Genomic DNA, 53497 nt, shown 5'->3' on the forward strand with positions numbered 1-53497 from the left:
CGCGCCAGCCATGGATCTGGGCCCAGCCGGTGATGCCGGGCTTAACCTTGTGCCGGGCGAAATAGCCATCGACGACCTGCTCATAGGCGCGGTTCTGCATGGTGGCGTGGACCGCGTGTGGGCGCGGGCCGACCAGCGAGAGATTGCCCTTGAACACGACATTGAGCAGCTGCGGCAATTCGTCGATCGAGGTCTTGCGGATGAACCGGCCGACGCGGGTGACGCGAGGGTCGTCCCGCGTGACCTGCTTGGCGGCCTTGAAGTCGCTCATCTCATGATAGAGCGAGCGGAACTTCAGCACCTCGATCATCTCGTTGTTGAAGCCGTAGCGCTTCTGGCGGAACAGGATCGGGCCGCGGGAGTCGAGCTTGACCGCGATCGCGGTCGCGATCATCAGCGGCGAGAGCGCGATCAGCGCCAGCGTGCCGACGATCTTGTCGAACACCCATTTGACGACGATGTCCCAGTCAGCGATCGGCCGGTCGAACACGTCGAGCACGGGAACGGCGCCGATATAGGAGTAGGAGCGCGGCCTAAAGCGCAGCTTCGACATATGGGCCGAGAGCCGGATGTCGATCGGCAGCACCCAGAGCTTGCGCAGCATGGCGAGCAGGCGCGCCTCGGCCGAGATCGGCAGGGTGAAGATCACCAGGTCGAGCTTGGTGCGGCGCGCGAACTCGACGAGGTCGTCGATCGTGCCGAGCTTGGGATAACCGGCGACGAGATCGGGCGAGCGGTCGTCATTGCGGTCGTCGAAGACGCCGCAGATGCGCAGGCCGGTGTCGCGCTGGGCTTCCAGCGCCTTGATCAGCTCCTCGCCGGCCGGCCCGCCGCCAACGACCGCGGTGCGCCGTTCTAGCCGGCCCATCCGGGTGAGGCGCAGCACGATCTGCGAGACAGCCAGCCGCTCGGCCAGCAGCAGCACGAGGCCGACGGCATAGAAGCTGGCCAGCCAGACGCGCGAGACCTGGTCGCTGATCTTGAGGAAGAAGAAGGCGGCGAGCGCCAACAGGAACAGCACCGTCCAGCCGGCCGAAACGCGCACCACCATGCCGATGAAATTGCGCAGCGCGCCGACATGGTAGAGATGCAGCGCCTGGAAGACGGCGAGCGCGCCGACCGCCATCAATGGCACAGTGACCTGATAGGGAAGGGCGTAGTCGACCTTGCCGGCGACATAGAAGGCGAAGATCAGCCCGCCGACACCGAGGATCACCAGCACGTCGGCGAGGCGCACCAGCCCCTCGATCAGCACCGGCGACAGCGTCTGCTTGACCGGCATGGCGGCGATCCGCTCGGCCAGCGGGTGGAAGGCGCGGGTGGTGCCGGGGTCTCCACTCGTTGGCGCGGAGCCGGCTGAATCCGCCTTGATCAGGTCGCGAACGTCGAAAGCGCCCATCTCGTCCAGTCCTCGCGCGCGGCGGCGGACACGCCCGCCGTGCTGAAAGCCACCGTGACCTAGCGCAAATTGCTCTCGGAAGACTTAATCGGACTCTGCGGAAGCGATCGGGATTTGAGGTGAATTTCGCGCGTCGCGGGCGGCCCGAAACCGCTTCGTCGGAGCATCTTTTTTCGTGCCTATGAAGGTCGATTTTCGCTCGGGCCTTCAAGGTATTAGCTGATGGTTTCGATAGTCGGAAAACAGGTGTCGAAACCGTCAAAAGTCGTGTTCGAGTTGACAAAAAGCATAGATTCAGGCATTTCAGGCGACGATGAGTGTCTGAGAAGCACATATTTCATTGACCTTGCCCACGGGTATTTCCGGTGATTTGGGCTTGGGCGTGTGCTGGCCTTGGGCGAAAGCCTGAACGCTCCCTTCATCTCAAACTTCGTCTTACAAACGCTAACGATGCGCACCCCGCAGACGCCGCACCCGCGCCGCCTGCGCCCCGGGCCAGCGCCCCTGTGTGACTTATGTCTTTTCATTGGTTGATCCTGCTCGCGGCCATTGCCGTCGAGCTGCTCGCGACGTCGGCCCTGAAGGCCTTCGTCGCGGCCCCGGTCCTCGTCGCGGTCCTGCCGCTCGTGCTGATCGGATTGTCCTTCGCCCTGCTCAGCATCGCCCTGCGGGTCATCCCGATGGCGGTCGCCTATGCGGTTTGGGAAGGCCTCGGCATCGTCGGCATCGCCCTGATCGGCCATGCCTTCTTCGCCGAGCACCTCACGGCCGGGCGCCTGTTGGCGCTCGCCCTGATCATCGGCGGCATCGTGCTGCTGGAACGTGGCGTCGGTCACGACGCCACCGAGGAGGATGAGCGGAGGCTGGTGTGACCTTCGCCGCCTCCGCGCAGGCCTTCGCGCTTGCCTGGCTTGCACTCGCCGTCGCCCTCGAGGTGATCGGCACCAGCCTGCTCAAGATCTCAGACGGGCTGAAGCGCCGGCTCGTCGGCATCCTCGGCGTGCTCTGTGTCGTCGGCGCCTTCGCCGCCCTGGCGCAGGCGATCCGCGGCATGGACCTTTCGGTCGCCTACGCCGTCTGGGGCGGCGTCGGCCTCGTGCTGACGGCCGTGGTCGGCGCGCTCGCCTTCGGCCAGCGCATCCGCCCGGCCGGCTGGCTCGGCATCGCGCTGGTCGTCGCCGGCGTGGTCGCGCTCAAGCTGTTCTGACTGGACGGGGCCGTCTCAGTTCAGGAATGGGTTCTTCCACCCGCCCTGCTGGCTCGGCGCCTTCGGCGGAAAGACCTCGGCGAGATAGTCGAGCACCTTGCCGCGCTCGTCTGCGGCGAGGGGCGGCATGTTGTGCTTGGTCACCATCCAGTCGAGCGTCTCGCCCCATTTCTCGCGGCTCAGCCCCTGGGCTGCGACCAGCTTGAAGTTGTGGCAGGCGATGCAGGCATAGAAGGCCTCGTCGCGGTTCGGCCCGGCCGGGAACATCTCCGGCGTCTCTTCGGATGGGGCGGGGGCCTGCGCCAGCGCCGCCTGCGCGGCAAAGAGAAATCCCGCGCCGAGCGCGAGCCCGGCGCGGCGGATAGGTGCGCTCATGCTGCTCACCCGACCAGAACCGCGACCCGGTGCATCGGGTTGGCGCCATAGCCCTGCGGGTTCCAGCCGCCGGCGACATGCGGTTGCGCCCGTCCCTTGCTGTCGGTGGCCCGGACCCAGAGCTCGTAATAGCCGTCGGACGGGAGCTCGACATCGGCGGTCCAGCGCCGCCAGTCATAGCGGTTCTTCGGCTCGGCGGCCTTCGCCGGCTGCCAGGTCGCGCCGAAATCGATCGAGACATCGACGCGCGACACGCCCTCATGCCCGTCCCAGGCGGCGCCGCGCAAAGCGAGCTTGCGCGTGCCGGCGGCGAGGCGCGTGCCGTTGGCCGGGTTGGTGATGATGCCGCGCACCGGCATGTCGGTCATGGTGCGCATGTTGGAGTCGTCCGTCTTGCCGCCCGGGATCATCGGCTTGATCGCGACCGAATAGGAGGTGCCGCCCATGCCCTGGCCGTCATGCACCTTGTCGCGGATCGCGATCCGCTTCAGCCATTTATGCGAGACCGAGGCCGGGAAGCCGGGGATGATCACCCGCAGCGGTCCGCCATGAATGGCCGGGAGCGGCTGGCCGTTCATCCCCCAGACCAGGAGCGCATGCGGCTCCAGCGCCGCTGCGATCGGCACGCCGCGCGAGATCGCATCCTTGGTGGCATCGCCCGAGAGGTGCTGGTCGGCGCCGAAATTGCCGGTGTGGACGGCGGTCGATTTCAGGCCGGCGCTCTGCAGCACGTCGGCGAGCGGCACGCCGGTCCATTCGGCGCAGCCGGCGCCGCCATTGGTCCACTGATTGCCGCGCGCCTGCGGCTGGAAGAAGGAGCGGCCATTGCCGCCGCATTCCAGCACCATGCGGAAGGTCTTGTGCGTGAACTTCTGCTTGAGTTCGCCGAGCTTGATCTTCAGCGGCGTGTTGACCTCGCCGTCGATGGTCAGCTCCCAGGCATCGCCCTCGGTGAAGGGCTCCGGCGTCTGGCCGTTGTTGCGAACGTAGAATTTCTCGATCGGCGTAGTGTCGTCGTCGAGCATGTGCTCCGGCGTCTCGGCGACGAGGGGCCGGTCGCCGAGCAGGACGAGGCCCTTGGCCTTCCCGGGGAAATCGAGGATTTGCGGACCCTTGGGCGCAGCCGCTGCCGGGGCCGCGGATGGGGCAGGCGAGGCGGGCGGCGCCCCTTGCGCCAATGCGGCAGGGATCAGACCGCCGGGCATATTGTCGGAAAACGGGATGGAGCCCCCGACCGCCGCGCCCATTGCCGCGAGCCCGGCGCCACCGAGGAAGCCGCGGCGCGAGGAGCCGGTGCGGCGGCCGAAGGCGAGAGCGTCGCCGCGCTCCGGATCGTCGCCATAGAGTTCGCCCAGGGACCGTTCCTGCTTCGCCATGCTGTCCTCCCTCGCGGCGTCGCCATTGCGCCGGCTTCTGAGGAACAAGACGCGCGAGCGGGCCGGATCATTCCATCCTGCCGGAAACTATTTTAGGCGAGGCAGGGCTGCGCGTTGCGCCACTCGTTCTGCAGGGCGGTGCGCAGAGGCTCGACCTTGTCGGCAGGCTCGCTCGTCAGGGCCTTGATGAAGCCCGCGATCATTTCGAAACGCGCCTGAGGCATTCCGGTTGCGATCAGGAGATAACCGCGCCCGCCGGCATTCCAGCCCGTCAGCGCCGCATCGGCCTGCGCGGGTGCCGGCGCCGGCTCGTCATGCGAGCTGACATGCAGGCTGAGCCGGCAGCCGCGCGCGCCGATGAAGCCGATCCTGACCTCACCCGAAGCCGAAGCCGTCTGCCAGACCGGCTGCAGGCCAAGACGAGAGAGCTCGTTGGCGACTGGCAAGGCCGCGGCTGGCGCGACTATCGCCGCAGGCTGGGCCGGCGCGCTCGCGAATTGCTCATGCGCCGCCATCGACGCCGAGAGGAAGGCGTCGGAGGCATCGCGCCGTAACAGGATCGGCGTAAAGGCGACAGCTGCGGCGATGACGAGAGCCGCAGCGATGGCAGCGGCTCGGTGCCAGCGCTGTCGCGGCGCCGTCGAAAGCGAGGGCAGGGGCGGTGCAACATCAGCCGGCAGCCCTCGCAGTCCCTGCTTCAGCCTGACGATGCTGCGCAGCCTCTCCGCCGTCTCCGGCGAAGTCGCCAGCCGCTCCGCCAGGACGCGCTGCTCGACGGGCGCCAGCTCGCCATCGGCGAAGGCGTTGAGCGTCTCCCAATCCGATGGGGGCGACTGGTCAGTTCGATGCGGCATGGCGCGTCGGGAGCACGCGGATATTGGCTCCCCCTATGATCGAAAGCAGCATGGCCCGGGCCCGCGACAGGCGGCTCATGACGGTGCCGGCCGGCACGCCGATCAGCGCCGCCGCCTCCGCATAGCTGAAGCCGTCGAGATCGACCAAGACCACCACCTCCTTCATCGCGACGGGCAACTGCTCCAGCGCCTGCCGAACCGTGATCGCGCTGAGCGCGCGTTCGTCGAAACGCCAATCGGCCGGCTCAGGCGCCGGCGTGCCCTGCTCGCGCTGCAGTCGCCGGATCTGGTCGATCAGCAGGTTGCGCAGGATGCTGTAGAGCCAGCGGCGATAGGCGGGGTCATCCGCCGGTTCGCTCTTGGCCGTCAGAACCCGCAAGGCAGCTTCCTGGGCGGCATCGGCGGCTCGCTCCCGGTCGCGCGTCAGCGCGCAGGCATAGCGGAAAAGCCGCGTCCATTCGCGTTCGAGCCGCGCGCGGCGCGCGCTCGCCTTGCGTTCGTTGCGCCACATGCACGCGCCGTCCGAACTGGTTCGCGCCGCGAGCGGACAGGGCCAACGCCGGGAGCCCGCGACGAGACGAGCATAGGGGAGGATTCGCGAAAGCGGAACCGGAAGCGACCGCTTGGCTGTCGAGCGTCAGCCGATGCGTCTGGCGAGCGCGGTGCGATAGGCGCCGATCACGCCGTCGACCATGGTGTCGAGGCGGAAATTCGCCCGGACATGCGAGGCGAGGTCGGCAGCCTCGTCGAGGCGCTCTTCTGCCGGCGTCGCCAGCGCCTTGCGGATCGCGTCGGCCAGGATGGTCGGCTCGTTCGGACGGATCAGCCGGGCGGCATGGTCGGGGCCATAGATCTCCTTGATGCCGCCGACATCGGTGGCGATCAGCGGCTGCGCCGCCGCTGCCGCTTCAAGGATCACATAGGGCAGGGACTCGGCCCGAGACGGGATCACCATCACATGGGCCTTGGCGAGTGCGGCGCGGATCGGTCCAGGCGGCTCGAACACGCATTGGCCCGCGACGCCCTGGTCGACCGTCATCTGCCGCAGCAGGGCTTCGTCCGGCCCGGAGCCGACGATCAGGATGCGCGGCGTCAGCCCATCCCTGCGCTTCAGCAGCGCGAGTGCTTCGATCAGCGTGTCGACACCCTTCGCTGAACGCAGCTCTCCGAGATAGACGAGATCGAACTTGGCTGACGCATGGTCGATCGGCTCGAATTCGGCCTCGGAGATGCCGTTCAGCACGATGCGATGATCGGTGCGCGGCTTATGCCCGATATGGGCTTCGAAGCGCCCGGCGATGAAGGCGCTCTCGAACAGGAACATGTCGGTTGCCGGCTCGAGCAGGCGCTCGATCGCCATGTAGATGCGGTGCTCGGTGCTGCCCGGCTTGTAGTTGAAGCTGCCGCCATGCGGCGTGTAGGCGGTGACATAACGCCGTCCCGGAGAGACCAGTGCTGGCAGGCGGGCGTAGACGCCGCCCTTCGAGCCGTGCGCATGCACGATCTGCGGTGCGATCCGCTTGCGGGTCGATACGGCCGAGGCCTGCGCGCGCATGTCGGTGAGGCTGGGATAGCGCGACATCGGCACGCGGGTGACACCGAGCGAAAGTTGCGGCCCGAGTTCGGCGAAGACCTGGTCGGCGCGCACGCCGCCGGTGGTCGAATCGCAGAAGATGCCGACCGCATGGCCGCGGTCGATCTGGCCACGGGCGAGGTCGAGCACGTGCCGGAACAGCCCGCCGAGCGGGGCGCGGAAGACGTGCAGGATCGTCAGGGGAGCGGCGGACATGGTCGCAAGGCCCTGGGGTGTGGTCAGAACCAGCGTTCCTTGATCACGATCGTGTCGCCGGGCCTGACCGGATAGGTGATCGGCACCGTGCCGGTGACGAGCTGGCCGTCCATCAGGCGGGTGACCTCGGCATAGTTGCGCTGGCCGCGCGGGGTGAAACCGCCGGCGATCGCCACCGCCGTCTGCACCGTCATGCCGTTCACGAACGGGAACTGGCCGGAATTGGTCACTTCGCCGAGCACGAAGAACGGCCGGTAGGCATCGACTTCGACCGAAACCTTGGGTTCGCGCAGATAGCCGCCGCGCAGCTTCGCCTCGATCGCCCGTTCGAGCTGCTGCGTCGTGCGCCCCTGCACCTCGACGGCGCCAATCAGCGGCATCGAGATCCGGCCGGAGCCGTCGACGGCGTAGATGTTGGAGAGATTGTCCTGGCCGAAGACGATGACGCGCAGCCGGTCGCCGCTGGCGAGCTGGTAGGGCGCTGTCGTCTCGACGGCGAATTCCGGCGCGACGACGCGCGGCGCGCAGCCAGCCATGGCAAGCGCGGCGGCAAGCGCCAGACAGACGGGATGTCTACTCATCATCACCGGCGGACCCATCGAGACATGCCCCTAGGGATAGGTCGTCATGGTTAACAAAACCTGATCGGACCGGCTCTTCGCGGCATATTCGAGCGCGCCTCTCTTAACCGGCCACTAACCTTAATGGGGTCAGATGACGCTACGTGCCCTTCAGGGGCGCGCGAGTTCTGCGTGAATGGAAGCCTCATGACCGCTCGCTACGACACCGTTGCGGCTGCCGGCGAGAGCCGCTCCGACCTGCTCGATCTGCCGGCCCTGTGGACCGCGATCAAGGCGAGGAAGCTCTGGATCATCGGGCCGACTCTGGCGGCGCTGGGCTTGTCCTTCGTCGCGGTCAACGTCATTCCGCCGCGCTACACCGGCCAGGCCCAGCTCCTGCTGCAGAGCCGCGACAGTTACTACACCCGGCCGGGGCAGACGGCTGACAGCTCCGGCCAGCAATTCGATCCGGAAGGCGTGCAGAGCCAGGTCCAGGTCATCATGTCGCGCGACCTCGCGCGTGAGGCGATCAAGCGCATCGGTCTGGTCGGCAATTCGGAGTTCGATTCCGGAGCCGGCGCGCTCGGGGCCTTGAAGAAGATCGGCGTGCTGCTCGGCATCGGCGCCCATCCGGCCGACCGCTCGCCGGAGGAGCGGGTACTGGAAACCTATTACGACCGGCTGCTGGTCTTCCCGGTCGGGCGCTCGCGCATCGTCTCGATCGAGTTCACCTCGCGCGACCCTGCGCTCGCCGCCAAGGCCGCCAATGAAATCGCCGCCGTCTATCTCGACATGGAGGAGGCGGCCAAGCAGGACACGGCCCGCAGCGCCTCGTCCTGGCTCTCCACCACGATCGAGCCGTTGCGCAAGAAGCTGGCTGAATCCGAGGCCAAGGTCGAGGCGTTCCGCTCCCGCCACGGCCTGCTGGTCGGCACCAACAACACGACGATCACCGCCCAGCAGCTCGCCGATCTGTCGACGCAGCTCTCCAATGCGCGCAACCAGCAGTCCGAAGCCCAGGCCAAGGCTGCGATCATCCGCGACGCGATCAAGGGCGGGCGCACCTTCGAGATTCCCGATGTCGCCAATAACGAGCTCGTCCGTCGCCTGATCGAGCAGCGCGTCAACCTGCGCGCCCAGATTGCGCTCGAATCGCGCAATCTCCTGTCGGAACATCCGCGCATCAAGGAGCTGAACGCCCAGCTCGCCGACCTCGAGGGCCAGATTCGCGCCGCAGCCGAGCGCGCCGTGCGCACGCTGGAGAACGAGGCCAAGATCGCGGGCCAGCGCGTCGAGAGCGTCACCGCCGCGCTCGATGGCCAGAAGAAGACCGTCTCCGGCGCCAATGACGACGAGGTCCAGCTGCGTGCGCTGGAGCGCGAGGCCCGCACCCAGCGCGAGCAGCTCGAGCAGTACATGCTGCGCTATCGCGAGGCGCTCGCCCGCGATGCCCAGAATGCGACGCCGGCCGATGCCCGCATCATCTCGCGCGCCGTCGAGCCGACACAGCCCTCCTTCCCGAAGAAGCTGCCGACCATGGTCGTCGCGACGCTCGCGACCTTCCTGGCCGCGCTGGCGGTGGTGGTTTCGCGCGAGCTCCTGAACGGCGCCGCCCCGGCTCCGGCCGAGGAAGCGCCGCGCCGCAAGATGCGGGCGCGCGCCGAGCCGCTGGTGGAGACTCCGGAGGAGGACGAGGACAGCGTCGCGAAGGCGCCGCCGCCCCGCCGCGAGCGCATTGCCGGACTCCTGACTCATGGTGGGCGCGTCGGCCAGCTGCACCTCGACCTTGCCGACCCCGAGGCGGGCGCGGCCGATCTTGCCGCTTGCGTCAACAAGGCCAGCGAAGGCCATGCGCCGCTCGTCGTGGTGCTGGACGGCGCCGAGCCGGGAGAGGCGTCGCCGCGGGCGCTGGCGCAGCTTCTCTCCGAGCGCAGCCGCTGCATCCTTGTCGATCTTGCCAGCGACGGCGATCGCGAGCGGGCCGGCTTCTCCGAACTGCTCGCCGGCGAGGCGATGTTCTCCGACATCATCACCCGCGAGCCGGATTCCCGCCTGCACGAGATCGCTTCGGGCCGGGCCGGGCGCGCAGCGGTGCTGGCGGCGTCCGACATCGTCGACGTCGCGCTCGATGCCCTCTGCGAGACCTATGACTGGGTGCTGGTCGCTGCCGCCTCGACCGATGATGCCGAGACGCTGGCGCCGCTGCTGGGCCGCGCCCAGGGCGCGCTGGTCATGGCCGGCCATATCGGCAACGGCCACGCCGTCGAGGTCGCCTATCGCCTGACAGATCTGATGGCAGCCCCGATCGCGCTCGTCATGGTCGAGACGCCGGAGACGGTCGAGCTGGTCCCGCAGGAGAAGGAGCCGGTTCCGGCCTGAGCCTGCCTACCAGAGGTTCTTGCCGTCGATCACCGTGACCGGGACGGCAGTGAGGTCGAAATCATCGAGCGCGCGCGCATTCACCGCGACCTTCGGATTGTCGAAATCCGGCTCGCCGCTCGACCAGTCCGGCGACTCGGTGTAGGTGGTGCAGCCGCAATTGCCGCAGAAATGATGCGCGACCATCCGGCTCTGCCAGCGATAGGTCGAGAGGCTCTCGCGCGGTGTCAGCAGCCGGAACTGGGCCGGCTTGTGATAGCTCCACAACGCGCCGCGCTTCGAGCAGATCGAGCAGGTGCAGGCGACCACCTCGGTTACCGGCTCCAGCACCTCGAATCTGGTCGCGCCGCAATGGCAGCTGCCGCTGATGATCGTCATCTCGCCCGCTCCGTGAAGGTTGCGGGGCTGATCAAACCCGATCGCTTGTCAGCATCTGTCAGCAGCAGCTATTCGTCTGCCTCTGCCGGCTTGCGGCGTCTCAGCAGCCCGAGGACACGTTGCGCCGCCTTGAGGGCGAGGGGCGAGGCCTTGATCCGCCGCTTCAGCGCCCGCTTGGCCTGGCTGTAGCCAGCATAGGCCCGCCCCTTGGCGGTCAACGGGAAGAAGGTGTCGACCAGCTCGTCGCTGTCGTCGCAGATCGTCGTCTTGTAGCGGGCCTCGCCGACGCCGAGGTCGAACATGCTGAAGCCGGCCTGGCATTTGCACTTGATCAGCTCGATCAGCAGGATTTCGCCCGGGCTGGTGCGCGCGGTCTCCGAGCCGAGGTCGAAGGAGGTCGCCATGCCGGAGAAGCGCTCGCCTTGCACGGCGCCGACATAGGTCGCGACCGAGCGGCCGGCGAGGTCGAGCGAATAGAGCTCGATTGCCGGCGACCGGCCAGGTTGTCCGAGCGCGCCCTCGCACAGGAAAGCGCGGATCGCCGGCGGGGCGAACGGGTCGGGCAGGCCCATCTGGGCGAAACGGGCGGCCTTCTGCGCCAGGAAGGCGTCGAGTACGCGCGCGATCTCGGCTTCACTATGGGCCTGGATTAATTCGGACGAGCCGAACTCGGCGAAGCGATTGCGCTTGGTCGTCAGCTTCTTGCGGGCATGCTTGCTCATCGAGCGCCGGAGCGTGCCCTCGCCATTGCCCGGTTCGAGCGCGAGCTTGTAGGCGCGGCTCGGACTCTGCCCGGCGGCAAGCATCGCCGGCGGATTGGCGATGCCCTGCCAGGCGGTCGGTTGGTTGATCAGGAACAGTGCGTCGATCCCGCCGATCGCCGCGCCGATCTCCCGCAGCAGCACTTGCGTCGCCGCCGCATCGAGCGCCTCAGCGAAATCCGGCCGGTAGAGCGCCATGTGATAGTTGGCGTGCTTGCCGCCGATGAATTCGGCGAAGCGCGTGCCGAGACGCCTGGTGATCACCAGCGGGAACAGGGCGAGCAGCCTGCCCAGGCTGTCCTCGACCCGGATGAAGCGGAAGTCCATGTCCTCGGCCTGCCCGATCGTCGCGACGAAGGGCCGGACCCAGTCATAGGACTGGTAGGGCGTCACCAGCGCGCTTGTTTCGAGCGCGCGCCAGTCGGCTTCGAGAGCGGCAAGGTCGCTGCCGGCCACCACCCTGGCCCAGGGGCGCGCCTCCACCTCCCGCGGCAAGGCGGGGGCGCTGGACGTGCTTGGCGCGCGGTCGGCGACGGCGGACATGCCGTCCTCCTTAACCCGGCATTGTGAACGGACCTGCCACTGTCGCGGACGTTGCATGACGCCATCGCCGAACAGCGTTAGCGAAGGGTTGAATCGATGTCGCGGAGACGCCGGGCATGAGCCTGCGCCACAAGGCTTTTTCAGCCGCCTTCGCGGCCATCGCGGCGACTGGCGCCGACCGCTGGGGCAGGGGGCTCGCCCAGGGCAAGGGCGCGATCCTGACGCTGCATCATGTCCGCCCTGCGCCGGCCGCCGCCGGCTTTCGCCCGAACGGTTTGCTTGAGATCACGCCTGATTTCCTCGACCGGGCGCTGACGCTGATCCGGGCCGAGGGCTACGACATCGTCTCGCTCGACGAGGCGCTGGTGCGCCTGGCCGACCCCAGACCCCGCCGCTTCTTCGTCGCGCTCACCTTCGACGACGGCTATCGCGACAATCTCGACCATGCCTGGCCGGTGCTGGCGAAACACCAGGCGCCGTGGACGCTTTATGTCGTGCGCGGCTTCGCCGAGCGGACGGCGCGTCTGTGGTGGCTGGAGCTGGAGGAGGCGATCCGGGCGCTGCCGCGACTGTCGGTCGCGCTTCCCGATGGCCGCTTCGAGGCGCCGGCTGACACCGACGCCGAAAAGCAGAACGCGTTCGACCGGCTCTACTGGCGTCTGCGCAAAGGCCCGGAAGCGATTCTGCTGTCAGTGATTTCCGAGCTCGGACGGCAGGCCGGCGTCGATCCCGCTGCGCTGGTCGAGCGCGAATGCCTGCCGACGGAAACGCTACGCTCGCTCGCCGGCGCGCCGGGCGTCACCATCGGCGCGCATACGCTGAGCCATCCGATGCTGGCCAAGCATCCGGAGGAGATCGCGCGCCGCGAGATCGTCGAGAGCAAGACCTGGCTGGAGACGACATTGGACATGCCGATCCGCCACTTCGCCTATCCGGTCGGCGATCCGACCTCCGCCGGGTTGCGCGAATTCGCTTTGGCGAAAGAGGCGGGCTTCGCCAGCGCCGTGACGACGCGGCCGGGGCATCTCTTCGCCGAGCACACCGGGCATCTGCATGCGCTACCGCGCATCTCGCTCAACGGCCTGCATCAGAGTGAAGCTGCGTTGAAGGCGCTGCTGTCCGGGCTGCCGTTCCTGCTGTGGAACCGAGGGCGGAAGGTGAGTGTAGGTTAGCGCGGGATCCCCTCTCCCGGATGGGAGAGGGGTAGGGGTGAGGGACCGCCGCTGATTGTTATAGTGGGTGGCCGCCGCTGCGCCCTCGTTGGACAAGGCAGGCCCTCATCCGGCGCTCCGCGCCACCTTCTCCCATCCGGGAGAAGGAAGAGAGCGTCGCACCCGGTCAGGCTGCCCTCAAACCTCGTCCTTCCGCTCCATCCATTTGATCAGCGGCAGCAGCGGCAGCACCCAGACCAGCCCGAGCACGACATAGGCGATGGTCTGCACGAGCTTCGAGGCTTCGGTGATCCGTCCCTGTGCCAGCGCCATGGCGACGAGCGCGTAGACGCAGACGAAGACGATCATCACGACCGTGCCGATCAGCTTGCGATGGGTCTGCCTCATGGCGATTGTCTGTCCGGGCTGCGGCATTGCGGGCGTTGTTCAGGTCTTGCGGGCGGACTATCTGTCACCCGCCGCCGCGCTTGTGAAGCGCAATCAACTCCGCCGCCTGCGACCCGAGGTCCCGCCGCCGTGACGATCGCGCTCGATCAGCCTGCCGTTCCGGCCGCCACCGGCCATGCCGGCATCCGCCGCTGGCTCTGGGCCGTCGCCTTCCTCGTCTTCGTCATGGTCGTGGTCGGCGGCGCGACGCGGTTGACCGGCTCGGGCCTCTCGATCACCGAATGGCGGCCCGTCACCGGCGCGATCCCGCCGCTCGGCGACGCTGCCTGGGCGCTCGAATTCGAGAAGTATCGCCTCAGCCCGCAATACCAGCTCCTCAACTCCGGCATGGAGCTCGGCGATTTCAAGTTCATCTACTGGTGGGAATGGGGCCATCGCCAGCTCGGCCGCTTCATCGGGCTGCTCTATCTCGCCGGCTTTTTCGTCATTCTGCTGCGGCGCTCGATGCCGTGGCGCGAGACCGCGATCCTGTTCGGCATGGGCCTGCTGCTCGGCCTGCAGGGCACGATCGGCTGGATCATGGTCGCCTCGGGCTTGCAGCCCGGCATGGTCGCAGTCGCGCCGGTCAAGCTGACGCTGCACCTGACCTTCGCCGGCTTCTTCTTCGCCAGCGTCATCGCCTTCGCCACCTGGCTGACGCCGCTGCGTCGCAGCGAGCCGATGCGGGGCAGGGCGGCGGCCTGGGTCCTGCTCCTGCTGCTCTTCGTCCAGATCGCGCTCGGCGGGCTCGTCGCCGGCTCCAAGGCCGGCTTCACCTTCAACACCTGGCCGCTGATGGACGGCGCGCTGGTTCCGTCATCCGCGACCCTCTTCGCCGGCACGCCGTTCTGGGAGAACTTCGTCGACAATGTCGCGCTGGTGCAGTTCAACCACCGCATCGGCGCCTATATCCTGTTCGCCTTCGCGCTCTGGCAGGTGCTAGCTTTACGCCGTGCCGCGCCGGGCTCAGGCGCCGCCAAGCGCGCGACTGCTGTTGCCGGGCTCGTCCTCGCGCAATCTGCGCTCGGTATCGTGACGCTGCTGCTGGTCGTGCCGCTTTGGGCCGGCCTTGCCCATCAGGCGCTCGGCTTCACCGTATTGGCGATGGGGGTGGTGCATCTGACGCGCACGCAGCAGGGAGAGAGGCATGCGGCCTGAAGGCTGTCTGTTCTGCGCGATCACGGCCGGGAAGGTCCCGTCGCATCGCGTCGCCGAGACCGAAAACCTCGTCGCCTTCCTCGATATCGCGCCGGTGCGGCCGGGCCATGTCCAGATCGTGCCGCGCACGCACCATCCCTATTTCGAGGAGATGCCGGCGGAACTCGCGGCCGAGATCATCCAGCTCGGCCAGCGCGTCGCCAGGGCCTTGAAGCGGATCTATGGCGTGCCGAAGGTCGCCTTCATGTTCACCGGCAACGACATCGCCCATGCCCACGCCCACCTCATCCCGATGGTGCGGTCCGACGATGTGACCTCCCGGCGCTATATCGCCGAGGAGGTCGTGACCTATCGCGACTGCCCGCGACCGCCCGCGGAGGAGCAGCAGGCGACCGCCCGCCGCCTCCGCGAGGAGTTGGATCAGGCCAGCGCCTGATCCAGATCGGCGATCAGGTCCTCGACATCCTCGATGCCGATCGACAGGCGCACCACCTCGGGGCCGGCGCCGGACGCCGTCTTCTGTGCGTCCGAGAGCTGGCGATGCGTGGTCGAGGCCGGGTGGATCACCAGCGAGCGCGTGTCGCCGATATTGGCGAGATGCGAGAACAGCTGGAGTTTCGAGACCAGCTGGATGCCGGCGTCGTAGCCGCCCTTGAGGCCGAAGGTGAAGACCGCGCCGGCGCCCTTGGGGCAGTAGCGCTGGGCGAGAGCGTAGTACCTGTTGTCGGGCAGGCCGGCATAGTTCACCCATTCGACCGCCGGGTGCTTGGCCAGATGCGTCGCCACCTTCAGCGTGTTCTCGCAATGGCGCTGCATGCGCAGCGGCAGCGTCTCGATGCCGGTCAGGATCATGAAGGCGTTGAAGGGCGAGAGTGCCGGGCCCATGTCGCGCAGGCCGAGCACGCGGGTCGCGATCGCGAAGGCGAAATTGCCGAAGGTCTCGCCCAGCACCATGCCGTTATATTCCGGCCGCGGCTTGGACAGCATCGGGTAGCGCTCGTCGCCGGTCCAGTTGAACGAACCGCCGTCGACGATCAGGCCGCCGATCGAGTTGCCATGGCCGCCCAAAAACTTGGTCGCCGAATGCACGACGATGTCGGCGCCGTGCTCGAAGGGACGGATCAGATAGGGGCTGGCCATCGTGTTGTCGACGATCAGCGGGATGTTGTGCTTCTTCGCGATCTTCGAGATGCCCTCGATGTCGACGATGACGCCGCCGGGGTTGGCGATGGATTCGATGAAGATCGCCTTGGTCTTCGGCGTCACTGCCGCGGCGAAGGCCTCCAGATCATCGGAATCGGCCCAGATCACGTTCCAGCCGAAGTTCTTGTAGGAGTGATTGAACTGGTTGATCGAGCCGCCATAGAGCTTCTTGGCGGCGACGAACTCGTCGCCCGGCTGCAGCAAAGCGTGGAAGCACAGGAACTCGGCGGCATGGCCCGAAGCCACCGCCAGCGCAGCCGTGCCGCCCTCCAGCGCCGCGACGCGCTCTTCCAGCACCGCGTTGGTCGGATTGCCGATGCGAGTATAGATGTTGCCGAAGGCCTGCAGCCCGAACAGCGAGGCGGCATGGTCGACATCGTCGAAGACGAAGGAGGTCGTCTGGTAGATCGGCGTGGCGCGCGCGCCGGTGGCTGCGTCGGGAGCAGCGCCGGCATGGACGGCGAGCGTATGGAAACCCGGTGCGCGGTCTGACATGGCGTGCTCCCTGACAATTCTGATCGTGAAACGGTCTTGTTCGGTTTAACGAACGCTATCCCGAGCGTCAATTCTGTGGCGCGGCGCCAGCTCCGGCCCGACATGCTGCGGCCGCACGCCCATGCCGACCATGCGCGCCGGCAGTCGTCGCAGCAGCGGGAAGAGTTGCAACAGCCTGAGCGGCCAGGGTGGTGCGATCGGCTTGTCCGCTGCGAGCAGCGGTGTGATCACCCGGTTCTGGATCGCGATCTGGACGGCTTGCGTGACCTTGGCCGGCCATTCCCGCCGCTTCTGGACGGCGGCGAGATCGGCATCTGTCAGCGTTTTCTCGCGCAGCGGTCTCGCCAGCAGGTTGGCGGCTGCGACGGCATCCTGGATCGCCAGGTTGATGCCGACGCCGCCGATCGGCGACATGGCGTGGGCGGCGTCGCCGATGCAGAGGAGCCCCGGCCGCCACCAGCGCTCGAGCTGGTCGACAGCGACCGAGAGCAGCTTGATGTCGTCCCATGAGGAGAGTTCATCGGCGCGGTCGGTCAGCTCCGGCGCGAGCGCGAGCAACCCCTTCTTGAAGGCGTCGAGCCCGGCGGCTTGCAGTTTTTCGAGCGAGCCCTTCGGGATGATGAAGGCGCATTGCCAGTAGTCGCCGCGATTGAGCCGGATGAAGAAGCGCCCGGCCGCGACCTGGCCGAAGGCCTGGGCCGGCTCGTCCGGCCGGCGGCTCAGGCGGAACCAGAGCACGTCCATCGGCGCGCCGAGCTCGGTGACGGTGAAGCCCGCGGCGGCGCGCACGTCGGAGCGCCGGCCATCCGCCGCGACGACGAGATCGGCGCCGATCTCCAGCGCGCCATCCGGTCCCTCGGCTGCAAGTCCGACAACGCGGCCCTTCTCCACGATCAGGCCGCTGGCCTTCGTCTGCATCAGCAGCCGGAAATTCGGATTGGCCCGGCCGTGATCGGCGAGGAAATCGAGGAAATCCCATTGCGGCATGAAGGCGATGAACGGCGCCCTGACTGGTAGATGGCTGAAATCGGCAACGGTGATGTCTTCGTTGCCGAAGCGGGCGACGAGGTCGTCTTCCCGGACATGTGGCAGCTTGAGGAATTCATCGAGCAGGCCGAGCTCGTGCATCACCTGCATGGTCGAGGGATGGATGGTGTCGCCGCGGAAATCGCGCAGGAAATCGGCGTGCTTCTCCAGCACGATCACGTCGACGCCGGCGCGCGCCAGCAGGAAGCCGAGCATCATCCCGGCCGGGCCGCCTCCGGCGATGCAGCAGGTCGTGCTCTCCCGGCGCATGCGCTTGCTCCCCCTATTCCGTCAGCTTGATCCCGGTCTTCGCCACCAGCTCGGTCAGGATCGCGCGGTCGCGGGCCATGAAGGCGCCGGTCTCCTGCGGGCTCCAGGCGACCGGCTCGATCACCAGCTCACGATAGCGCGCGACCAGCTCGGCATCACTCATCGCAGCATTGATCGCGGTGCTGAGGATGCGCAGCGTGTCGGGCGCGATGCCGGCCGGCGCGACGATCGAGGCCCAACCGGGATAGACCACGTCGACGCCCTGTTCCTTGAGCGTCGGTAGGTCGGGGAGCTGCGGCTGACGTGTATCGGTCGTCACGGCGAGCGCCTTCAGCTTGCCGCCCTGGATGTTGCCGAGGCTCGCCGCAAGGCTGTCGATCATGACATGGACCTGGCCCGACATCAGATCGGCCGCCGCGAGGCCGGCGCCGCGATAAGGCACATGCGCCAGCTTGAGGCCGGCCGCCTGCATGATCATCTCGAACACGAGATGGTTGGTGCCGCCGATCCCGGCCGAAGCGAAGTTGAGCTGGCCGGGCCGCTGCTTCGCATAGGCGAGGAACTCGGCGAGCGAAGAGACCGGCAGCGCCGGCGAGGCGTTCAGGACCAGCGGGAACAGGCCGAGCATGGCGACAGGGGCGAAGTCGTGCTCGACGTCATAGGGCAGCTTCTGCCCGAGCGCCGGAGCGGCGGAGAAGCTCGCCGCGGTCGCGACCAGCAGCGTGTGGCCATCGGCCGGCGCCTTGACCACGGCCTGCCCGGCGACGATGCCGTTGGCGCCCGGCCGGTTGTCGATGATCACCGATTGGCCGAGCTGCCGCGCCAGCGTCTCGCCGAGCCGGCGCGCCGCGATGTCGGTGCCGCCCGCCGGAGCGAACGGCACGACGAGCTGGATCGGCCGCTCGGGGAAGGCGGCGCGGGCGCTGCCTCCGCCGAGCGTGCTGGCGAGGCCGGCGAGCAGGAGGGTGCGGCGGTCGAGCAATGACATCGGCCTTCTCCGGCGACGAGCGGGAGCGGCGAGATTAGCGATCGCCCGCTGGCGGGGAAGGGGCTTCCCGCGCCTTTATGTCCCCGGCCGGTTGATCGTCAGCTTCTGGAAGCCCTTGCCGGCCAGCACCGGCTTCTTCGCCGAGAGGATGCGCGAATTGATGCCTTGCCAGCCGATCTCGCCGGAGAGCCGGCCATATTCGATCTTCGGGCAGCGGTTCATGATCACAGTGACACCCATGGCCTCGGCCTTGGCCGCGGCCTCGTCATTGCGCACCGAAAGCTGCATCCAGATCACCTTGGGCAGCGGGTCCAAGCCGAGCGCCTCGTCGGTGATCGGCCCGGCCGCTTCCGAGTTGCGGAAGATCTCGACCATGTCGATCGGGCCGGGGATGTCCTTGAGCGAGCCATAGACGGTCTTGCCCAGCAGCGTCTGGCCGGCGAGGCCCGGATTGACTGGGATCACGTCATAGCCGCGATCGAGCAGATATTTGGTGACGATCCAGCTCGGGCGCGCCTCGTTGGCGGAAGCGCCGACCAGCGCGATCGTCTTCACCTCGCGCAGGATGCGGCGAATGAGCGCATCATCGTAAGCGTCGTGATTCACGGAGCCAAAATCCCAGCGAATTGAACCTGTTGCCCGGCGTTCCTGAATCGGCGCCGAAAGCGCGCCGATGCCCGGAACATAGCGTCGGCAAGCGCATTCCCCATCTTGGAAGAGGAAGAGCAAATCCAGCTCTTCACCAGTGAGGAGGGCCTGCCATGTGCGACTACAGTCTGCACCATGTTATGTCGACTCCTGCCAAAGTCGGCGACGTCCTCAAGACCACCAGCTTCGCCGGATCGAGCACCAGGGGCTTCTGCTCCGCGGCTCAGCCGAATGTCGCGGTCTGCGTGCTGCCCGGAACGGAGCTGGCGTTCTCGGCCGAGATCGAATGCGACAGGGCGATCGGCTTCCTGCCGCATCGCCGTCTCGGGGCGAAGGTGGCGCGCTTCCGCCAGGTCGATCTCGACAAGCCCTATGCCCATCATGACGCGATCGAACTGCCCAATGGGCGAATCGAATTGCTGACCAACCTCTCGCAGGGCCAGACCGCGACCGTGCTGCAATTGCCGGCGAATGAGCAGGCGCAACGGGCCGCGCACCCCGAAGCCGAGCCGGCGCGAGCGGAACAGGAACCGATCCCGCTCTTCGGCATCTGATCGGGCGACCATAGGCGCGCGAACCTGCATGCCGATGGCGGCCTCGTCTTCAGACGAGCCTGCCCTCTCAGCTGTTACGCCACTCCGGCTGGCGCTTCTCCATGAAGGCGCCGATGCCCTCTTCGGCGTCGCGCGCCAGCATGTTCTCGACCATCACCGCCGAGGCATGATCATAGGCCGCCTTCAGCCCCATCTCGCGCTGCTCGTAGAAGGCGCGCTTGCCGGTCTTGACCGTCGCAGCCGATTTCGAGGCGATGATCGCGGCGAGCCGCCTGGCCTCCGCCAGGGCTTCGCCTGCCGGCACGACGCGATTGACCAGTCCCATCCGGGCCGCCTCCTTCGCCGGCACCATCTCGCCGAGCAGCAGCATCTCCATGGCATGCTTGGCCGAGAGGTTGCGCGAGAGCGCCACCATCGGGGTCGAGCAGAACAGGCCGATATGGACGCCCGGCGTGCAGAAGCGCGCGGCTTCGCCGGCGACGGCGAGGTCGCAGGTCGCGACGAGCTGGCAGCCGGCGGCGGTCGCGGTGCCCTCGACCGCGGCGATCACCGGCTGGGGCAGGGCGGTGATCTGCTGCATCATGCCCGAGCAGCGCCCAAGGATATCGGCGAAATAGGCGCGGCCGCGGTCCGGATCGGCCCGGCGCGCGCTCATCTCCTTGAGGTCGTGGCCCGCCGAAAACACCGGGCCAGCCGCGGCCAGTACCACTGCCCGGACGCTGTGGTCGGCCGCGATCGCGGCGAGCGTCTCCGACAGGGTGGCCAGCATCGCCTCGCTCAGCGGATTGCGCGCTTCGGGGCGGTTCAAGGTCAGGGTCGCGATGCCGTCGGCATCCTCGCGCAGCAGGATCTGCGCTCCGGCATGGGCGTTCATGGCAACAGGCCTTTCGCGGTTTGTCCTATTGTCGGAAGGCCGGGCGCATGCTGCAAGGGGACTAACGTCCGATCAGACCCCGGTTTTCCGCACGATGACGACCCGCATGAGCGCCGCCGAGATCGAGGCCTATCTCGATCAGGTCTTCCCGCAGCTCCACTATGGCGGCCGCACCTATTTCGTCGAGGAGGTCGGGCCGCTCAGCGCGCGCATGCGCTGCGACTATCACGAGAAGCACCTGCGGCCGGGCGGTACGATTTCCGGACCGACCATGATGGCGCTCGCCGATCTCGCGCTCTATGTCGCGATCCTCGCCCAGATCGGCCCGGTCGCGCTCGCGGTGACGACGAGCCTCAACTACAATTTCCTGCGCAAGCCCGGGCAGTCCGCGCTGATCGGCGAAGCCAAGCTGCTCAAGCTCGGCAAGCGCCTCGCCGTCGGCGAGGTCTGCCTCTATTCGCAGGGCGACGCCGAGATGGTCTGCCACGCGACCGGGACCTATTCGATCCCGGCTGAGCGCTAGCCTGGTTATTTGGCCGGGATCGGGTCGAGCCCGGTCTTCCGGATCGTCGGCGCGGCTTCCGCCGAGCCGAGGCAGGCGATCAGCTTCTTCGCCGCCTCAGGCTGCTTGGCGCCGGCGGCAAGGCCGGCCGAGAACACCGTCACGCGCTGGACCTCTTCCGGCAGCGTGCCGACGAAGTCGAGGCCCTCGATCGGCAGCAATTCGCTGACCTGCTGGAAGCCGAGTTCGGCCTCGCCCCGGGCGACGATCGTGCCGACGCGCTCGGAGAAGATCTTCTTCGCCTTGGCCATGACCTGGCCGCTCGGGTCGAGCTTCGGAAAGAGCTCCTCGGAGAGATAGGTGCCGCTGGCGCTCGCCGAATAGGCGATCGACTTGGCCTCCATCAGCGTCTTCTTCAGCGCCTCGACGGTCGAGATGTCCGGCTTGGGCGCTCCGGCCTTGACCGAAAGCCCGATCGCCGAGCGCGCCAGGTCGACGCGGGTTCCGGCCGTGCCCTTGCCGTCCTTGACCAGCTTGTCGAAGGCATCGGCCGCCAGGATCACCACATCGGCCGGCTCGCCGCGCGCCAGCCGGTTCGGGATCGCGTCCGGGGCGGCTCCCATCGAGGCGCCATAGGCGCTGACGACCTTCTCGCCGAGCTTCACCTCGCACCCGGCGACGAGGTCCTTATAGGCGGCGGTGAAGCCGCCGGAGCTGAGGACGTGGACCTCGGCGGCGGCCGGCTGCGCGAAAGCGAGCGGAAGCGAGAGCAGCACGGCGCCGGCGAGGTGACGGGTTGCGGGAGTTGGCATCGCGTTCCTCCGAAGTTGTGGGAAATCATGCTGGCGCGCAGGAGCGAGGCGCGCAAGCATGCGGATTCTTTACGGTATTCAGATACCGTTTCGCGCATTGCCCTGAAAACAATGCGTTTTTCGTCAAAGTCGGGTATTTTCTCTGCTTGACATCATTGGGGTAGCCGCCTATCCAACGCCCACACCGCCGCCGGCCTGCCGGCGGCTTGTCCTTTTTTCAAGCAGCCGAAGGGTGCCGCGATGAAGACCATCTCGCTCAAGCCCGCCGATGTCGAGAAGAAGTGGGTTGTGATCGACGCCTCCGGGCTCGTCGTCGGCCGTCTCGCCTCCCTGGTGGCGATGCGTCTGCGCGGCAAGCACAAGGCCGCCTACACCCCGCATGTCGACTGCGGCGACAACATCATCGTCATCAATGCCGAGAAGGTGGTGCTGACCGGTCGCAAGCGCGACCAGAAGGTCTACTACCACCACACCGGCTTCCCGGGTGGCATCAAGGAGCGTTCCGCCAAGTTCCTGCTGGATGGCCGCTTCCCCGAGCGCGTCGTCGAGAAGGCTGTCGAGCGCATGCTGCCGCGCGGCCCGCTCTTCCGCCAGATCCTCGGCAATCTGCGCGTCTACAAGGGCTCGGAGCATCCGCACGCCGCCCAGTCGCCTGAGGCGCTCGACGTCGCGGCGCTCAACCGCAAGAACGCGAGGGTCTGACCATGGCTGAGGTTCTCCAGTCTCTCGAGCAGCTCGGTCAGGTCGCCAAGGGCGTCCAGCCCGAGGCTCCCGTCCACGTCAAGAAGGTCGACGCGCAGGGCCGCGCCTATGCCACCGGCAAGCGCAAGAACGCCATCGCCCGCGTCTGGATCAAGCCAGGCTCCGGCAAGATCACGGTCAACACCCGTGACCAGGAAGTCTACTTCGCCCGCCCGGTGCTGCGCCTGATCCTGCAGCAGCCGCTGATGCTGGTCGATCGCATGACCCAGTACGACGTCGTCGTCACGGTCAAGGGCGGCGGCCTCTCCGGCCAGGCCGGCGCGGTCCGTCACGGCATCTCGAAGGCCCTGACCCACTATGAGCCGGAGCTGCGCAGCCCGCTCAAGAAGGAAGGCTTCCTGACCCGCGACTCGCGTGTCGTCGAGCGCAAGAAGTTCGGCAAGGCCAAGGCCCGCCGCAGCTTCCAGTTCTCGAAGCGCTGATTTCAGTATCGGCTTTGGCCGGTATATCGATCCGAAGGGCGGCTCTCGCGAGCCGCCCTTTTTCGTTCAGGCCCTGGCTTCCAGCCAGGCGATGAGCTCGGCCCGCTTCGGATGTGGCTTGCCGGCTGGCGGGGTGAGCATGGTCAGCCGGTCGCCGCTCGGGAATTCCTCCGCAAAGGGCGCGACCAGCCGCCCATCGGCAAGGTGAGGCGCAACCAGGCTCCTGCGGCCGATCAGGACACCGGCGCCGCCAAGCGCCGCATCGAGCGCCAGCGCATAGAGCGAATAGGACGGGCCGCGACCGGCATCGACCCCGCCTACGCCGGCATGATGTAGCCAATGCGCCCAGTCGCTGTTCCAGACGGCGTCGTGCAGCAGAGTCTGGCCGGCGAGGTCGGCTGGTGCCCGCAGGTTGCATGCGAGGACCGGAGCGCAGACCGGGAACAGGCTGTCCTCGTCGAGCGCGAGTGCGTCGGCCGGCGGCTTGGCGAGGTAGAACAGTGCCAGGTCGAAATTGTCGTGCCGGCCGGCCGGCGGCGCCTCCATCGCGCTGATCGAGATGGCGAGGCCGGGAAAGGCCTGCTGCAGCGCCGGCAGGCGCGGCGACAGCCAGAGCTGGGCGATGCAGGGCAGGGCGGCGATGGTGAGCGCCCGGCCGGCATGGCTCGCCTTGAGCTCCTGCACGGTCAGAGCCAGTGCATCGAAGGCGGCGCTGAGACGTGGCCGGGCCTCCTGCGCAGCCTCGGTCAGCGCGACGCCCTGCGGCAGCCGCCGGAACAGCGTCAGCCCGAGGAAGGCTTCGAGATGGCGCACCTGTTGGGCGATGGCGCCTTGCGTCACCCCGATCTCCTCGGCCGCCCGTGAGAAGCTGCCGAGCCGCGCCGCTGCCTCGAAGGCACGCAAAGCGTTGAGTGGTGGCAAAGGCGGGCGGGGCGGTCTGACGGGCATCGGCGGCACGCTGTTGCAGGCCTAGATTTTCTAGCCCTGCCGGCGACGATAACTGGTTTGCATAAGCGCCGGCAAATCGCTGCAATAGCCCAGCGAAACAGGGCTCGGCGAGGGATGGCGATGACGGTGAAACTGGCGCGGCGCGGTTGGGTGCCGGCAGCGAGCGAAGACTACGTGCTGCGGATCGCCGGCGAGGTCGCCGGCCAGGACCGCGCGGCGCGCGAGCAGAGGCTCGCCAATCTCGTCACCGAGAACCGCACCATCCACGAGCGCGACTGCGTCAACCTCAACCCGGCGACCAATGTGATGAACCCGCGCGCCGAGGCGGTGCTGGGGCAGGGGCTCGGCACCAGGCCTTCGCTCGGCTATCCCGGCGACAAATACGAGATGGGTCTCGAGGCGATCGAGCAGATCGAGGTGATGGCGGCCGAACTCGCAGCTCAGGTCTTCGGCGCGAATTACGCCGAAATCCGCGTGCCCTCCGGGGCGATCGCCAATCTCTATGTCTTCATGGCCGCGGCTAAACCCGGCGATGTCGTGATCGCGCCGTCATCAGCGATCGGTGGCCATGTCACCCATCACGGCGCCGGCGCTGCCGGGCTCTATGGCGTCGTCACCCATCCCGCCCCGATCGATGCCCACGGCTACACGGTCGATGTCGAGAAACTACGCAAGGACACGCTACGGCTGCGGCCGAAGGTGATCAGTATCGGCGGCAGCCTCAATCTGTTCCCGCATCCGATCCGCGAGATCCGCGCCATTGCCGACGAGGTCGGCGCGATCGTGCTGTTCGACGCCGCCCACCTCTCCGGCATGATCGCTGGCCATGGCTGGCAGCAGCCGCTGGAGGAGGGCGCCCACGTCATGACGATGAGCACCTATAAGAGCCTGGGCGGCCCACCCTCCGGCCTGATCGTCACCAACGATGCCGGCCTCGCCGAGAAGCTCGACGCCATCGCCTATCCCGGCCTCACGGCCAATTTCGACGCCGCCAAGTCGGCGGCGCTGGCGATCACCATGATGGATTGGCAGGAGTTCGGCCACGACTATGCGGCGATGATGGCGGCGACGGCGAAGGCGCTTGCCGAGGCGCTGGCGGAGCGGCAGGTCCCGGTCTTCGCGCGCGACCGCGGCATGACGACCTCGCACCAGTTCGCGATCGAGGCGGGCGTTTACGGCGGCGGGCAGGCGGCGGCGAAGAGGCTGCGCGCCGTCAACATCTTGAGCTGCGGCATCGGCCTGCCGATCGCGGAGGTTGCCGGCGACGTAAACGGCCTGCGCCTCGGCACGCCGGAGATCGTCCGCTTCGGCATGAAGCCCGAGCATATGCCGGAGCTCGCCGGCTATATCGCCGACGGGTTGTCGGGCGCGCGTCCGGACGAGGCGATCGCCCGCGACGTCACCGCCTTCCGCCGGCGCTTCGGCAGGCTGCATTATGTGAGGTGACGTCGGAGCGCGGGTGAAGAGCGCGGGGAACCCTTTTCCCGTGTGGGAGAAGGGCAGGGATGAGGGCCCGCCCTACCTGCATAAGGCGCAGCGGCGGCCGCCCCGCCCCGATAATCAGCGGCGGTCCCTCACCCCTACCCCTCTCCCATCCGGGAGAGGGAATCCCGCGTATGTCTCCTCCGAGCATGACGCTGGTTAGCCGCCATAGCGCTCCAGCATCTCAGCCTTCAAAGCATCTTCCGAGATCACCTGAGCCGCTCCGAGCCAGGCCGCTTCGATCTCGCCTGCCGCGTTGCGAACGAGTCGCACAGGCTCGCCCGGGCTGGCGAAGGCCGAGGCCTTGACGATGCGGCCTTGGTCCTCGCCGTCCGGCACGATCTCGCCGGCGTCGAGGAACGGGTTGAACAGCGCCGGATTGGCCATCAGCACCTTGCCGTCGACCGGGACGAGATCGCCGGCGCCCCAGAGTGTCCAGAGTCGCTTGCGCCAGCGCTCGGTCGCCGCCGTCGGCGCGCCATGCTCGGCGAAGGTCCTGAAGATCTGGATCACGCCATCGAGCCAGGGATGGGCGAGGCCGTCGATCGCATTGGTCAGCACCGAGACGGTGAGGTCCTGTTCCGGCAGGGTGGCGGTACGGGTGATGAAACCCTGGAAGCCGCCGGAATGGCCGACCCATTCCCAGCCATCGCCGCCGCCTGAAATCGTGCCGAGACCGTAGTGGCGGCCCAGGCTGCTTTCGGCATCGGGCCAGAGCCGGCGCGTCATCTCGCGGCGGCTCAGCGCCGACAGAACGCTGCGTTCGGCCTTGGGCGAGATCTGGGCGATGTAGCGGGCGATATCGGCAGCGGTCGCGACGAAGCCGGCGGCCGAGACCATGGCGTTGCCGGGATTGTCGGCCGGAATCACCACGCGCCGGTCGAGCGGAAGCTTGCCGCTGTGGCCCTTCGCCATCGGCCCGTTCCAGAGCGTGATGTCGGGCCTCGTCTCCTTCAGCCCGGCGGGCGCGACGATCTCGCGGGCGATCCAATCGGCATAGGGCTCGCCCGTCACCGCCTCGATGACGAGGCCGAGCAAGCCGAAGCCGTGATTGGAGTATTTCAGGCGCTGCGACGCCGGGAAGACCGGTGGCCGGGCGAGATCGGCAAGCAGCTCGTCCTTGCGCAGATAGGGCTTGCGATCGAAGAACTGGCCGCAATCGACGCCATCGCGGAGAAGTCCGGCGCTGTTGGAGAGAAGCTGGGTCAGCGTCACCGCCGCGACCTCGGGATGCAGGCCCTCGACATGGGCGCCGGCCCTGTCGTCGAGACGCAGGCGGCCCTGTTCGACGAGCCGCAGAATGCCGGCGGCGGTAAAGCTCTTCGAATGCGAGGCGATGCGGAAGCCATGGCGCGGCGTCAGCGCTTCGCCGGTTGCGAGGTCGGCGCTGCCGAAGGCGGCCTCCAGCGCGATTTCGCTGCCATCGGCGATCGCGACCGCGCAGCCGGGCTGGTCATGGAAACGGCGCTGGAATTCGAGCCAGCTTGCGACATAGTCGAGCGCGGCGGGCAGCCAGGGCTTCATCGGGGAATCCATCGTCGAGCAAGGCGGGAGCTGGAGCTTGGCACGGTTGACGGCCCCGCGTCAGCGCCGCAGAGCGCGGGAGCCATGCGTTGTGGCCGGATCGCCTTCGTCCTTGCCCTCGCGGCCTACGCGTGGCATCCGTCCGCGCAACACATAAGGATCGTTATCGTGGACAAGACCGAACTCGCCAAACTCGAAGCCTATCTCCGCCGCACCTTCGCGAACCACAACATCAGCGTGCGCGCGCGGCTGAAGAAGACCGATTCGGCCGAGGTCTATCTCGCCGACGAGTTCATCGGCATCATCCATGTCGACGACGAGGACGGCGATCGCTCGTTCAACTTCACCATGGCGATCCTCGACGTCGACCTCGACGACTGAGGATAGGCGCTCAGCGCATCAGCCCGTCGAGGGTGCGGCGGACACCGCCGAGCATCACCTGCCAGTCAGCGACAATGGCGCGCGGGAAGCGGATGTTCACATCGACGCCGCGGTGGCGAAAGGTCACGCGGCAAGGCTCGTCGAGGCCGCTCTGGGCGGTCTCGACCGGGCAGCGGGCCGCAAAGCCGCGTCCGTCCGGCACCGAGACATAGAGCTCGTCGCCATCATAGGGCGAGCCCTTGCGGAAGCCGCGCACCACCAGCCCGCCCGGATTGGACCAGACCGTCGGCGTCAGGAAACGGGCATAGGTGGAGAGCTGCGTCGCCGGCTCGTTGACCTTGTCCGGCGGACTCAGCGTGATCAGGAGCCGCTTGCGGGTTTCGGTCGTTACAGGCCCGAGGCTCGGCCAGTCCAGGCGCAGGCGCGCCATGCCGACGAGACGGCCCTCATCCGAATCGGCGCCGGTCAGGTTTTCGGGAATCGCCAGCACGACATCGCCGACGCGCGACGCCTGCAGTTCGGTTCCGGCGTCGGGGTTGGGACGGGTGGCGAACAAGGCGAGGCCGGTGCCGCCCAGTCCGAGGGTGACGATCGCGGCCGCGAGCTTCAGCAGGGCGCGATCGCCCCGCGGAGGGACCGGCGCCGGGCGGCGCTTCAGATGGTTGCGGATCAGCGCCGCGACATCGGTGGCGTTGGCGAGCGGTTGGCTTTGGTCGGGCGCGGCGTAGAGGCTCATCGGATTCGTCCCCGGGGCCGGCTTGCGGCCCTGTGGAGAAACTCAAGCAGAGCTGCCTTAACACCCCGTAAACCATGTCGGAGCCGGCGTGGTTAACCATCGGTTAAAGCTTTGCTTCCGGGTTGACCAACCTTGCGCCATGGTTCGCGAGCATCCGCTGGAAGCCGCGGCCGTGACGCTCGAACCATCCGCCGTCGAGGCCCTGAAATCGCTGATCCTCGGCTTCGCCTTCGCCGGCTTGCTGGCGAGCGCCTTCGAGCTGTTCACGCAGAAACGTGCGGGTTTCGAGTTGCTGCAGAGCGGCGGCGTCGGCGCTGTCGCCAGCGTGCCGGTGGTGGTGTTCAGCGCGCCCTTCCTGATCCTGCGCAACACCGTGCGCGGCCGGCGCATTGAAGGGCGGCCCTTCTTCTTCGTGATGGCGGCGAGCATGGTCGCCTCGCTCTGGAGCCTGATCAGCGGCCGGGTCGTGCTCGACCTGCTGATGATGCTCGGCGCCGCTTGACGGGCAGGGCGCCGGCCCTGCAATCCTCCCAATGACGTAAGGAGGATACGCCATGCCGCTCTATTCGCTCGACGGAACCGCCCCCGAGACGCCGCCGGAAGGGCAATGGTGGCTCGCGCCCGACGCCCATGTCATCGGCCGCGTGCGGTTGGCGAAGGATGTGGGGATCTGGTTCGGCGCGGTCCTGCGCGGCGACAATGAGTGGATCGAGATCGGCGAGGGCTCGAACATCCAGGAAGGTTGCGTGCTCCACACCGATCCCGGCGCGCCGCTCAGGGTCGGCGCCGGCTGCACCATCGGCCACCGCGCCATCCTGCATGGCTGCATCATCGGCGAGAACAGCCTGATCGGCATGGGCGCGACCGTGCTCAATCATGTGAAGATCGGCCGCAACTGCCTGGTCGGCGCCAATGCGCTGGTGACCGAGGGCAAGGAGTTTCCCGACAACTCGCTGATCGTCGGTTCGCCGGCGCGTGCGATCCGTACCCTCGACGAGGCGGCCGCCGCGGGTTTGCGCGCCTCGGCGGCAAACTATTCCGAGCGCTGGAAGCAGTTCGCCAAGGGCATGAAGCGGATCGATTGATCGCTTCGCGGCCCCGTCGCACCTGAAAACGAAGCGGGCCGGCTCCCGGGGAAGGAGCCGGCCCTGGACGTGCCCGGTCGGGGACGGGTGGGTGGGGACGTGACCGGACTCGTCGTCTGGTGGCGAAGTCCGTCCGGACCTCGCCGATCTGGTCATCGCGCCGGGTTTCGTCCCCGCCCGGCGCGCTGTCTTGCTCAGCGCAGCGAGGCCACCGTCGAGGTCGAGAGGCCGCCGAGCGAGGCCCAGCCGGTGCGGCTCTGGGATTCACGCTTGACGTAGGTGTAGCCGGTCTGGCTCCACGGCAGGATCGCGTTGCGCTTGTTGTCGAGAATGAAGTCGCCGCGGTCGGTGCGGATCATCAGCACGGCATGGCCGGCATTCTCCTCGTCGATCACGACGGTGACGCGCATCGCCCGGCGCGGCACGCCGGCCTCGGCCAAGCGCAGGCGCTTCAGCAGGACATAGTCCTCGCAATCGCCCTTGCCGTCGGTCGGGATGTCCCAGCGGTCGACCACGCCCCAATGATCCTGGTCGGTGATCGCCTCGATGTCGCGATTGGCCTTCAGGTTGGCCGCGACGATCAGCTTCCACAGCTTGGGCGTCAGCTCGACCTGCTCGGCTTCGCGAGTATCGACAGCGCACTCGCTCGGGCTGCGCTTGCAGAAATCCGTCCAGGCGTAGGGTGCACGGGCATCGCCACCGGCGACGATCGGTGCACTGGCGACCGGCAGGTTGCCGCTCTGCTGCGCCTCAGCGCCGGTCGCGCCGGCGATGATGACGATGGTAGCAACGGCAAAGCCGCGAAATCCCCGGAAGCTCGAAAACATGACGTCCCCTTTCCTGTCCCGGGAACGACCATGCTCTTGCGCTGTAGAGATCGCTTGAAATGAAAGCGGACAATTTTACTGAAATCGAGCCTATAGGAGCCAAAAATACTTAGAGAAAACTAGGTATAAAACCGAGGGTAAGAATTTTCAGCGCTCGCATCAGAAAGCCTTAACCATGGATTTCCTTAACCATCCAGTCTCTTAACCATGGCGGGGAGGGCGCGGGCTGGCCGTGTTGCCGGGCTGTCGCGGCTGAGCGCGAATGAAGGGCGCGGGAACCCTTCTCCCTTCAGGAAGAAGGGTTCCCGCGCATGTCCCTATGCGGCACTGAAATCAGACGCGCGACTGTGCCACGAAGGTGTGCATCGCCAACTGAGGCGAGGCCGCTGGCTATGCGAAGCAGCCCTAACGGTAGCGATGGTGGGCGTCAGGCAGGGCGGATAGCGCCCGAGACCGAGCTCAGAGCTCGAGATTCTCGTCGAGGGCGTCGGCCGAGAGCGGCATGCGGAACTGGGCGGCGTAACCGCCGTCGAAGCGCCGCACGATCATCGCCGCGGTGCCGCCGAGCCGGATCGCCGTGCCCATCTCGAACTGGTGGTCGCTGGCGAAGGCGGCGCCCGACAGCGAGATGTCGATCAGCCGCACGGCGTGCTCGGTGCCGTCTTCGAGGGAGACGATGCAGCGCGGATTGCGCGGCACGATGCGCTCGTGGCGCCGGTCCTCGGGCAGGCCGAGTTCGTCGCGATTGGCGAGCCAGGTCAGCTGTGCGGTGAACTTCTCGCGCTTGCGGCTCGTCGCGGTGATGGTCATCGCAAAGCCGGCAGACGTGGTGCGCACCGCCGTGCCTTCGATTCGGCCGAGATGTTCGAGGTAGACGATGACCCGGTCGCCGACCATGGGCTTGGCCGGCGCGACCATATGCAGGCCGCCCGGCGAGATGTCGGTGGTCTGGCACGGATATTCCATGCGGTTGGGCAGCATGTAGCGTCCGAGCAGGACGACTTTCATGCGCTGATGCCGCCGGCGCTCGACCGGGACCGAGCCCGTCTTCGGATTTTGGGGCGCCGTCAGCATTGCAGACCTTGTTCCTAACAGGGTCATGCTACCGGCTCGGCGGTTAAGAGGTGGTTAGTGCTATCAGATACGGCCGCCGGGCAGGAGCATCAATTTCGGCCGCTTGTCCTGGGATGCAGCCTCCGCCGGTCGCAGCGCCCGCGCATCCGGCCAGATCATCCTGAGCGAGATCATCCGCATCGAATCGAGCGTGTCGAGGCCGAGCCATTCCGGCGACAGGGCCGGCGACAGCGCCCCGAGGATACGGGCATGGGTCCGCCCGCGATAGCGCAGCGGCAGCAGCAGAAGCTCGAGATGGACTGTGGCGCCGTTCTGCGTCTGCGCCGTGAGGCCGGCGACGGCGCCCGCCGTTTCGTCCATCACGGTCTGGACCAGGCGGCGCATGTCGCCCTGCGCCTCGACATCGGGCCAGAGCGCGGTGAAGGCGCGTCCGCGCAGCTCGCGGCCGAACAAGGCACAGAGTCGCGTTCCGGCCAGGCGGAAGACCGGCCCGATCGGTTCGTTCTCGAGCACGAAGGTGTCGGCCAGCGCATGGCGTAGCGCGCCCGGCTCGATCTCGCCCCGTTCGGGGGCGCTCCGTTCGCCGCGCAGCGTGTCCCAGTAGTCGAAAACCAGGCGGGTGCTCGGGTTCTTCATGTCCTGTCCAGTCCGGTCTGCGCTGTCCCCAATCGTGCGAATGCGTGTCAATTCGGATCGCTTTCGTTCGAGGCGGGGACTGTCGGGTCCTTGCGAATCGGGAGGACGCAGCCCGCATGCCGTCTTGCCACGCGACCCGGACAGGGGGAGGCGGCAGGGGGCGTTAAGGTTAAGCAAGGGTTAAGCTTGTGGAAGATCCCTAAAATGCCCCATAAATCGGCTGTCGAATTCGAGCCCGCGCCAAGCGTCGGGGCTCACTGGAAAAGGCGGGGGCGCGGGGGCGTGACCGGCCGGGGAGGAGAGGGGAGAGCGATCGCTCTCCCCTTTTCTGTTGCCTGCCGCAGGCCCATGCGCCAGTGAGGGCGCGATGTCGGCGAACCCAGACGATCCCTACGGCCCTCCGGCCCGCGAGCCGGTCTTCAACCTGCCCGGCGCCGTCGTCTGGCTGATCGCGGCTCTGGCGCTGATCCAGGGCGCGCGCGAACTGCTCAGCGCGCGCGACGATTTCCTCCTCGTCTCCTGGCTCGCCTTCGTCCCGGCGCGGCTGACGCTCTGGCTTTCGCCCGAGCGATTGCAGGAGCTCTCCCAGTCGCTCGGCACCTCCGGCACTCCCGATTTCGTCCAGCGGCTGCAATTGGTGCGCCTCCTGCTGGCCGATGGCGGTGGACAGCTCTGGACCTTGCTCAGCTATGGACTGCTGCACGGCTCCTGGCTGCACCTGATCTCGAACGTCGTCTGGCTGGCCGCCTTCGGCAGCCCTGTCGCACGCCGGCTCGGAGGAGGGCGCTTCCTGCTGCTGATGGCGCTCTCGACCATCGCCGGCGCCTTGCTGCACTGGTGGTCGCGCGAACTCGACGTGCTGCCTCTGGTCGGCGCTTCGGCCGGTGTTTCCGGCGCGACGGCGGCGGCGATCCGCTTCGTCTTCTCGCCTGGCGTGCATTTCGGCGGGCTCGGCCATGACGAGGTGGTGCGTGCGATCCCGGCCGAGCCGCTGGGCGGGCTTTGGCGCAACTCGCGGGCGATGCTCTTCGTGGTGATCTGGTTCGTCACCAACATCATCTTCGGCGCCGGGCTGGTGCCGATTCTCGGCGAGGAGACCAGCATCGCCTGGGAGGCGCATATCGGCGGCTTCCTCGCAGGGCTCTTGCTGTTCCCTCTGCTGGATCGCGGGCCGGTCAGGCGCTAGGCATCGGACGAAGGCGCAACCGGGGCGCGCAAGCTTTCGGCGCGAGCGCCTTGCCGTCGCCTCAGACTTCGCTCACAGTCGAATGAGTCCAAGGTGGCGTCGCGGCGCGGATGAAACGGTCCGCACCCTGGCGCTGCTCCCGTCGAACCCATCAATGAGCGCCGGTCAACGGTGCCGCTACCGTCGGAGGAGAAATCGATGAACGTCGTTCATATTCTCGGCAACAAGGGCGTCGAGGTGGTTTCGGTGCAGCCGCACCGGACGCTTGGCGAAGCGGTGCGGACCCTGGCCGAGAAGCGGATCGGCGCGGTGGTCGTGACCGGCGCCGATGGCGGCCTGCTCGGTATCCTGTCCGAGCGCGACATCATCAGGGCGCTGGGCACGGACGGCGCCGCCGCGCTGGAGACGCCTGTGTCTCGCGCGATGACCGCCAAGGTCGTGACCTGCCGGCCCGACACCAGCGTCGACGATCTGATGGAGATCATGACCTCGGGTCGCTTCCGGCATGTGCCGGTGGTCGATGGCGGCCGGATCGCCGGCATCGTCTCGATCGGTGACGTGGTCAAGCATCGCGTCGCCGAGATCGAGGCCGAGAGCCGAGCGATGCGCGACTACATCGCGATGGCGTAACAAGCCACCGCCGTCATGCTCGCCCTTGTGGCGAGCATCCACGTCTTGAACACCACACTGGGTGAGGAAAGACGTGGATGGCCGGGACAAGCCCGGAAGAGCAGAGTGCCTCAGAGCCCGTCGCGTCAGTTCAGCGGCAGGTGATTGGCCGCGACGATCGCGGCGATCTCGTCCAGTGCGCGTTCGGCCGCCTGCCGGCCAAGCGCGATCGCCTCGTCGGCACGGTGGAAGTCGAACAGCCCGACGCGGCCGAGCTTGGGGCCGATCATCACATCCGGCGGGTCGCCGGCGAGGCGTGAGCGCGAGATCCGGTCCTGCGTGATGTTGAAGGCGTCGACCATCACGCCGGCGAGCCCCGGCTGCTGATCATGATTGGCCTTGCCGACGATGCCGCGCATGCGCTCGCGCATGCCGCCGAACCAGCCGCTGGCCGGACGCTGCTCGGCGACCGGTTCGGGGTCCGGATCGGCGCCATAGGACTGGATCACGGTGCCGCGGCCGGCCATGTCGCTGTTCAGGTTGACGCAGAGCACGACGTCGGCGCCCAGCGCCCGCGCTACCGTGACCGGAACCGGGTTGACCAGCGCTCCGTCCATCAGCCAGCGCCCGCCGAGCTTCACCGGGTCGAACACGCCCGGCAGCGCATAGGAGGCGCGCAGCGCATCGACCAGCGAGCCGCGGGTCAGCCAGATTTCGTGGCCGGTGCCGAGCTCGGTCGCGACCGCGGCGTAGGTCTGCTTGAGATCGCTGATGTGGAGGCCGGCAAGGTCGCGCTCCAGCAGGCGCTTCAGCCGGCCGCCCGAGATCAGCCCGGCGCCGCCGAGGTGGAAATCCATCAGGCCGACGACGCGGCGCTTGGTCAGGCCGAGCGCGAATTCGCGCAATTGCTCGAGCTTGTCGGCGGCGTAGCAGCCGCCGACCACCGCGCCGATCGAGGTGCCGGCGATCACCTCCGGCGCATAGCCGGCCTCGGTGAGAACATCGAGGACGCCGATATGGGCCCAGCCGCGCGCGGCGCCGCCGCCGAGGGCGAGGCCGATCCGCGGCCGGCTGAACCGAGGAGCAGATTCGGAAACGAGATCGTTCATCGCAGCTCCGCCGCCGCCCAGTCCAAAGGCCCGTCTGGCGATGTTCTCCAGTCTCATCGGCGCGATCCCTCCGCGGGAGGCTCAGGATCGCGCGGGCCGATGAGCGAAAGATGAACGGCGCCGGGATCCTGGGCGGCTATCAGTCGCTTTTGAAGGAAACATGAAAGCGTGGTGAAAGGATCGCCAACGAAGCAGGAAGTCGGGGTTCAGAAGGTCAACGCACCATTGGCTGCGGTTCCGATCGGCTTAACCCGATAGAAGCAGCTATGTCGGCCGGTGTGGCAGCAGCCGCCGTCGCCACCGATATTGACCTTGATCCAGATCGCATCCTGGTCGCAGTCGACCCGCATCTCGACGATGCTCTGGAGCTGGCCGGAGGTCTCGCCCTTGCGCCACAGCGCCTGGCGCGAGCGTGACCAGTACCAGGCTTCGCCCGTCTCGATGCTCAGCCGCAGCGATTCGGCGTTCATATGCGCGACCATCAGCACCTCGCCGGTTCCGGCGTCGGTGGTGACGCAAGTGACGAGGCCGTCGCGATCGAATTTCGGCGCGAGCACCGCGCCTTCTTCGATATCGGCCTTGGCTGACAGGGTGGGGAAGGCGGTCATGTCGGGATCCTGAGAGTAGGGTCTCGCATATAGAGCGCTGAAAGCGCGCCGTCATTCTCGGGCGGCGCGAAGCACCGACCCGAGAATCTCCGGACCAGAGGACACTGGTTTCCGAAATGCCCGGGCCAAGCCCGGGCATGACGCGCCTTGGCAGGCAGAATCACAGCCCCGGCGACTTCACCATGGTGAAGAAGCGGACCTGTTCGGCGGGATCGCGGAAGCGGCCGGTGTATTGCGTCGTCATCGTCGACGAGCCTTGCTTTTGCACGCCGCGCATCGACATGCACATGTGCTCGGCCTCGACGAGGACGGCGACGCCGCCGGGCTTCAGCGACCGTTCGATCGCCTGGGCGATCTGTGCCGTCATCGTCTCCTGCGTCTGCAGGCGGCGCGCATAGACCTCGACGACGCGGGCGAGCTTCGACAGGCCGACCACGCCGCTATTCGGATAGTAGCCGATATGGACCTTGCCGACGAAGGGCACCATGTGGTGCTCGCAATGCGAATAGAACGGGATGTCGCGGACGAGGACCATGTCCTTGTAGCCGTCGACCTCCTCGAAGACGCGTTCGAGCATGTCGCCCGCATCCTCGCCATAGCCCTTGTAGAGTTCGCGATAGGCCTTGGCGACGCGCTGCGGCGTATCGAGCAGGCCTTCCCGCGACGGATCGTCGCCGGCCCAGCGGATCAGCGTGCGCACGGCCTCCTCGGCCTCGGCTTGCGTCGGCTGCTTGACGATGAACTTGTCTGCGGAGGGGCTGCGCGCCCGCTCTACGGACAAGGACTTAACCACATTATCCATGTGGAGCCTCCCGTTTCGGTTGCGCCGGCCTCACGACCGGCAGGTCAGACAAGTTCGCCCGCTCGTCCAGCGAAATGACACGCTCTCCCTAAGAGCGTGCCGGCACTCTATATTGGTTGCGAAAGCCGGCAACTCCAGACCCGGCGGGGCAACCTATGCTGAACGACGTCTACAACAAGCGAATCCTGGAATTGGCAGGAAACATCCCGCTGCTCGAACGCCTGCCGGCACCCGATGCGACGGCGACCGCCCATTCGCGCCTCTGCGGCTCGACGGTCACCATCGACTTGACCATGGCCGAGGATGTCGTCACGGGCTTCGGCCACGATGTCCGCGCCTGTGCGCTCGGCCAGGCTTCGTCCTCGATCATGGCGCGCCATGTCGTCGGCTCGACCGCTGCCGAACTGCGGGAGGTCCGCGAGCAGGCGCGCGCGATCCTGAAAGAAGGAGCCGAGCCGCCTGACGGCAAATGGGCGGATCTTTCGGTGCTCGTGCCGGTGCGCGACTTCAAGGCCCGCCACGCCTCGACCATGCTGACCTTCGACGCGGTGGTCGATGCGATCGGCCAGATCGAGGCGAAGCGGCGCGAGACAGTTGCGGGCTGAGCGAAACTCGACGTCTTTCCGGGCGGCGCGATAGCGCCGAGCCCGGAACCCATGAACACAGGTACCGTGCGGTTAGGCACGGCGGTCTCGACTTTTTCGGAGAACTTCAGTGTTCATGGATTCCGGGCTCACGCCTGCGGCGTGCCCCGGAAAGACGATTCAAGGTGTCATTTCAGCCCGAAGGCCTGCCGCGTCTCGACCCGGGTCTCGTCGAAGCGGACCCTGAACGCCTTCTCGGCGAGCAGCGCCTTGGCGACGACGCGGCCGATCTTGTCGCCGGCCTCCAGGTCGGTCGGATAGTGGAAGCCGCAGACCAGGCGGCTCTCGTCATAGCTCTTGACCCGCTCCTCAAACTTGTCGGCGAGCTCGGGCACGGCTTCCGACAGGAGCGTGGCGTAGAGCGCGGCGGTCGCGGCATGGGCCGAGGGGAAGGACGTGCCTTCCGGCCGCCCGCCCGGGCAGGGCTTGACCCTGACCTTGTTCCACATCTGGAACGGCCGGATGCGGCTGGTCAGGCGGTTGACGCTCTTCAGCAGGATGGCGAGCTCGATCTGCGCCTCGCGCATCAGGAGCCGCGTCTCGCGATGGGTGCCTTCGACATAGGCGTGGTCGATGCCGTTCAGGAACGCGTTGAGCGTCTGGTACTGGTCGGCGATCGCCTGCTTCTCGCGCTCGGGCGTGCGGGCTTGGGAGATCGCGAGGACCTTCTCGAACTCGGCGCGGTGCTCCGGCGAGTTCTGGGCCGGCGGCAGGCCCATCACCTTGGCGACGTCGATTTTGCCGGCGTCGAGCCAGATCAGGTAGGGTCTCTGCTGTGCAGCCGCCGGCATGGCCAGGGCCAGGGCGAGCAGCGGCCCGCAGAGGGCGGTGGCGGAGGCAAGGAAACGTGCGCGCATCATGACCGGGGGGTGGGAAGGGCAGAATCGGCGAGGGGCGATGGAGAGAGGTGAGAGGGAGCGGCGAGGTTCGCCTGAGTCATACCTGCCTAAACATGCTGAAAAAAGCCTTTCATGGCGGCGCGGCCTCGCGCTTGCTCCACGGCGGGGCGCGCATCTGCTGATCCGTGGCTATCAGCTCAGTCTCTCCATGCTGATCGGCCGGCAGTGCCGGCACTGGCCGTCCTGCTCGGAATACACCGACGAGGCGATCCAGCGTCACGGGCTCTGGGCCGGCGGCTGGGTTGGCTTTGCGCGAATCTGCCGCTGCACGCCGCTCGGCACCTCCGGCATCGACATGGTCTGCGAGGAACTGCCGCCCGAGGGCGCCTGGTACAAGCCCTGGGCCTATGGCCGCTGGCGCGGAGTCAACGGTCCGGCATCTTGACCGGCGCGCTCGCGGGCTGCTCGGCGATGGTCCGTTGCTGCGGTGCGGATAGAGGCTCGTTGAGCCACATCCGGGCCTTGAGAAGCGATTGGCAGTTGCGCCGGTGGTAGGTCTGCCGGTCTAGATATTCCTGGACCGGCTTCGACAGCCACCAGCTCATCGACACCTCCTTCAGCACCGTCGCCTGGTCCGGCACGGCAGGGGGAGGCGCCCCTTCGGTCGGAGCTTTCGCGCCCTTGGCGAGATCGGCCTGCGGGCTCGTCCGCTCGAAGCATTTCGGCGTCTCGCCGCCGGGCGGCACGTATTCGAAGCCCGTCAGCCGGTCGACGACGGCGAAGTTGTCCTGAGTCGGGACGGAAGGCTCGCCGAAGACGAGGAAGTCGGCGACATTCTCCCTGCCGACCACGCCCGCCAGCGTGGCGAGGGCGTAGGAGCCGCGCGCGCCGCGGGTCGACAGCACCGTGTTCACAGGCGCCATCAGCAGCGGCACCAGCGAGTCGTCACGCGGGGGAGGGCGCTGATCGCGCTCGGGATCGGCGATCAGGTCGACGGGGTCGTTGGCGATGTGGAGGACGACGGGCGCGAGGCCGAAGCGCTTCAGCGCGTCGGCGATCTCGGCCGTCGTCGTCGCTCCGTCATTCTCGAAATAGCCGCCATCGACGGCGCGAAGCGTGACATTGCAGCCGTCGGCAAAGCGCCCGGCCGGCGAGACGATCGGAAAGCGAGCGCTGTTCAGGGCCGCGCTGGCGAGGGTGAGGTCGAGGCCGTTGCCGCGCGCAATGGCGCAATTCGGCCTTGGCGAGGTCAACTCGCCGAGGAAGCGAGACGCCTCGAAGGCGTCGACGAACAGCGTCGGCCGCTCGAGCCTGATCTGGGTGGCGGGTTCCAGCTGGTTGGCGATCTGGCTGGCGAGGACGCGCTTGCCGGTCTCTTCCGAGGTCGCATTGAGCACAAGGAGCGGAAGCCAGGTTCCATCCTTGCGCACGCTCTGGCCGAAGCGGCTGAACGACTGGGCGAGATCGCCGCGTGCCGGCATGGTCTGCGCGCCCTGCGCCGGCACGACGACATTGTCCAGATAGTGGTTGATCCAGCTGTTCTCGAGGATGGCGGCGCGATCGAGGAAATGACCGTTCGGCCAAAAACGACCGAGTACGGGTTCCAGAAAGAGGAATGGCTCGCTCGTCACCAGCGCGAGCACGGTCGGCGACAGAAAGTCCTCGCCGGCGAGCACCTGCAGGCAGTCGCGCCATTTGCCCTCGTTCGGCGTCTTGTAGAAATGCGCCGGACTCTTGTCGACGCAGGGCGGCAGCAGCGCGGTGTCCTTTGGGTCCCGGCGCGCATCGCTCATGGCGGCGACGGCCTGCACCGCGCCGAGCGAGCCACCGGAGACGCCCGAGATCGCGAAGACCCGCTGTGCCAGCAGCGGCACGGCGGCGTCCGGCTTCTCGCAGGCTCGGCCGGGTTGCCGGCAGGGGTTGTCGAGCAGCTCGCCGAGGATCGTCGCAGCGAAGAACGCGGCGCGCGAGGCGCCGCCGGCGATCGTCACCAGGACCGGACGCGGGCAGGTGCCGCCGACGCAATTCGTCTCTTTCCAGGCAGCGACGGCCTCGCCGAATTCCATGGCCGGCTGCGGTTCCTGCTTGGCGCGAGAGACGAGATTCGAATGGCCGCAGGAATTGGCGGCGAGCAGCCAGGCGATCAAAAGCAGCACGGTGAAGGGGAAGCGGGTCTTCTGGCTCGCGATGCCGAGCTGCGTGAAGACCGGAATCCAGGCGCCGAGCAGGATGGGCACGAGATAGATGCCGGAGGCCACCGCCAGCAGGCGATCGCCAAAGGCTGCGACGAGCGCGAGCATGGCCAGGCCGAACCCGAGCCAGGCTGCGGCGTGCAGGCTCACCGCTTCGCTCCAGCCGCGCGCAGCCTTTTCCTCCGTCTTCTTCTCTTCCCGGAAATGCGCCTCGGTTCTGGCGATCTGCCGGATATTGCGGCCCCAGAGGACGAGATGGGCCGCGATTCCGCAGGCAAGGGCGACATAGAAGCCGGTCGAGCCACTTCGGAGAATGCCCGCGGACAAGGCGAGGGAGCCGACGGCGTCGCTTGGCAGATCGGCCAGCGCCGCTTCATAGCCGCACCAGACCGCGAAGAAGGTCAGGAGGGCGAGGGCATAGGGGACAACGACGACGAAAGCGCGGAAGCGGCGATCGTAGATCGCCATGTCGCGCGGGGTCAGCTCGCGGGAGGGTCCGATCAGCCAGGCGCTTCCGCCGAGCAGGTACTCGGCCGACGCCTGGACCGCGCTGCTCCAGGCGATGATGTGGATGACGAAATAGACCAGCCAGCGGAACAGCATCTCCCAGAAGCGAGGGTAGTCCGTTCCGGGCCCGAAGGCCGGTCCCTGGAAGACGAGGAAGAGGTCGCGCGCCTGCGGAACCTTCGTCAGAAGCAGGTAGCCGAGGGCGACGGAAATCACGGCGACGCGGCAGGCATAGATCACCCGCAGCAGGTCGCCGATCCAGTTGAACGGCCACGAATCCACGTCTCGCAGGACGGGCGCCGCGGCGTCCGGTGACATCGCTGGCTGCATGGCAATCGAACCGATTGTGAGGATCGGAAGTCGATTGCATAACCTATCGTCAATCTAGCCGTGGTTGCAACCGGCGAGGCGATCCTGACGGGCGTTGGAAAGCCGATAGAGTTAACTCGCCTACGATTGAGCGCGCTTGCCGCAGCCTAGCCGGGCATGCACGCGATTGCGTGCGCCGCCGCTCTCGTATAGGCCTCCCCGGCGCGCGCCGATCCGGCTGCCGGCCGCGCCCTTCAAAGGCAGCCGGCCTTGACTTACGGGGCTTGTATCCCCGAGTGAGCAGGAGCGCGATCAATGACGATCTCCCTGACATTTCCCGATGGCGCGCAGCGCGAGTTCCCGGCCGGCATCACCGGCAAGGACATTGCCGGCGGCATTTCCCCTTCGCTGCTGAAGCGCACTGTCGCGATGGCGCTCGACGGCGTGGTCGTCGACCTCGGCGATCCGATCGAGCGCGACGCGAAGATCGAATTCCTCAACCGCGAGGACCCGCGCGCGCTGGAGCTGATCCGGCACGACACTGCGCACGTCCTCGCCGAAGCCGTGCAGGAGCTGTTCCCCGGCACGCAGGTGACGATCGGCCCGGTCATCGAGAACGGCTTCTTCTACGATTTCGCCCGCAACGAGCCCTTCACCCCGGAGGATTTCCCGGCGATCGAGAAGAAGATGCGCGAGATCATCGCGCGCGACAAACCGTTCACGAAGGAGGTCTGGAGCCGCGACAAGGCCAAGGACTTCTTCGCCAACAAGGGCGAGGCCTACAAGGTCGAGCTGGTCGATGCGATTCCCGCCGACCAGACGCTGAAGATGTATGCGCAGGGCGACTGGATCGATCTCTGCCGCGGCCCGCACATGACCTCGGTTGGCAAGGTCGGCAACGCTTTCAAGCTGATGAAGACGGCCGGCGCCTATTGGCGTGGCGACAGCAACAACGCGATGCTGACCCGCATCTACGGCACGGCCTTCGCCCGGCAGGAGGAACTCGACGCCTATCTCAAGCAGCTCGAGGAAGCCGAGAAGCGCGACCATCGCCGCCTCGGCCGCGAGATGGACCTGTTCCATTTCCAGGAGGAGGGGCCAGGCGTCGTCTTCTGGCACTCCAAGGGCTGGCGCCTGTTCCAGGAGGTGCTGACCTATATGCGCCGACGGCTCGCCGCCGACTATGAGGAGGTCAACGCCCCGCAGGTGCTCGACAAGTCGCTCTGGGAGACCTCGGGCCACTGGGGCTGGTACCAGGACAACATGTTCGCGGTGAAGTCGGCCTCGGCCTTCGAGAATCCGAACGATCAGGAGCGCGACCACAAGGTCTTCGCCCTGAAGCCGATGAACTGCCCGGGCCATGTCCAGATCTTCAAGCACGGACTGAAGAGCTATCGCGACCTGCCGATCCGGCTGGCCGAGTTCGGCAACGTCCATCGCTACGAGCCCTCGGGCGCGCTGCACGGGCTGATGCGCGTGCGCGGCTTCACCCAGGACGACGCCCACATCTTCTGCACCGAGGAGCAGCTCGCGGCCGAGTGCATGAAGATCAACGACCTGATCCTCTCGGTCTACGAGGATTTCGGCTTCACCGAGGAACTCGTCATCAAGCTCTCGACGCGTCCGGAGAAGCGCGTCGGCTCCGATGCGGTCTGGGATCATGCCGAGGACGTCATGACCAAGGTGCTGGAGACGATCGCCAAGCAGTCCGGCAATCGGATCAAGACAGAGATCAATCCGGGCGAGGGCGCCTTCTACGGGCCGAAGTTCGAATATGTCCTGCGCGACGCCATCGGCCGCGACTGGCAATGCGGTACGACGCAGGTCGACTTCAACCTGCCCGAGCGCTTCGGCGCCTTCTATATCGGCTCGGACGGCGAGAAGAAGCAGCCGGTCATGGTCCATCGCGCCATTTGCGGCTCGCTGGAGCGCTTCGTCGGCATCCTGATCGAGCACCATGCCGGGCATTTCCCGCTCTGGCTGGCGCCCGAGCAGATCATCGTCGCGCCGATCACCTCGGAGGCGGACGCCTATGGCGAGGAAGTCACCATGGCGCTGCTTTCGGCCGGCCTGCGCGCCCGCGCCGACCTGCGCAACGAGAAGATCAGCTACAAGGTGCGCGAGCACTCGCTGGCCAAGGTCCCGGTGATTCTCGCCGTTGGCAAGCGCGAGGCCGAGGAGAGTACCGTGACCGTGCGCCGCCTCGGCAGCCAGGCCCAGACGGTGATGAGCCTCGACGCGGTGATCGCGGCGCTGACCGAGGAGGCGACGCCGCCCGATCTCGCGCGCAAGCGCAAGGTCAAGGCGGCCTGAAGCGGCCATCTCGCCAAAACCCGTCAGCCCGTGCCAAATAGGCGCGCATGCTGACGGGTTCCTATCGCAAACGGCTTGAAGCCGATCTCGGTCGCTGGGTGGGGGAGGGGCTGGTCAGCCCCGAGAGCGCCGCGACTATCCGCCGTTCGCTGGCTCAGGAGGGTGGCGGCTTCAAGCTGCCGGCCCTGATCGGCCTGTTCGGCGGGCTTCTGATCGCCTCCAGCGTCTCCGCCTTCGTCGCGGCGAACTGGGAGGAAATCCCCAGGATCGTCAAGCTCGTGATGGTGCTGCTCGCCGTCGCCGGCACGCTCGGCATCGCAGCCCGGCTTGAAAGCCGCGGCTCGACCAACGGCGCCGACGCCGCCGCGACCTGCGGCACGCTGATCTTCGCTGCCGGCGTCGCCCTCGTCGGCCAGATGTACCATCTGCCGACCGATTGGCCGGGCGGGGCTCTGCTGATCGCGATCGGCGCGCTCCTCGTAGCCTTCCTGCTGAACTCCAGCGGGGCGCTGGTCGTCGCGCTCATCGGGATCGCAGCCTGGGGGGGCGGCCGCTGGGACGAACGCGAGGCGAATGCGCATCTGCTGTTCTGGCTGCCCTTCCTGCCGGCGCTCTGGCTGGCCGCGACAAGGCACAACCGCCTCGTCCATCACCTCGCCGCGCTGATCCTGCTCGGCTGGTTCGCGACCCTGCCGGGCCAGTACACGCTCTTCCGCTTCGACTACGGCCTGCTCGCCTATGGGCTGGCGGTGTCTGCGCTGTTCGTCGCGCTCGGCGCGCTCGCGGTCGATCGCGGTGGACCGGGCCTCATCACCGCCTTCCTGCCCTGGGGGCTGATCGGCCTGATCCTCACGCTCAATGTTGAGCTCGTCCGAATCCTCGACAAGGGCGAGGCGCTGCCCGGCACGGCGCTCTGGCAGAATTATTTCGCCTATGGCCTGGCCGTGCCGGCGCTGGGCGGGCTCGGACTACTCGGGCGGGAACGCCGTTTCGCCTGGCCGCTGGCGATCGCGCTGTTCATGTCGCTGCTGGTTCCGGTGCTGTTCTGGAGCGGCAGCGCCGTCAGCATCGTCGGCAAGATCGTCGTCGCTGCGCTGATCCTGGCGGTGGCGATCGCCATCGTCGTCGCCGGTTCCGGCGGCGGCGTGCGCCGGGTCAGCATTGCCGGCTCGGCGCTGTTCATCATCGCGGTCTTCGCCCTGCTCGGCCAGACCATCGGCACCTTGCTCGACCAGTCGCTGTTCTTCCTGGTCGGCGGCGCGCTCCTGATCGGCCTCGCCGCCAGCATGCGCCGGCTCCTCGCCAAATTCGGCAAGCAGGCGGAGGCCGCGCCATGATCCGCCTGCCGTCCGCTGACGCGCTTCTTCGCCGCATCTCGCCGCTCTGGCGCGGGCTCGCCGCCATCGTCCTGCTCTGCGGGCTCACCCTGGCCCTGGTCGAATCGCGGGCCGGCATCCTGCGCTCCGGCACGGAGGTCCGGCTGGCGACGGCGCCGCTCGACCCGCGCGACCTCTTCCGCGGCGACTATGTCATCCTGAACTACAAGATCAGCACGCTCGATCTCTCGAAGCTCGATGGCGACAAGACCTTCGAGCGCAATCAGCCGGTCTTCGTCCGCGTCGCCCCCGGCCCCGATGGTCTTGCCGAGGCGAAGGGCGTCTATCTCGCCCGCCCGGCAGCCGGAGCCGGCGAGACCGTGATCGAAGGCAAGGTCGCCTCGGCCGGAGCCTGCGTCGCCAATGCTGACGGCGATCCCGACTGCAATGCCGGCCGCCGCGCCATCCGCGTCACCTACGGGCTCGAAAGCTATTTCGTGCCGCAGGGCACCGGCCGCGCCATCGAGACCACCGAGCGCAAGCGGCTCGAGATCGTCGCCGCCGTGTCGAGCTCGGGCCAGGCGGCGATCAAGCGCCTGCTGATCGACGGCAAGCTGGTGCATCAGGAACCGCCTTACTGAGAGGCTGAGCGCGACACGGCTGAAGGGCGCGGGGGAACCCTTCTCCCGTGTGGGAGAAGGGCAGGGATGAGGGCCTGCCCTAACCGCAGAAGGCGCAGCGGCTCCGCTTCACCCAAGTGAACAGCGGCGGTCCCTCACCCCTACCCCTCTCCCATCCGGGAGAGGGGATCTCGCGCAAACCCGTTCTTCGCGCAGGTACGCCCGCTGACGGAGCGCTTCCGTGCCGGCGCGGCATGCTCTAGAGGAACAGCCGATTCCACAACGGATCGGCTTGAGCGATGTACGACATCAGATGGATTCGCGAGAACGCTGACGCGTTCGATCGGGGCTTGCAGCGGCGCGGGCTTGAGAAACTGTCGTCGTCGCTGCTGGCGCTCGACGATCAGCGCCGCGCCGCCATCGGCAAGTCGCAAGCCGCGCAGGAACGCCGCAACGCCCTCTCCAAGGAGATCGGCAAGGCGATGGGCCAGAAGGATCTCGCTCTCGCCGAACAGCTCAAGGCCGAGGTCGCCTCGCTGAAAGAGCAGGTGCCGGCGCTGGAGGCCGAGGAGAAGGCCGCGGTCGAGGCGCTGAACGCTCAGCTTGCGGCGATCCCGAACACGCCGCTCGACGAGGTGCCTGATGGCGCCGACGAGCACGGCAATGTGCTGCTGCACGCCCATGGCACGAAGCCGGAGGAGCGCGGGCTGCTCAAGGGCGTCAACGATCCCAAGGAGCATTTCGAGCTGGGCGAGGCGCTCGGCCAGATGGACTTCGAGACGGCGGCCAAGCTCTCCGGCTCGCGCTTCGTTGTGCTGGAGCGGCAGATCGCTAGGCTGTCGCGCGCCATCGGCCAGTTCATGCTCGACACCCACACCGAGGAGCACGGCTATATCGAGGTCAATCCGCCCCTGCTGGTGCGGGACGCCGCGGTCTACGGAGTCGGTCAGCTACCGAAGTTCGAGGAAGACCTGTTCCGGACCAACACGGGCCACTGGCTGATCTCGACCTCCGAGGTGACCCTGACGAATTTCGTCGCGGAGATGATCGTCTCCGAGGAGGAGTTGCCGCGTCGCTACACCGCGCTGACTCCCTGTTTCCGCTCCGAAGCCGGCTCGGCCGGCCGCGATACCCGCGGCATGCTGCGCCAGCACCAGTTTGAAAAGGTCGAGCTCGTCTCGATCACTGCGCCGGAGAAATCGCGCGAGGAGCACGAGCGCATGCTGTCGTGCGCCGAAAACGTGCTGAAGAAGCTCGATTTGCACTATCGCGTCATGACGCTGTGCACCGGCGACATGGGCTTCGCCTCGCAGAAGACCTACGACATCGAGGTCTGGCTGCCCGGCCAGAAGACCTATCGCGAGATCTCGTCCTGCTCGGTCTGCGGTGATTTCCAGGCGCGGCGCATGAATGCCCGCTACAAGACCAGGGACGGCAAGGGCCCGTTCTTCGTCCACACCCTCAACGGCTCGGGCACGGCGGTCGGCCGCGCCCTGATCGCGGTGATGGAGAACTACCAGAACGCCGACGGCTCGATCACCGTGCCGGACGTGCTGGTTCCCTATATGCGCGGGGTGACCCGCATCGAGGAGGCGGCCTGATCCCATGCGCATCCTGGTGACCAATGACGACGGCATCCATGCCGAGGGTCTCGCCGTCCTCGAGCAGATCGCGGCGCAGCTCTCCGACGATGTCTGGGTGGTCGCGCCCGAGACCGACCAGTCGGGCGTGGCGCATTCGCTGTCGCTCTCGAACCCATTGCGCCTGCGCCAGATCGAGGAGAAGCGCTTTGCCGTCCAGGGCACGCCGACCGATTGCGTGATCATGGCGGTGCGCTCGGTCATGGCCGAGATGAAGCCAGATCTCGTGCTCTCCGGCGTCAATCGCGGCCAGAACGTCGCCGAGGACGTGACCTATTCGGGCACCATCGCCGCCGCCATGGAAGGCACGCTGCTCGGCATCCCCTCGATCGCGGTGAGCCAGGCCTATATGGCGGGCGACCGCACCAAGATCATCTGGGACTGCGCCTTGCAGCATGCGCCCGGTATCATCCGCCGGCTGCTGGAGGAAGGGATTCCGGACGGCATCCTGTTCAACCTCAACTTCCCGAATGTGGCTCCCAGCGAGGTCGCCGGGGTTGCCGTCACCGCGCAGGGCCGGCGCGATCAGGAGCTGATGCGGCTGGAGCCGCGGCGCGACGGGCGCGGCAATCCCTATTACTGGATCGCCTTCCAGCGCGGGAAGCACGAGCCGGCCAACGGCACCGACCTGCGCGCGCTCGCCGATAACAGGATCTCGGTGACGCCGCTCGAGCTCGACCTGACGCACGAGCCGACGATGACGCGCTTCGCGCAGCTCTTCGCCTGAAGGCGGCAGGGATGACCGGGGAGGGCGCAAGCAGCGAGAGCGAACGCACCGTCGCCTTCCTGTTGTCGCTGCGCGCGCGTGGCGTGCGCGACATCACGCTGCTGCGGGCGATGGAACGCGTACCGCGCGAGCATTTCGCGCCTTCGCGCTTCGCCGACCTCGCCCGCCAGGACGTCTCGGTGCCGCTGCCCTGCGGCCAGACGATGACGGCGCCGCACACGGTCGCGGCGCTGGTCGGCGCACTCGAAATGAAGCCCGATTGCCGCGTGCTCGAGATCGGTTCCGGCTCGGGCTATGTCGCGGCGCTGCTTGCCGCGATGGGCGGCAAGGTCGTCTCGCTCGAGCGCTACCGCACGCTCGCGCTCGCCGCGCATGAGCGGCTCGCCGGCGGCGGCTTCGCGCAACTCGTCGAACTGCGCCATGCCGATGGCTTCCAGCCTGATCGCACACTCGGCCGTTTCGAGCGCATCCTGGTCAACGGCGTGATGCAGACGGTGCCGGAGGCGCTGCTCGCCCGGCTGGAGACCGGCGGGCGACTGGTCGGCGCTTTGCGCGTCGAGGGGGCAGGGCGGCTCGTCGTCGTCACCCGCAGCGAGGATGGCTTCGACCATGCGCTCGGTGGGGTCGTACGCATCCCGCCGCTGGCGCCGGGATTGTCACAGGCGCTTTGAGCGGGCCCGGCTGCCGTCCTGTTCGGGCTTGCCCCAAGTGCGCAGATCTGCCCGAGCAAAGCGGTGATCGAAATGGCATCCGCGGGGAACCCTTCTCCCATCCGGGAGAGGGGATCCCGCGTGAGGCCATTCGTCTCTACTTGCTGGAGCGCTGCGCCCCATCCAGTCAGGAAGATTGCAGCGGCGTCCAAAAATTCACCTGACCTGTCAGTAGCGAAACACCTTCTTAACCTAACCGGCTCTTTAATGCGGACCGTAGAGTTGCGTCGTTCGCGAGTGCAGAGTCCATGCGTAAGCAAGTCGAGCTGGCCGTGCCGAAATCCGTGGTTCGCGTCGTGTCGGTCTGCGCCCTTGCGGCCGGACTGGGCGCCTGCTCCTCGGAGGCGATGCGCTTCACTGAAGCGCCTTTCGGAAATCCCTTCCAGACCGCGCAGGCTCCGGCCTCCCAGCGCGATCCGGCGACCACCGGCTCAATCGGCCGCAATCCGCCGCGCCAGTCCTACGAGACCGCTTCCGTCTCCGGTAATCCGGGCGTGCGCAGCCAGCCGCTGCCGCCGCCGGCCGCGTCCGTTGCATCGCGCCCCGCGCCAATGGCGGCTCCCGCGCCGAGCGCGCCCGGCTCGTCTGCCGGCTGGAGCGCCCAGGGCGGTACCCCCATCGTGGTCGCCCATGGCGAGACGCTCGAGGTGATCTCCGGCCGCTACGGCGTGCCGCGCTCCGCGCTGATGCAGGCCAACGGGCTCTCCGGCGAGGTTACGCCGGGCTCGCGCATCGTCGTCCCGGTCTACAATGGCGGTGGCGCCCAGGCTGCGGCGCGCCAGCCGGCTCCGAGCGACAACCGTTTCGAGCAGCCCCGCCTCGCTCCGCCGCCGGTGTCGCGTCCGGTCGCCGCCGCGCCGGGCAGGCCGAGCGCTGCCCCGAAGGTGGCGGCCGTCGATGTCCGGGCTCAGGCCGCCGCCGATGCCAAGGAGAAGGCTGCGGCCGACGCCAAGCGCATGGGCGAGGCCCGCGCCCGTTTCGCCGCCGAGGCCAAGGCCAAGGCTGCCGCCAAGGCCGCAACTGAGACCAAGACTGCGGCGTTGCCGGCTCCAGCTGCCCAGCAGGTCAGACCGAAGCCCGCCGCGCCGGTCGTCGCCAGCGCTCCGGCTGAAAGGATCACCGCGCAGCCGAAGGTCGTCGCTCCCGCTCCGGAGCCGAAGGCGGCCGAGCCGCAGACCACGGCGAGCCTGCCCAAGGCCGAGGAGCCGGCCTCGTCCGGCGCCGAGTTCCGCTGGCCGGCCCGCGGCCGCGTCATCGCCGGCTATGCCGGCAAGGGCGGCAATGAGGGCATCAACATCGCGGTGCCGGAAGGCACGCCGATCAAGGCGGCTGAGGGCGGCGTCGTCGCCTATGCCGGCAGCGAGCTCAAGGGCTACGGCAACCTCGTGCTGATCCGTCACCCGAACGGCTACGTCTCGGCCTACGCTCATAATGGCGAGCTCAACGTCAAGCGCGGCGAGCAGGTCAAGCGCGGCCAGGTCGTCGCCAAGTCGGGCCAGTCCGGCAACGTCAACTCGCCGCAGCTGCACTTCGAGCTGCGCAAGGGTTCGACCCCGGTCGACCCGATGCCCTATCTCAGCAGCAGCAACTGATCCCGGTTCAATCTTCGGCCGGTATTCGCGAGACCCCGCCGGTCGATACGAGGCGGGGCGGTCCCAGGAAAGGCCGCCCCGTTTTGCTTTTTTGAGAAGCGCGTCATGCTCGGGCTCGACCCGAGCATCTCTGTTTGGAAGAGGCACTGGCTGGCGCCATTCTCGTCACGAGATTCTCGGATCTGCGCTTCGCTCCGTCCGAGAATGACGCCTTTACCCCTCCAGCTTCGTCTCCAGGCGCCCGGCCAGGTCCTGGATGTATTGCCAGGCGGTGCGCCCCGAGCGCGAGCCGCGCGTCGTCGCCCATTCCAAGGCCTCGCGCCGCAGCTGCTCCGGCTCGACCTTGAGCCCGAAATGGCCGACATAGCCGTCGATCATCGCCAGATACTCGTCCTGGCTGCACTTGTGGAAGCCGAGCCAGAGGCCGAAGCGGTCCGACAGCGAGACCTTCTCCTCCACCGCCTCACCCGGATTGATCGACGTCGAGCGCTCATTCTCGACCATCTCGCGCGCCAGCAGATGCCGGCGATTCGAGGTCGCGTAGAACACGACGTTCTCGGGCCGCCCCTCGACGCCGCCGTCGAGCGCCGCCTTCAGCGACTTGTAGGAGGTGTCCTGCCCGTCGAAGGAGAGATCGTCGCAGAAGACGATGGCAGGGTGCGGATCGGCCTTGAGCAGACCCATCAGCACCGGCAGGCTTTCGATGTCCTCGCGATGGATCTCGATCAGCTTGAGGGGGAGGGCGCCGGCCGGCAGGCGCTTGTTGGTGTCGGCATGCACCGCCTTGACCAGCGACGATTTGCCCATGCCGCGCGCGCCCCAGAGCAGGACGTTGTTGGCCGGCAAGCCGCGGGCGAAGCGCTCGGTGTTCTCGGCGAGCGTGTCGCGCACCCGGTCGACGCCGCGCAGCAACGACAGCGCGACGCGGTTCACCTTGGCGACCGGCGCAAGCTCATGGCCGGCCGCATGCCAGACGAAGGCGTCGGCGGCGGTGAGGTCGGCCTTGCGTTTGGCCGGAGGAGCGATCCGCTCGAGCGCGTCGGCGATGCGCAGCAGGGTGGCGAGCGTCGGATCGGTGGCGGTGTCGGTCATCGCAGCTAGTCCGCTAATGTGGTGTACCGAACGGTACGGTACGCTCATAACGCCGCAGGGCCTTCGGACGCAAGGCCATTGCGCGCAGGGCAGCGACACCTTAGCTGGGGGATGCAGCCGGGAAGCTGGCCGCTTTCGATTGATTTCACGATATCGCTGGCTATAGTCCGCGCGATTTTGCAACCCCCCGCGCCGGCCGGCCGTCAATCGGCGGTGACGTGAAGGAGCCTTCCCGTGATCACCCCCGCTTTTGCCCAGGGCCTTGGAGGCGGCGGCACCAACGACGTGCTGATGTCGCTGGTTCCGTTCGTCCTGATCTTCATCATCATGTGGTTCCTGATCATCAGGCCGCAGCAGAAGCGGGTGAAGACGCATCAGGAAATGATCAAGAACGTGCGCCGCGGCGACACCATCGTCACCTCGGGTGGCATCATCGCCAAGGTCTCGAAGGTGATCGACGATGCCGAGATCGAGGCCGAGATCGCCGATGGCGTGCGCGTGCGCATCCTGAAGGGCATGGTGTCGGACGTGCGCGCCAAGGGCGAGCCGGTCAAGAGCTGAAGGCCGTGAGGCGCGGGGCCTGAAGGCGCCCGCGCCCGCCAACAAGGCTGTTCATACAGATGCTTCGTCTCCAGGCCCGCAAGGTCATTCTCGTTCTGCTCGTGCTGGTCTTCGGCTGCGGGCTCGCCGTGCCGAACCTGTTCTCGCCCGAGACCCGCAAGGCGATCGAGCAGGGCGCGCCGGCTTGGATTCCGCGCTTCCTGCTGCCGATCCATGCGATGACGCTCGGTCTCGATTTGCAGGGCGGCTCGCACGTCCTGCTCGAGATCGACCGCGCCGACCTGATCCGCAGTCAGGTCACGCAGCTGCGCGACGATGTCCGCCGCATCCTGCGCGAGGAGCGTGTCGGCCTGCAGGGCGGCATCGGCCTGACCCCGCGCGGCGTGCAGCTGCGCGTGCCGGAGCAGGCTGACCGCGCCAAGCTGATGCCGAAGTTCCGCGAGCTCGCCCAGCCGATCGGCACCTTCGGCGCCTTCGGGCCGTCGGGCAACCAGTCGATCGAGGTCACCGAGAACCCCGACGGGCTGATCCAGCTCAACGTCACCGAAGCCGGAGCGAACGAGCGCATCCGCCGCGCCGTCGAGCAGGCGATGGAAGTGCTGCGCCGGCGCGTCGACGCGCTCGGCACCACCGAGCCGAACATCCAGCGCCAGGGCCTCGACCGCATCCTGGTCCAGGTACCGGGCCTGCAGGATCCGCAGCGCCTGAAGCAGATCCTCGGCGAGACCGCCAAGCTCCAGTTCCGCATGGTCGCGGATGCGAATGCCGGCGACGTCGACATGCTGCCTTCGCAGGACCAGGGCGGCCAGCCGATCCCGATCAGCCGGCAGGTCATCGTCGAGGGCGAGGACCTGATCGATGCCCAGCCGGCCTTCGATCAGCGCACCAGCCAGCCGATCGTCAATTTCCGCTTCAACATCCGCGGTGCCCAACGCTTTGGCCAGGCGACGACCGAAAATCTCGGCCGCCAGCTCGCCATCGTGCTCGACAACAAGGTGATCTCGGCCCCGGTCATCCAGTCGCCGATCACCGGCGGCTCCGGCCAGATTTCCGGCAACTTCACCGTCGAGGCGGTCAACAACCTCGCCATCCTGCTGCGCGCCGGCGCGCTGCCGGCGAAGATGACGATCGTCGAGGAGCGCACCGTCGGCCCCGGCCTCGGCCAGGATTCGATCCAGGCCGGCAAGATGGCGACGGTGATCGCAACCGTGCTGGTCATCCTCTACATGATCGGCAATTACGGGCTGTTCGGCATCATCGCCAGCATCGCGCTGTTGGTCCATGTCTGCCTGATCCTGGGCTTGATGTCCCTGCTGGGGGCGACCATGACCTTGCCCGGCATCGCCGGCATCGTCCTCACCATCGGCACAGCGGTCGATTCGAACGTGCTGATCTACGAACGCATGCGCGAGGAATCGCATCTGGGCAGATCGCTGGTCTCGGCGCTCGAGGCCGGCTTCCAGCGCGCCTTCGCCACGATCATCGACTCCAATGTCACCATGCTGATCGCGGCGGTCGCCCTGTTTGCCCTGGGCTCCGGCCCGGTGCGCGGCTTCGCCGTCGTCTTCATCCTGGGCATCCTGACCACGGTCATCACCGCGGTGACGCTGACGCGCATGCTGATCGCGCTCTGGTATCGCTGGGCGCGGCCGAAGGCCCTTCCGTTCTGAGTCCGCAGGCCAGGAGTTAGAGAAAAACCATGCGCCTGCTTCGCATCGTTCCCGACAATACCAAGTTCCGCATCGTCCACTGGCGGCGGCTCGCCTATCCGTTTTCGGCCGCCTATTCCGTGCTGGTGCTGGTCCTGTTCCTGACGGTCGGCCTCAATTTCGGCATCGATTTCCGCGGCGGCACGCTGATGGAGATGCAGGCCAAGAGCGGCAAGCCCGATATCGCCCAGGTTCGCCAGACCGCCAACAGCTTCGGCTTCGGTGAGGTCGAGGTCCAGGAATTCGGCAGTGCCGGCGACCTCTCCATGCGCTTTGCGCTGCAGCCCGGCGGCGAGATCGCGCAGCAGGCGGTGGTGACCAAGGCGCGCGAAGCCTTCTCGGCCAATTACGAGTTCCGCCGCGTCGAGACGGTCGGCCCGCGCGTCTCGGGCGAGCTGGTTCAGGCCGGCACGCTCGGTGTCGTGCTCGCGATCGTCGGCGTGCTGGTCTATCTCTGGTTCCGCTTCGAGATGCAGCTCGCCATCGGCGCGATCGTCGGCACCATGCACGACATCGTGCTGACCATGGGCTTCTTCCTGATCACGCAGCTCGAGTTCAACCTGACCTCGATCGCGGCGATCCTGACCATCGTCGGCTACTCGCTGAACGAGACGGTCGTGGTGTTCGACCGCACGCGCGAACTGCTGCGCCGCTACAAGACAATGCCGATCCCGGAATTGCTCGACCTATCCGTCAATTCGACCCTGTCGCGCACCGCGATCACCTCGACCACAACCATTCTCGCGCTGGTCGCGTTGGTCTTCTTCGGCGGCACGGCGATCGAGG

General features: G+C 67.3%; 56 protein-coding genes (2 of these 56 cut by a window edge). 28 read left to right on the forward strand and 28 right to left on the reverse strand.

Translation table 11 applies throughout. From position 1 onward, the window contains the following. A protein-coding gene (locus ACQKLX_RS11025; RefSeq protein ID WP_427361619.1) for an undecaprenyl-phosphate glucose phosphotransferase crosses the window boundary here: on the reverse strand, positions 1-1399 show its 5' portion. The gene continues 143 nt to the left of window position 1, outside the view; 1399 of the gene's 1542 nt are visible here — the first part of the coding sequence; it begins with the start codon at positions 1397-1399; its stop codon lies beyond the left edge, outside the window. A gap of 515 nt (positions 1400-1914) precedes the next feature. Here ACQKLX_RS11025 and ACQKLX_RS11030 point away from each other — a divergent pair. Together ACQKLX_RS11030 and mdtI are read left to right on the forward strand one after the other, a co-directional pair. Then, complete coding sequence (locus ACQKLX_RS11030) at positions 1915-2271, forward strand: DMT family transporter (RefSeq protein WP_427361620.1); 357 nt, start codon at positions 1915-1917, stop codon at positions 2269-2271. After that, positions 2268-2606 (forward strand): multidrug/spermidine efflux SMR transporter subunit MdtI, encoded by a 339-nt coding sequence (mdtI, locus tag ACQKLX_RS11035; RefSeq protein ID WP_427361621.1) that lies wholly within the window; start codon positions 2268-2270, stop codon positions 2604-2606. Before ACQKLX_RS11030 ends, mdtI begins: the two co-directional genes overlap by 4 nt. Before the next feature lie 15 nt (positions 2607-2621). Here mdtI and ACQKLX_RS11040 read toward each other — a convergent pair whose 3' ends face one another. The 6 genes from ACQKLX_RS11040 to ACQKLX_RS11065 all read right to left on the reverse strand — a co-directional run bounded on the left by ACQKLX_RS11040 (position 2622) and on the right by ACQKLX_RS11065 (position 7581). Next, positions 2622-2981 carry a hypothetical protein gene (locus ACQKLX_RS11040; protein ID WP_427361622.1) on the reverse strand — a complete coding sequence of 120 codons (360 nt, stop codon included), beginning with the start codon at positions 2979-2981 and terminating at the stop codon, positions 2622-2624. A 5-nt stretch (positions 2982-2986) separates the two neighbouring features. After that, the gene (locus ACQKLX_RS11045; protein WP_427361623.1) at positions 2987-4357 is read right to left on the reverse strand and encodes a sulfite oxidase; all 1371 of its coding nucleotides are present in this window, start codon (positions 4355-4357) and stop codon (positions 2987-2989) included. Between the two features lie 92 nt (positions 4358-4449). Further along, positions 4450-5211 (reverse strand): anti-sigma factor family protein, encoded by a 762-nt coding sequence (locus tag ACQKLX_RS11050; protein ID WP_427361624.1) that lies wholly within the window; start codon positions 5209-5211, stop codon positions 4450-4452. After that, a complete protein-coding gene (locus tag ACQKLX_RS11055) occupies positions 5195-5722 on the reverse strand; it encodes an RNA polymerase sigma factor (protein WP_427361625.1) in 528 nt (175 codons plus the stop codon). Before ACQKLX_RS11055 ends, ACQKLX_RS11050 begins: the two co-directional genes overlap by 17 nt. Before the next feature lie 126 nt (positions 5723-5848). Beyond that, positions 5849-7000: a glycosyltransferase gene (locus tag ACQKLX_RS11060; protein WP_427361626.1), complete on the reverse strand. Its 1152-nt coding sequence runs from the start codon at positions 6998-7000 to the stop codon at positions 5849-5851. 23 nt (positions 7001-7023) lie between these two features. After that, positions 7024-7581, reverse strand: a complete 558-nt coding sequence (locus ACQKLX_RS11065) for a polysaccharide biosynthesis/export family protein (RefSeq protein ID WP_427361627.1) — start codon at positions 7579-7581, stop codon at positions 7024-7026. A gap of 186 nt (positions 7582-7767) precedes the next feature. Here ACQKLX_RS11065 and ACQKLX_RS11070 point away from each other — a divergent pair, with 186 nt between their 5' ends. Continuing rightward, a complete protein-coding gene (locus ACQKLX_RS11070; RefSeq protein ID WP_427361628.1) occupies positions 7768-9939 on the forward strand; it encodes a GumC family protein in 2172 nt (723 codons plus the stop codon). A 6-nt stretch (positions 9940-9945) separates the two neighbouring features. Here ACQKLX_RS11070 and ACQKLX_RS11075 read toward each other — a convergent pair whose 3' ends face one another. Together ACQKLX_RS11075 and ACQKLX_RS11080 are read right to left on the reverse strand one after the other, a co-directional pair. Further along, positions 9946-10317, reverse strand: coding sequence for a GFA family protein (locus ACQKLX_RS11075; RefSeq protein ID WP_427361629.1), 372 nt, complete (start codon positions 10315-10317; stop codon positions 9946-9948). A 68-nt stretch (positions 10318-10385) separates the two neighbouring features. Next, the gene (locus tag ACQKLX_RS11080; RefSeq protein ID WP_427361630.1) at positions 10386-11621 is read right to left on the reverse strand and encodes a GNAT family N-acetyltransferase; all 1236 of its coding nucleotides are present in this window, start codon (positions 11619-11621) and stop codon (positions 10386-10388) included. Between the two features lie 116 nt (positions 11622-11737). Between ACQKLX_RS11080 and ACQKLX_RS11085 the strand changes: the two genes are divergently transcribed. Beyond that, entirely contained in the window at positions 11738-12793 is a 1056-nt protein-coding gene (locus ACQKLX_RS11085; RefSeq protein ID WP_427361631.1) for a polysaccharide deacetylase family protein, read from the forward strand. A gap of 177 nt (positions 12794-12970) precedes the next feature. On the opposite strand, the gene ACQKLX_RS11090 is transcribed toward ACQKLX_RS11085, so the two are convergent. Continuing rightward, the gene (locus ACQKLX_RS11090) at positions 12971-13180 is read right to left on the reverse strand and encodes a DUF2842 domain-containing protein (RefSeq protein ID WP_427361632.1); all 210 of its coding nucleotides are present in this window, start codon (positions 13178-13180) and stop codon (positions 12971-12973) included. 129 nt (positions 13181-13309) lie between these two features. On the opposite strand from ACQKLX_RS11090, the gene ACQKLX_RS11095 reads away from it, so the two are divergent. Further along, positions 13310-14377, forward strand: coding sequence for a COX15/CtaA family protein (locus ACQKLX_RS11095; RefSeq protein ID WP_427361633.1), 1068 nt, complete (start codon positions 13310-13312; stop codon positions 14375-14377). Continuing rightward, a complete protein-coding gene (locus ACQKLX_RS11100; RefSeq protein ID WP_427361634.1) occupies positions 14367-14813 on the forward strand; it encodes an HIT family protein in 447 nt (148 codons plus the stop codon). Before ACQKLX_RS11095 ends, ACQKLX_RS11100 begins: the two co-directional genes overlap by 11 nt. On the opposite strand, the gene ACQKLX_RS11105 is transcribed toward ACQKLX_RS11100, so the two are convergent. The 4 genes from ACQKLX_RS11105 to ACQKLX_RS11120 form a co-directional block, all read right to left on the reverse strand. Next, entirely contained in the window at positions 14798-16075 is a 1278-nt protein-coding gene (locus tag ACQKLX_RS11105; RefSeq protein ID WP_427361635.1) for an O-acetylhomoserine aminocarboxypropyltransferase, read from the reverse strand. The genes ACQKLX_RS11100 and ACQKLX_RS11105 overlap by 16 nt on opposite strands. A gap of 45 nt (positions 16076-16120) precedes the next feature. After that, positions 16121-17371 (reverse strand): FAD-dependent oxidoreductase, encoded by a 1251-nt coding sequence (locus ACQKLX_RS11110; RefSeq protein ID WP_427361636.1) that lies wholly within the window; start codon positions 17369-17371, stop codon positions 16121-16123. Positions 17372-17384: 13 nt separating this feature from the next. Further along, positions 17385-18359, reverse strand: coding sequence for a Bug family tripartite tricarboxylate transporter substrate binding protein (locus ACQKLX_RS11115; RefSeq protein WP_427361637.1), 975 nt, complete (start codon positions 18357-18359; stop codon positions 17385-17387). A 75-nt stretch (positions 18360-18434) separates the two neighbouring features. Next, on the reverse strand, positions 18435-18965 hold the full coding sequence (locus ACQKLX_RS11120; protein WP_427361638.1) for a CoA-binding protein: 531 nt from the start codon (positions 18963-18965) through the stop codon (positions 18435-18437). Positions 18966-19120: 155 nt separating this feature from the next. Here ACQKLX_RS11120 and ACQKLX_RS11125 point away from each other — a divergent pair, with 155 nt between their 5' ends. Continuing rightward, positions 19121-19561: a hypothetical protein gene (locus ACQKLX_RS11125; protein WP_427361639.1), complete on the forward strand. Its 441-nt coding sequence runs from the start codon at positions 19121-19123 to the stop codon at positions 19559-19561. Positions 19562-19628: 67 nt separating this feature from the next. On the opposite strand, the gene ACQKLX_RS11130 is transcribed toward ACQKLX_RS11125, so the two are convergent. After that, positions 19629-20435: an enoyl-CoA hydratase gene (locus tag ACQKLX_RS11130; protein ID WP_427361640.1), complete on the reverse strand. Its 807-nt coding sequence runs from the start codon at positions 20433-20435 to the stop codon at positions 19629-19631. A gap of 106 nt (positions 20436-20541) precedes the next feature. Between ACQKLX_RS11130 and ACQKLX_RS11135 the strand changes: the two genes are divergently transcribed. Continuing rightward, positions 20542-20958, forward strand: coding sequence for a PaaI family thioesterase (locus tag ACQKLX_RS11135; RefSeq protein WP_427361641.1), 417 nt, complete (start codon positions 20542-20544; stop codon positions 20956-20958). 5 nt (positions 20959-20963) lie between these two features. Here ACQKLX_RS11135 and ACQKLX_RS11140 read toward each other — a convergent pair whose 3' ends face one another. Further along, complete coding sequence (locus ACQKLX_RS11140) at positions 20964-21749, reverse strand: substrate-binding domain-containing protein (protein ID WP_427361642.1); 786 nt, start codon at positions 21747-21749, stop codon at positions 20964-20966. A 240-nt stretch (positions 21750-21989) separates the two neighbouring features. Between ACQKLX_RS11140 and rplM the strand changes: the two genes are divergently transcribed. Together rplM and rpsI are read left to right on the forward strand one after the other, a co-directional pair. Continuing rightward, the gene (rplM, locus tag ACQKLX_RS11145; RefSeq protein ID WP_346359553.1) at positions 21990-22451 is read left to right on the forward strand and encodes a 50S ribosomal protein L13; all 462 of its coding nucleotides are present in this window, start codon (positions 21990-21992) and stop codon (positions 22449-22451) included. 2 nt (positions 22452-22453) lie between these two features. Continuing rightward, on the forward strand, positions 22454-22933 hold the full coding sequence (gene rpsI, locus ACQKLX_RS11150) for a 30S ribosomal protein S9 (protein ID WP_092158604.1): 480 nt from the start codon (positions 22454-22456) through the stop codon (positions 22931-22933). 66 nt (positions 22934-22999) lie between these two features. On the opposite strand, the gene ACQKLX_RS11155 is transcribed toward rpsI, so the two are convergent. Next, positions 23000-23881, reverse strand: coding sequence for a LysR substrate-binding domain-containing protein (locus ACQKLX_RS11155; RefSeq protein WP_427361643.1), 882 nt, complete (start codon positions 23879-23881; stop codon positions 23000-23002). 120 nt (positions 23882-24001) lie between these two features. Here ACQKLX_RS11155 and ACQKLX_RS11160 point away from each other — a divergent pair, with 120 nt between their 5' ends. Further along, positions 24002-25327, forward strand: a complete 1326-nt coding sequence (locus ACQKLX_RS11160) for a serine hydroxymethyltransferase (RefSeq protein ID WP_427361644.1) — start codon at positions 24002-24004, stop codon at positions 25325-25327. Positions 25328-25522: 195 nt separating this feature from the next. Here ACQKLX_RS11160 and ACQKLX_RS11165 read toward each other — a convergent pair whose 3' ends face one another. Further along, positions 25523-26887, reverse strand: coding sequence for a serine hydrolase domain-containing protein (locus ACQKLX_RS11165; protein ID WP_427361645.1), 1365 nt, complete (start codon positions 26885-26887; stop codon positions 25523-25525). Positions 26888-27055: 168 nt separating this feature from the next. Between ACQKLX_RS11165 and ACQKLX_RS11170 the strand changes: the two genes are divergently transcribed. Further along, a complete protein-coding gene (locus tag ACQKLX_RS11170) occupies positions 27056-27268 on the forward strand; it encodes a DUF3126 family protein (protein ID WP_092158856.1) in 213 nt (70 codons plus the stop codon). 10 nt (positions 27269-27278) lie between these two features. Here the strand turns inward: ACQKLX_RS11170 and ACQKLX_RS11175 are convergent, their stop codons facing one another. After that, positions 27279-28004, reverse strand: coding sequence for a hypothetical protein (locus ACQKLX_RS11175; protein ID WP_427361646.1), 726 nt, complete (start codon positions 28002-28004; stop codon positions 27279-27281). A 172-nt stretch (positions 28005-28176) separates the two neighbouring features. Between ACQKLX_RS11175 and ACQKLX_RS11180 the strand changes: the two genes are divergently transcribed. Beyond that, complete coding sequence (locus tag ACQKLX_RS11180) at positions 28177-28506, forward strand: DUF6949 family protein (protein WP_427361647.1); 330 nt, start codon at positions 28177-28179, stop codon at positions 28504-28506. Between the two features lie 52 nt (positions 28507-28558). Continuing rightward, positions 28559-29089, forward strand: coding sequence for a gamma carbonic anhydrase family protein (locus tag ACQKLX_RS11185; protein WP_427361648.1), 531 nt, complete (start codon positions 28559-28561; stop codon positions 29087-29089). Positions 29090-29283: 194 nt separating this feature from the next. Here the strand turns inward: ACQKLX_RS11185 and ACQKLX_RS11190 are convergent, their stop codons facing one another. The 3 genes from ACQKLX_RS11190 to ACQKLX_RS11200 all read right to left on the reverse strand — a co-directional run bounded on the left by ACQKLX_RS11190 (position 29284) and on the right by ACQKLX_RS11200 (position 31626). Next, positions 29284-29916: a transglutaminase-like cysteine peptidase gene (locus tag ACQKLX_RS11190; protein WP_427361649.1), complete on the reverse strand. Its 633-nt coding sequence runs from the start codon at positions 29914-29916 to the stop codon at positions 29284-29286. A 459-nt stretch (positions 29917-30375) separates the two neighbouring features. After that, positions 30376-30990 (reverse strand): PilZ domain-containing protein, encoded by a 615-nt coding sequence (locus ACQKLX_RS11195; RefSeq protein ID WP_427361650.1) that lies wholly within the window; start codon positions 30988-30990, stop codon positions 30376-30378. Between the two features lie 63 nt (positions 30991-31053). After that, on the reverse strand, positions 31054-31626 hold the full coding sequence (locus ACQKLX_RS11200; RefSeq protein WP_427361651.1) for a PAS domain-containing protein: 573 nt from the start codon (positions 31624-31626) through the stop codon (positions 31054-31056). 367 nt (positions 31627-31993) lie between these two features. Here ACQKLX_RS11200 and ACQKLX_RS11205 point away from each other — a divergent pair, with 367 nt between their 5' ends. Then, positions 31994-32812, forward strand: a complete 819-nt coding sequence (locus ACQKLX_RS11205) for a rhomboid family intramembrane serine protease (RefSeq protein ID WP_427361652.1) — start codon at positions 31994-31996, stop codon at positions 32810-32812. Between the two features lie 198 nt (positions 32813-33010). Further along, entirely contained in the window at positions 33011-33442 is a 432-nt protein-coding gene (locus ACQKLX_RS11210) for a CBS domain-containing protein (protein WP_427361653.1), read from the forward strand. Positions 33443-33567: 125 nt separating this feature from the next. On the opposite strand, the gene ACQKLX_RS11215 is transcribed toward ACQKLX_RS11210, so the two are convergent. The 3 genes from ACQKLX_RS11215 to folE form a co-directional block, all read right to left on the reverse strand. Then, a complete protein-coding gene (locus ACQKLX_RS11215) occupies positions 33568-34530 on the reverse strand; it encodes a patatin-like phospholipase family protein (RefSeq protein WP_427361654.1) in 963 nt (320 codons plus the stop codon). A gap of 206 nt (positions 34531-34736) precedes the next feature. Then, complete coding sequence (gene hisI / locus ACQKLX_RS11220) at positions 34737-35138, reverse strand: phosphoribosyl-AMP cyclohydrolase (RefSeq protein ID WP_427361655.1); 402 nt, start codon at positions 35136-35138, stop codon at positions 34737-34739. A gap of 160 nt (positions 35139-35298) precedes the next feature. After that, positions 35299-35940, reverse strand: coding sequence for a GTP cyclohydrolase I FolE (gene folE / locus ACQKLX_RS11225; protein ID WP_427361656.1), 642 nt, complete (start codon positions 35938-35940; stop codon positions 35299-35301). Positions 35941-36095: 155 nt separating this feature from the next. Here folE and ACQKLX_RS11230 point away from each other — a divergent pair, with 155 nt between their 5' ends. Further along, a complete protein-coding gene (locus ACQKLX_RS11230; protein WP_427361657.1) occupies positions 36096-36545 on the forward strand; it encodes an iron-sulfur cluster assembly scaffold protein in 450 nt (149 codons plus the stop codon). Positions 36546-36712: 167 nt separating this feature from the next. Here ACQKLX_RS11230 and ACQKLX_RS11235 read toward each other — a convergent pair whose 3' ends face one another. Next, complete coding sequence (locus ACQKLX_RS11235; RefSeq protein WP_427361658.1) at positions 36713-37441, reverse strand: phosphatase PAP2 family protein; 729 nt, start codon at positions 37439-37441, stop codon at positions 36713-36715. 40 nt (positions 37442-37481) lie between these two features. Here ACQKLX_RS11235 and yidD point away from each other — a divergent pair, with 40 nt between their 5' ends. After that, positions 37482-37868 (forward strand): membrane protein insertion efficiency factor YidD, encoded by a 387-nt coding sequence (gene yidD, locus ACQKLX_RS11240; RefSeq protein WP_427361659.1) that lies wholly within the window; start codon positions 37482-37484, stop codon positions 37866-37868. On the opposite strand, the gene ACQKLX_RS11245 is transcribed toward yidD, so the two are convergent. Further along, positions 37849-40440 (reverse strand): hypothetical protein, encoded by a 2592-nt coding sequence (locus ACQKLX_RS11245; RefSeq protein WP_427361660.1) that lies wholly within the window; start codon positions 40438-40440, stop codon positions 37849-37851. The two genes, yidD and ACQKLX_RS11245, sit on opposite strands and share 20 nt — an antisense overlap. 306 nt (positions 40441-40746) lie before the next feature. Between ACQKLX_RS11245 and thrS the strand changes: the two genes are divergently transcribed. The 7 genes from thrS to ACQKLX_RS11280 all read left to right on the forward strand — a co-directional run bounded on the left by thrS (position 40747) and on the right by ACQKLX_RS11280 (position 49349). Further along, positions 40747-42744, forward strand: coding sequence for a threonine--tRNA ligase (gene thrS / locus ACQKLX_RS11250; RefSeq protein ID WP_427361661.1), 1998 nt, complete (start codon positions 40747-40749; stop codon positions 42742-42744). A 47-nt stretch (positions 42745-42791) separates the two neighbouring features. Then, the gene (locus ACQKLX_RS11255) at positions 42792-44081 is read left to right on the forward strand and encodes a DUF2157 domain-containing protein (RefSeq protein ID WP_427361662.1); all 1290 of its coding nucleotides are present in this window, start codon (positions 42792-42794) and stop codon (positions 44079-44081) included. Next, positions 44078-44701: a GDYXXLXY domain-containing protein gene (locus ACQKLX_RS11260; RefSeq protein WP_427361663.1), complete on the forward strand. Its 624-nt coding sequence runs from the start codon at positions 44078-44080 to the stop codon at positions 44699-44701. The genes ACQKLX_RS11255 and ACQKLX_RS11260 overlap by 4 nt, the downstream gene beginning before the upstream one ends. Positions 44702-44979: 278 nt before the next feature. Beyond that, the gene (gene serS / locus ACQKLX_RS11265) at positions 44980-46281 is read left to right on the forward strand and encodes a serine--tRNA ligase (protein ID WP_427361664.1); all 1302 of its coding nucleotides are present in this window, start codon (positions 44980-44982) and stop codon (positions 46279-46281) included. 4 nt (positions 46282-46285) lie between these two features. After that, positions 46286-47047, forward strand: coding sequence for a 5'/3'-nucleotidase SurE (gene surE, locus ACQKLX_RS11270; protein WP_427361665.1), 762 nt, complete (start codon positions 46286-46288; stop codon positions 47045-47047). 11 nt (positions 47048-47058) lie between these two features. Beyond that, positions 47059-47718 carry a protein-L-isoaspartate O-methyltransferase family protein gene (locus ACQKLX_RS11275; protein ID WP_427361666.1) on the forward strand — a complete coding sequence of 220 codons (660 nt, stop codon included), beginning with the start codon at positions 47059-47061 and terminating at the stop codon, positions 47716-47718. A gap of 287 nt (positions 47719-48005) precedes the next feature. Continuing rightward, entirely contained in the window at positions 48006-49349 is a 1344-nt protein-coding gene (locus ACQKLX_RS11280; RefSeq protein ID WP_427361667.1) for a peptidoglycan DD-metalloendopeptidase family protein, read from the forward strand. A gap of 213 nt (positions 49350-49562) precedes the next feature. On the opposite strand, the gene ACQKLX_RS11285 is transcribed toward ACQKLX_RS11280, so the two are convergent. Continuing rightward, entirely contained in the window at positions 49563-50441 is an 879-nt protein-coding gene (locus tag ACQKLX_RS11285; RefSeq protein ID WP_427361668.1) for an ATP-binding protein, read from the reverse strand. A gap of 291 nt (positions 50442-50732) precedes the next feature. On the opposite strand from ACQKLX_RS11285, the gene yajC reads away from it, so the two are divergent. The 3 genes in view from yajC to secF are tightly spaced (at most 59 nt apart) and all read left to right on the forward strand, a layout consistent with a single transcriptional unit that may run on beyond the window. Continuing rightward, positions 50733-51002, forward strand: a complete 270-nt coding sequence (gene yajC, locus ACQKLX_RS11290) for a preprotein translocase subunit YajC (protein WP_427361687.1) — start codon at positions 50733-50735, stop codon at positions 51000-51002. A 59-nt stretch (positions 51003-51061) separates the two neighbouring features. Then, positions 51062-52672: a protein translocase subunit SecD gene (secD, locus tag ACQKLX_RS11295; protein ID WP_427361669.1), complete on the forward strand. Its 1611-nt coding sequence runs from the start codon at positions 51062-51064 to the stop codon at positions 52670-52672. A gap of 29 nt (positions 52673-52701) precedes the next feature. Next, positions 52702-53497, forward strand: partial view of a protein translocase subunit SecF gene (gene secF / locus ACQKLX_RS11300; protein ID WP_427361670.1) — the 5' portion only. The gene runs 146 nt beyond the window's last position; only the first 796 of its 942 coding nucleotides appear in the window; the start codon lies at positions 52702-52704; its stop codon lies off the right edge, out of view.

Origin of the sequence: Allobosea sp. NPDC003192 (assembly GCF_050275675.1) — a bacterium.
Classification (GTDB): Bacteria; Pseudomonadota; Alphaproteobacteria; order Rhizobiales; family Beijerinckiaceae; genus Allobosea.

What these genes read in the sequence shown, in the direction of transcription:
- ACQKLX_RS11030 (WP_427361620.1), top strand. Translation starts at nt 1,915, where the DNA reads ATGTCTTTTCATTGGTTGATCCTGCTCGCGGCCATTGCCGTCGAGCTG.
- ACQKLX_RS11040 (WP_427361622.1), bottom strand. Translation starts at nt 2,981, where the DNA reads ATGAGCGCACCTATCCGCCGCGCCGGGCTCGCGCTCGGCGCGGGATTT.
- ACQKLX_RS11045 (WP_427361623.1), bottom strand. Translation starts at nt 4,357, where the DNA reads ATGGCGAAGCAGGAACGGTCCCTGGGCGAACTCTATGGCGACGATCCG.
- ACQKLX_RS11050 (WP_427361624.1), bottom strand. Translation starts at nt 5,211, where the DNA reads ATGCCGCATCGAACTGACCAGTCGCCCCCATCGGATTGGGAGACGCTC.
- ACQKLX_RS11055 (WP_427361625.1), bottom strand. Translation starts at nt 5,722, where the DNA reads ATGTGGCGCAACGAACGCAAGGCGAGCGCGCGCCGCGCGCGGCTCGAA.
- ACQKLX_RS11060 (WP_427361626.1), bottom strand. Translation starts at nt 7,000, where the DNA reads ATGTCCGCCGCTCCCCTGACGATCCTGCACGTCTTCCGCGCCCCGCTC.
- ACQKLX_RS11065 (WP_427361627.1), bottom strand. Translation starts at nt 7,581, where the DNA reads ATGAGTAGACATCCCGTCTGTCTGGCGCTTGCCGCCGCGCTTGCCATG.
- ACQKLX_RS11070 (WP_427361628.1), top strand. Translation starts at nt 7,768, where the DNA reads ATGACCGCTCGCTACGACACCGTTGCGGCTGCCGGCGAGAGCCGCTCC.
- ACQKLX_RS11075 (WP_427361629.1), bottom strand. Translation starts at nt 10,317, where the DNA reads ATGACGATCATCAGCGGCAGCTGCCATTGCGGCGCGACCAGATTCGAG.
- ACQKLX_RS11080 (WP_427361630.1), bottom strand. Translation starts at nt 11,621, where the DNA reads ATGTCCGCCGTCGCCGACCGCGCGCCAAGCACGTCCAGCGCCCCCGCC.
- ACQKLX_RS11085 (WP_427361631.1), top strand. Translation starts at nt 11,738, where the DNA reads ATGAGCCTGCGCCACAAGGCTTTTTCAGCCGCCTTCGCGGCCATCGCG.
- ACQKLX_RS11090 (WP_427361632.1), bottom strand. Translation starts at nt 13,180, where the DNA reads ATGAGGCAGACCCATCGCAAGCTGATCGGCACGGTCGTGATGATCGTC.
- ACQKLX_RS11100 (WP_427361634.1), top strand. Translation starts at nt 14,367, where the DNA reads ATGCGGCCTGAAGGCTGTCTGTTCTGCGCGATCACGGCCGGGAAGGTC.
- ACQKLX_RS11105 (WP_427361635.1), bottom strand. Translation starts at nt 16,075, where the DNA reads ATGTCAGACCGCGCACCGGGTTTCCATACGCTCGCCGTCCATGCCGGC.
- ACQKLX_RS11110 (WP_427361636.1), bottom strand. Translation starts at nt 17,371, where the DNA reads ATGCGCCGGGAGAGCACGACCTGCTGCATCGCCGGAGGCGGCCCGGCC.
- ACQKLX_RS11115 (WP_427361637.1), bottom strand. Translation starts at nt 18,359, where the DNA reads ATGTCATTGCTCGACCGCCGCACCCTCCTGCTCGCCGGCCTCGCCAGC.
- ACQKLX_RS11125 (WP_427361639.1), top strand. Translation starts at nt 19,121, where the DNA reads ATGTGCGACTACAGTCTGCACCATGTTATGTCGACTCCTGCCAAAGTC.
- ACQKLX_RS11130 (WP_427361640.1), bottom strand. Translation starts at nt 20,435, where the DNA reads ATGAACGCCCATGCCGGAGCGCAGATCCTGCTGCGCGAGGATGCCGAC.
- ACQKLX_RS11135 (WP_427361641.1), top strand. Translation starts at nt 20,542, where the DNA reads ATGAGCGCCGCCGAGATCGAGGCCTATCTCGATCAGGTCTTCCCGCAG.
- ACQKLX_RS11140 (WP_427361642.1), bottom strand. Translation starts at nt 21,749, where the DNA reads ATGCCAACTCCCGCAACCCGTCACCTCGCCGGCGCCGTGCTGCTCTCG.
- rplM (WP_346359553.1), top strand. Translation starts at nt 21,990, where the DNA reads ATGAAGACCATCTCGCTCAAGCCCGCCGATGTCGAGAAGAAGTGGGTT.
- rpsI (WP_092158604.1), top strand. Translation starts at nt 22,454, where the DNA reads ATGGCTGAGGTTCTCCAGTCTCTCGAGCAGCTCGGTCAGGTCGCCAAG.
- ACQKLX_RS11155 (WP_427361643.1), bottom strand. Translation starts at nt 23,881, where the DNA reads ATGCCCGTCAGACCGCCCCGCCCGCCTTTGCCACCACTCAACGCTTTG.
- ACQKLX_RS11160 (WP_427361644.1), top strand. Translation starts at nt 24,002, where the DNA reads ATGACGGTGAAACTGGCGCGGCGCGGTTGGGTGCCGGCAGCGAGCGAA.
- ACQKLX_RS11165 (WP_427361645.1), bottom strand. Translation starts at nt 26,887, where the DNA reads ATGAAGCCCTGGCTGCCCGCCGCGCTCGACTATGTCGCAAGCTGGCTC.
- ACQKLX_RS11175 (WP_427361646.1), bottom strand. Translation starts at nt 28,004, where the DNA reads ATGAGCCTCTACGCCGCGCCCGACCAAAGCCAACCGCTCGCCAACGCC.
- ACQKLX_RS11185 (WP_427361648.1), top strand. Translation starts at nt 28,559, where the DNA reads ATGCCGCTCTATTCGCTCGACGGAACCGCCCCCGAGACGCCGCCGGAA.
- ACQKLX_RS11190 (WP_427361649.1), bottom strand. Translation starts at nt 29,916, where the DNA reads ATGTTTTCGAGCTTCCGGGGATTTCGCGGCTTTGCCGTTGCTACCATC.
- ACQKLX_RS11195 (WP_427361650.1), bottom strand. Translation starts at nt 30,990, where the DNA reads ATGCTGACGGCGCCCCAAAATCCGAAGACGGGCTCGGTCCCGGTCGAG.
- ACQKLX_RS11200 (WP_427361651.1), bottom strand. Translation starts at nt 31,626, where the DNA reads ATGAAGAACCCGAGCACCCGCCTGGTTTTCGACTACTGGGACACGCTG.
- ACQKLX_RS11205 (WP_427361652.1), top strand. Translation starts at nt 31,994, where the DNA reads ATGTCGGCGAACCCAGACGATCCCTACGGCCCTCCGGCCCGCGAGCCG.
- ACQKLX_RS11210 (WP_427361653.1), top strand. Translation starts at nt 33,011, where the DNA reads ATGAACGTCGTTCATATTCTCGGCAACAAGGGCGTCGAGGTGGTTTCG.
- ACQKLX_RS11215 (WP_427361654.1), bottom strand. Translation starts at nt 34,530, where the DNA reads ATGAACGATCTCGTTTCCGAATCTGCTCCTCGGTTCAGCCGGCCGCGG.
- hisI (WP_427361655.1), bottom strand. Translation starts at nt 35,138, where the DNA reads ATGACCGCCTTCCCCACCCTGTCAGCCAAGGCCGATATCGAAGAAGGC.
- folE (WP_427361656.1), bottom strand. Translation starts at nt 35,940, where the DNA reads ATGGATAATGTGGTTAAGTCCTTGTCCGTAGAGCGGGCGCGCAGCCCC.
- ACQKLX_RS11230 (WP_427361657.1), top strand. Translation starts at nt 36,096, where the DNA reads ATGCTGAACGACGTCTACAACAAGCGAATCCTGGAATTGGCAGGAAAC.
- ACQKLX_RS11235 (WP_427361658.1), bottom strand. Translation starts at nt 37,441, where the DNA reads ATGCGCGCACGTTTCCTTGCCTCCGCCACCGCCCTCTGCGGGCCGCTG.
- yidD (WP_427361659.1), top strand. Translation starts at nt 37,482, where the DNA reads ATGGAGAGAGGTGAGAGGGAGCGGCGAGGTTCGCCTGAGTCATACCTG.
- ACQKLX_RS11245 (WP_427361660.1), bottom strand. Translation starts at nt 40,440, where the DNA reads ATGTCACCGGACGCCGCGGCGCCCGTCCTGCGAGACGTGGATTCGTGG.
- thrS (WP_427361661.1), top strand. Translation starts at nt 40,747, where the DNA reads ATGACGATCTCCCTGACATTTCCCGATGGCGCGCAGCGCGAGTTCCCG.
- ACQKLX_RS11255 (WP_427361662.1), top strand. Translation starts at nt 42,792, where the DNA reads ATGCTGACGGGTTCCTATCGCAAACGGCTTGAAGCCGATCTCGGTCGC.
- ACQKLX_RS11260 (WP_427361663.1), top strand. Translation starts at nt 44,078, where the DNA reads ATGATCCGCCTGCCGTCCGCTGACGCGCTTCTTCGCCGCATCTCGCCG.
- serS (WP_427361664.1), top strand. Translation starts at nt 44,980, where the DNA reads ATGTACGACATCAGATGGATTCGCGAGAACGCTGACGCGTTCGATCGG.
- surE (WP_427361665.1), top strand. Translation starts at nt 46,286, where the DNA reads ATGCGCATCCTGGTGACCAATGACGACGGCATCCATGCCGAGGGTCTC.
- ACQKLX_RS11275 (WP_427361666.1), top strand. Translation starts at nt 47,059, where the DNA reads ATGACCGGGGAGGGCGCAAGCAGCGAGAGCGAACGCACCGTCGCCTTC.
- ACQKLX_RS11280 (WP_427361667.1), top strand. Translation starts at nt 48,006, where the DNA reads ATGCGTAAGCAAGTCGAGCTGGCCGTGCCGAAATCCGTGGTTCGCGTC.
- ACQKLX_RS11285 (WP_427361668.1), bottom strand. Translation starts at nt 50,441, where the DNA reads ATGACCGACACCGCCACCGATCCGACGCTCGCCACCCTGCTGCGCATC.
- yajC (WP_427361687.1), top strand. Translation starts at nt 50,733, where the DNA reads ATGTCGCTGGTTCCGTTCGTCCTGATCTTCATCATCATGTGGTTCCTG.
- secD (WP_427361669.1), top strand. Translation starts at nt 51,062, where the DNA reads ATGCTTCGTCTCCAGGCCCGCAAGGTCATTCTCGTTCTGCTCGTGCTG.